Raw genomic sequence first — 56,541 nt, 5'->3', positions numbered from 1 at the left:
TCGCCCCGATCCGCGACCGGGCCGCGCTGATGTTCGACGGCAGCGCGCGCGTCGAGGAGTGGGACATCGCTTTGCTGCACCGTGACCACCCCTCCCGCCAGGGGGCGTGCGTGCGGGCCACCTGGCTCAAGGTGGTGCCGGATCAGCTCAGCCGGTCTCTGGACTTCTATCGGATGTCGGTGCTTCCCGAGATGGAGGACCTCGACGGGTTCTGCAGCGCCAGCCTCCTGGTCGACCATCCCGCGTGCCGGCGAGCGGTGTCCTGCTCGACGTTCGACTCGATGGACGCGATGGCCCGCAACCGCGACCGGGCTACCGAGTTGCGCAGCAGGCGCGTGCGCGAGCTGGGCGCCGAGGTCGTCGACGTGGCCGAGTTCGAGTTGGCGATCGCGCACCTGCGGGTGCCCGAGCTGGTCTAGAGCCACGCACTGACGGCTTTCGCGCCGAGATCGCCGAGGCCCTAGGGCAACGCATCCCCGGGAAACCCGCGGCAGGGGTGCACCTCGAAGGTGAAGACGCCCGCGGCGACGCCGGGGTCGCCGGCCATGATGGCGGCGGTGTCGTCCACCCCGGCCGCGAACACCGCGATCCCGCAGACGCTGGAGCCGTCGGTGACCGGCAACACCACTGCCAGCACCCCGTCGTCGCGCAGCGCGAAATTGCGGCGGCCGTGCTCCCAGACGATCGCCGCCGCAGTCTCCTCGGCGAACCGCGGCCCCTGCTTGAGGATGACGACGCTGTAGTCCTTGGTGGTGGCCAGCAGGCGGCCCATCTCCTCGTCGGTGAAGGTCTTCACGACCGCCCCCGTTTCCTGCGGATGATCGCCCGCAACCGTTCCAGCCGTCCCGGCATCTCCCGCTCGCCGCCGCGGCCGGTCGGCCGGTAGTAGTCCACGCCCACCAGCTCGTCCGGCGGATATTGCTGGGCCACGACGCCGTCGGGATCGTTGTGCGAGTACTGGTAGCCCTGTGCGTGTCCCAGCGCCGCCGCGCCGGAGTAGTGCCCGTCGCGCAGGTGGGGCGGCACCAGGCCGGCCTTCCCCGCCTTGATGTCGTCCATCGCCGCCGCCAGGGCGGTGGTGACGGAGTTCGACTTGGGTGCGGTGGCCAGGTGGATGGTGGCGTGCGCCAGGGTCAGCTGCGCCTCGGGCATGCCGATCAGCGCCACCGTCTGCGCGGCCGCCACCGCGATCTGCAGCGCACTGGGATCGGCCATGCCGATGTCCTCGCTGGCCAGGATCATCAGCCGGCGCGCGACGAACCGCGGGTCCTCGCCCGCGACGAGCATGCGGGCCAGGTAGTGCAGCGCCGCGTCGACGTCCGAGCCTCGCACCGACTTGATGAAGGCACTGATGACGTCGTAGTGCTGGTCGCCGTCGCGGTCGTAGCGCACCGCGGCCTTGTCCAGGGACTGCTCGATGGTCTCGACGCCGACGGCGTCCGCGGCTCCCTCAACCGCCTCGGCCGCCACCTCCAGCGCGGTGAGCGCGCGGCGGGCGTCGCCGGCGGCCAGCCGCACCAGCAGGTCGACCGCCTCGGGCGTCACGGCGACCCGGCCGCCCAGCCCGCGGGGATCGTCGATCGCGCGCCGCACCACGGTGCGGATGTCGTCGGCGCTCAACGGGCGCAACTGCAGGATCAGCGACCGGGACAGCAGCGGCGCCACCACGGAAAACGACGGGTTCTCGGTGGTCGCCGCCACCAACAGCACCACCCGGTTCTCCACCGCGGACAGCAGGGCGTCCTGCTGGGTCTTGGAAAACCGGTGCACCTCGTCGATGAACAGCACCGTCTGCTCGCCGGACAGCAGCGCCCGCCGTGCGTTCTCTATGACCGCCCGAACCTCTTTCACGCCGGCCGACAACGCCGACAGCGCCTCGAACCGGCGGCCGGTCGCCTGGGAGATCAGCGCGGCCAGCGTCGTCTTGCCGCTGCCGGGCGGGCCGTACAGGATGGCCGACGCCACCCCCGATCCCTCGACCAGGCGGCGCAGCGGCGATCCGGGCGCCAACAGGTGCTCCTGCCCGACCACTTCGTCCAGCGACGCCGGCCGCATGCGCACCGCCAGGGGCGCACCGGCCGACACGCCCAAGCCGCGATCGCTCGTCGGCGGCGCGCCGGGAAGGTCAAAAAGACCGTCGGACACGGCTTCAGGCATACCACGGGAAGCCGACCGGTGTGCCGGTGCACGCAACGCGCGCGTCAGGGCCGCATATTTGCTAAGTTGCCGTTTGCCAAGTTCCGTGCGCGTGCCCCACGAAGCGGATCAGACAGCTAGGACGGACATGAGCCAGCCTCCCGAGTATCCAGGCACCCCGGCCGATCCCCACGGCGGCGAGCAAAACCCTCCGGGCTACCCGCCCCCGCCCGGTTACGGCACGCCACCCCCGCAGCCCGGCTACGGCGCGCCGCCCCCGCAGCCGCCACCCGGCTATGGCCCGCCCCCCGGCTACGGCGCGCCGCCCCCGCAGCCGCCACCCGGCTACGGCCCCCCGCCCGGTTATGGCGCGCCGCCCGGTTACGGCGGGCCGCCCCCACCCGGCTACGGCCCGCCGCAGGGGTACGGAGCCCCGCCCAAGCCCGCCTTCAGCATCGGTGACGCGTTCAACTGGGCGTGGAACACGTTCACCCAGAACGCCGTGGCGTTGATCGTGCCCGCACTGGTCTATGGCCTGCTGTTCGGGGCGGCCAGTGCGGTGGACATCGTGGCCCAAAACATGTCGCCGAACACGACAACCATCGACAACGACTACGGCTTCTACTTCACGGCCAATCTCACCGGCGTCCCGTTGGTCATCTTCATCATCGGCACCCTGCTGACCTACCTGGTAGCGGCATTCGCCCAAGCCGGTTTCCTGTCGGGCTGCCTGGACATCGCCGACGGACGCCCGGTGACCGTTGGCTCGTTCTTCCGTCCGCGTAACTTGGGGATGGCGTTTCTGGCCGCGCTGATCGTCGGCGTGCTCACCTCGATCGGCTATTCCCTGTGCTTCGTTCCGGGCCTCGTCCTGAGCCTTTTCGTGCAGTTCACCATCCTGTTCGTGGTCGACCGCTCGGAGTCGGCGATCAAGGGCTTCACTTCCAGCTTCTCGCTCGTGGGGTCGAACTTCGCCAACGCGGCGCTGGTATGGCTGGTGGTGCTGGCGCTGACCTTCGCGGGCGCGCTGGCGTGTGGCGTGGGCCTGCTGGTGGCGGTCCCCCTCGACGCGCTCATCCTCACCTACGCCTACCGCAAGCTGACCGGCGGGCAGGTCGTCCCGGCGCCGCAGCCGGGCTACCAACCGGGCCCCCCGCCGCCCGGGCCGCAACAGGCCTAACTGTACTGACCTGAGAGGTTAGGTACGCGGCTGGCGGGTGGTTGGCCGCCGAGTGCGGTGTGGCCGCGGTGGTGATTGTAGGTGTGGAGCCAGGCAGTGAAGGCGTGGCAGCGTTCGGCGTCGCTGGTGTAGAGCTGGGCGTAGGCCCATTCGTCGGCTAGCGTGCGGTGAAATCTCTCCACTTTGCCGTTGGTTTGCGGCCGATAGGGGCGGGTGCGGCGATGCTCGATAGCTCCGAGTGCGTCGGTGAAGGCCTGGGATCGATAGCAGGACCCGTTGTCGGTCAATACTTTCCGTACCGTGATGCCGTGCGCGGTGAACCAGGCATCAGCGCGGATCCAAAACGCTGCCGCAGTGTCTTTGCGTTCGTCAGCCAGCAGCTCGGTGTAGGCCAGGCGCGAGTGGCCATCAATGGCGGTGTGTAGGAAGTGGTACCCGATCGCGGGGTGGCGCGCGGTCATCCGAATCGATCGATGAGCTTGAGAATTGCGTTTGCCCAGCGATCGGCCCAGCATCCGCCAACCACCGCCGGCGGGGATCTTGCCCAGTTTTTTGACATCGACATGCACTAGCTCGCCGCACCTAGCCGAGTCGATGCGGCGGATCACCCGACCGGTGGGGCGGTCTAGCCAACGGAGTCTGGCCATCCCGTAACGGGTGAGCACGCGATGCACCGTGGAGGGATGGATGCCGAGTAGGTAACCGATTCGAGCGGGTCCCCACCTGCGGATCACCCGAACTTTAATGATGCGGCGCTCGGTGCGCGTGGGTGTGCGGCGAGGGCTGTGATGCGGGCGTGAACTGCGATCAACCATTGCCGGCGCCCCGGCGGCGCGGTACCGCCCGGCCCAGCGCGCCGCGGTGGTCGCCGACACCTGGAACCGCTCGGCGGCCCGCCGCAGCGGCCAGCCATCATCAACAACACACCGGGCCAGCCGCAGCCGACCGGTTTCAGACAATGGAGCATTACGGTGGGACACGAAGACCTCCGATTGTGAGCAGTGCGTTCCTTGACAGCTCGCACTTCACTCGGAGGTCTTCGTCATGTCACCACGCCACGCCGTCACCAACGTCCGTGGTCAGTACACCTAACCGGCCCGCTCCGACGTTACGGCGCTGTCAGGCGCGCTGCGGCCGTGTGCCGCTTGTGATGAGATCACCTTGTCATGAGCATCAAGGTCGCGCTGGAACACCGCACCAGCTACAGCTTTGACCGGCCGGTCCTGCTGTTCCCGCAGGTCGTGCGACTGGATGCCTACTCGTTGCGCATCGACCCGGACGGGCACTTCGTCAACTGGCAGCAGGACGCGGAGGGCAATTGCCTTGCGCGCCTGGTCTTTCCGAATCCCGTGCGCCGGCTGGCGATTACGGTTCGGCCCATCGCCGACCTCAAGGTGATCAACCCGTGCGAATCCTTCATCGAGGACTGCCGGACATGACATTCGGCACCGGCGCGGTCCCGCCGGCGACTCGTGGCCGCCACGAAGACCGCCACGAAGACCGCCACGAAGTCCGCCACGAAGTCCGCTACGACGCCGACCGCCTGCTGGCCGGGTATCGGGCCGCGCGCGCCCAGGAGGCGCTCTTCGATCCGCGGCAGGGCCCCGCACCCGGCTACGACGAATTCGTCGACCCGGACGGGAACGTGCGGGCGGCCTGGACGGAGCTTGCCGACACCATCGCCGAGCGCGGCCGGGCGGGGCTGGATCGCCTGCGCTCGGTGGTGCGCAGCCTGATCGACAGCGACGGCATCACCTACACCGACGTCGAACCCGGCGGGCACGGCCTGGAGCCGCGGCCGTGGATTTTGGACACGCTGCCGATCGTGCTGTCCGCCGCGGAGTGGGAGGTGCTGGAGGCCGGGCTGGTGCAGCGGTCCCGGCTGCTCGACGCCGTGCTCACCGACCTGTACGGGTCGCGCAGCCTGCTCACCGAGGGCATCCTGCCGCCGGAGCTGCTGTTCGCCCATCCCGGTTACTTGCGCGCGGCCAATGGCATCGAAGTTCCCGGGCATCACCAGCTTTTCTTGCACGCCTGTGACGTCAGCCGGCTACCGGACGGCGCCTTCGGAGTCAACGCCGACTGGACGCAGGCGCCGTCGGGTGCCGGCTACGCGCTGGCCGACCGGCGCGTCGTCGCGCACTCGATTCCCGAGCTATACGAACGGATCGTGCCGCGGCCGACGACACCGTTCGCCCAGGCGCTGCGGCTCGCGCTGATCGACGCCGCACCCGACGACGCGCAGGATCCGGTGGTGGTGGTGCTCAGCCCGGGCATCTTCTCCGAAACCGCCTTCGATCAGGCGTATCTGGCCACGCTGCTGGGCTTCCCGTTGGTGGAGAGTGCCGACCTGGTGGTGCGCGACGGAAAGTTGTGGATGCGTTCGCTGGGCACCTTGAAACGGGTCGACGTCGTCCTTCGCCGGGTCGACGCCGACTACACCGACCCGCTCGATCTGCGCGCCGACTCCAGGCTGGGTGTGGTCGGTCTGGTGGAGGCGTGCCATCGCGGGACGGTGACCGTCGTCAACACGCTGGGTAGCGGGATCCTGGAAAACCCTGGGCTGCTTCGGTTCTTGCCCCGGCTGTCCGAGCGCCTGCTCTCCGAAGCTCCGCTGCTGCACACCGCGCCGGTGTACTGGGGTGGCATCGCCACCGAACGCTCACACCTGCTGGCGAATCTGTCGTCGCTACTGGTGAAGTCGACCATCGGCGGCAAAACGCTTGTCGGGCCCACCCTTTCATCCGATCAGTTGGCGCAGTTGGCCGCCCGCATCGAGAAGATGCCGTGGCAGTGGATCGGCCAGGAGTTGCCGCAGTTCTCGTCGGCGCCCACCGATCATGCCGGGGTGTTGTCGTCGGCCGGCATCGGCATCCGCTTGTTCAACGTCGCCCAGCGCAGCGGATACGCCCCCATGATCGGCGGTGTCGGCTACGTGCTGGCGCCCGGGCCGGCCGCGTACACGCTGCAAACCGTTGCCGCGAAGGATGTTTGGGTGCGCCCGACGGAGCGCGCACGGGCCGAGGCGGTGAGCCTGCCCGCGCCCGCTCCGCCGGCGAAGACGGCCGCGGGTACGTGGGGCGTCAGCTCGCCGCGTGTGCTGTCCGACCTCTTCTGGATCGGCCGCTACGGCGAGCGCGCGGAGAACATGGCGCGGCTGCTGATCGTCACCCGCGACCGGTTCCATGTCTACCGGCATCAGCAACACACCGAGGAAAGCGAGTGCGTGCCGGTGCTGATGGCGGCCCTCGGCCGGATCACCGGGACCGAGACCGACGGCGACGGGGCCGAGAGGATCGCCATCGCCCCCTCGACACTGTGGTCGCTGACCGTGGACCCCGACCGTGCCGGATCACTGGTGCAGTCGGTGGAAGGTCTGGCGCTGGCCGCCAGGTCGGTGCGCGACCAGCTGTCCAACGACACCTGGATGGTGCTGGCCGGTGTCGAGCGCGCGCTGGCCCAGCGGCGGGAGCCGCCGGACTCGCTCGCCGAGGCCGACCCGCTGCTGGCGTCGGCCCAGGTCCAAACGCTGTCCGGGATGCTGACTCTGGCGGGGGTCGCCGCCGAGTCGATGGTGCGCGACGTGGGCTGGACGATGATGGACATCGGCAAGCGCATCGAGCGCGGCCTGTGGCTGACCGCGCTACTGAGCGCCACCCTGATCGAAGCCCGCCGCCCCGCCGCCGAACAGACGATCATCGAGGCGACGCTGGTGGCGTGCGAGTCCTCGGTGATCTACCGGCGCCGGACGGTGGGCAAGGTCAGCGTCGCCGCGGTGGCCGAGCTGATGCTGTTCGACGCGCAGAACCCGCGGTCGCTGCTGTGTCAAGTGGAGCGGCTGCGGGCCAACCTTAAGGACCTGCCCGGGTCGTCGGGGTCGTCACGACCGGAGCGGTTGGTGGACGAGATCGGTACCCTCCTGCGCCGCTCGCATCCCGCCGAGTTGGAAGCCGTCAGCGCCGACGGGCTGCGTGCGGAGCTGGCCGAACTGCTCGGTTCGGTGGACGCCGGGCTGCGCGAGCTGGCCGAGGTCATCAGGGCCACGCAGCTGGCGTTGCCCGGCGGCATGCAACCGCTGTGGGGCCCCGACGTACGCCGGGTGATGCCGGCCTAGCGGTGATCGCAAGCGCGGCGGAGCCGAGATGCCCGTTGCGTCAACCGGGTTCGTCGTCGTCGCTGTCGCGAAGGAATCTTTCGGGGTGGTGGAAGTTGTTGGTGCGGGGTTGGCCGTGGTCGAGGTGGGGTGGTGGGAGCCATTCGGTTTCGCCTTTGGCGTTGGTGCGGGTGGTCCAGCCGTTTTCGGCGAGCCGGTTGTCGGGGCCGCAGGCCAGGGTGAGGTCGTCGATGTCGGTGCGGCCGGTGGCTTGCCAGCCTGTGATGTGGTGGACCTGGCTGTGGTAGGCCGGGGCATCACAGCCCGGCTTGGTACAGCCACGATCCTTGGCATACAACATGATCCGTTGCGCCGGGGAGGCCAGCCGTTTGCTGTGATACAGCGCCAGGGGTTTGCTCTGCTCAAAGATGGCCAGGTAGTGGTGGGCGTGGCCGGCCCAACGGATCACATCGGACATGGGCACCAGGGTGCCCCCGGCGGTCAGGGCCTTGCCGGCGGCCGCCTCGAGATCCTGCAGTGTGGTGGTGACCACGATCGACACCGGCAGCCCGTTATGTTGGCCCAGTTGTCCGGAGGCCAGCAGCCCGCGCAGCCCGGCCAGCAAGGCGTCGTGGTTGCGCTGCGCCGGGGAGCGGGTGTCGCGGCGCACCGCGTCTTGGTCGGGGGTGGCGTCGACCACCGGGGCTTGGTCGTCGGGATTACACACCCCGGGGGCGGCCAGCTTGGCCAACATCGCCTCGACGGCGGCCCGCAACTCCGGGGTCAGCAGGCCGCTCAGGCGGGACATGCCGTCGAATTCCTGGGCGCCCAGGGTGATGCCGCGTTTGCGGGCCCGCTCGGCGTCGCTGAAGTCCCCGTCGGGGTGCAGCCAATCCATGATCCGCTGGGCGTATTTGGCCAACTCGTCGGGCCGATATCCGGCGGCTTTGTCAGCCAGGTCAGCCTCGGCGGCTTGGCGGGTGAACACGTCCACCGCGGCGGGCAGCTGGGCAAAAAAGCCGCGGATCACTTTGATGTGCCCGTCGCCGATCAGCCCGTCGCGTTGCCCGGCCGCGGTCGCGGCCAACAGCGGCGCCAACGGTTCCCCGGTCAACGCCCGGCGCTCCCCAAGATCGCGGGCTTCCCCGAGGCGCCGGGCGGCCTCGCCGGTGGTGATGCGCAACCGGTCGGCCAACCCGCAGCGCAGCGACCCACCCAACTCCTGCGCGCTGGCCTGCGCATCGAGTTGGTTGATCAACGCATGCTGGGGGGCGCGCAGCCGGCGATAAGCGCGTTCCAGGCGCTCCAGGGCGCGCAACCGCTCCGCGGTGGTCAGCACGTCAAAGGACAACGCGCACAGCCGGTCCACGTCGTCGTCGAGCGCGTCGAAGACCTCGACGATCTCCTCACGACTGCTCGCACCCACGCCCCCAACCCTACGAACACCCACCGACAAAAAAGACCATCTTGTGACCACAGAAGCCAAAGTGACACAAGGGATTACAAAGAGCACGCGTTCGAGTAGGCCTGATGTGCAGCCGCCGCCAGACAACTAGTACGGAGGGAATCACGCGTTCGATATCGCCGGTTCCCGGGCGGCACCGTGGTAGCGGTGCGGATCGGGCAGTCGCCGACGACGCACCATGTGCACCAGCACCAGGACCGACAGCATGGCGGCGTAGATGCACCGCAGTGACGCGAACGACTGCACGTAAAGGATGGCGACCACGATCAGCCCCACCACGTTCGCCAGCCCGAACACCACGATGGAGCGATAGCCCGACATCACCGTCGGCCCGATGACCGCGACGATGTAAAGCACCGTCCTCAGGTAGGGGTGCCCGTCGGCGGTGTGGTATTCCAGCGCGTGTGGACCCCTCGTGACTCCGCCGGGTTTGGTGAGGACGACGACCGCTAGATAGGCCGACACGACCGTGCCCAGCACCGCAAACGGTGCCACCCGCAACCGGGCACCGCGCGGCTCGAGCATCAAGATGGCCCACGGAACCAGCGCGGGAAGCAGCGGCGCCCATCACCAGGTCGGCCGTCATCGCAAAGCAGATCGCCGCAGTGTGCCCGTTTGCGACGCGGCCAATCAGGTCACGACAGCTAGCCCGCGACGGCGGCGGGTCCCCGCGCCTGCGAGGTCACCTCGTCGATCACGGTGTAGATGAACTTCATCTTCTCCAGCACCGCGACCGGCAGCACGAACGGATACAGGTCGTCGTGGCCCATCGACCGGTTCACCATGTTCAGCGACCACGACAGCGGCAGCCACATGTCGATGATGGTCTGAAAGGCGCTGGGGCCCAACGCCGGCCGGTCGAACGTCGCCGACGCCGACGCGAAACCGCACCACGCCGAGGTGTCCAAGGTGTCGCGGATGTGCAGGTAGTGGGCGAACGTCTCGGCCCAGTCCTCGGCGGGATGCATGGTGGCATAGGACGACACGAAGGTCTCCTGCCAATCCTCGGGCGGCCCCTGGCTGTAGTGGCGGTCCAGCGCTTCCTGGTAATCGGCGTCGGAGTCGCCGAAGAGCTCGTTGAACCGCGCCAGGTAGTCGCTGGACGGGGCGATCAGCCGGTAGAAGTAGTAGTGCCCGATCTCGTGCCGGAAGTGCCCGAGCAGCGTGCGGTAAGGCTCCTCCATCTCCACCCGCAACTGCTCACGGTGCACGTCATCGCCCTCGGCCAAATCCAGTGTGATGACGCCGTTGTCGTGCCCGGTCATCACGTTCTCGTGCGCACTCGACAGCAGGTGAAAGGCCAATCCCTGCTCGGGATCCTCCTCGCGCCCGACGATCGGCAGCTTGAGCTCGTGCAGCTCGGCGATCAGCCGCCGCTTGGCCGCCTCGGCCCGGGCGAACTCGGCCAGGCCGGCGGTGTCGGCGTCGTTGGGCCGCACGGTGGTCAGGGCGCAGGACGTGCACAGCAGCCGGGGATTGTTCACGGGCACGAGCCAATTACATTCGGCCACTGAGAGATTGGCGCACAACTGATACTCGGCGGCGTCCACGAAACCGGCGTGCTCGCCGGCGTTCTCCTCGGCGATCACCATCAGGGCCATCTGCTCGAGCGAAAATCCCAGGGCGCTACCGCAGTTCAGGCAGGTGGAGTTCTCGAACGCCAGGCGCTGGCCGCACTTGGGGCAGTTGAAGTCACGCATGGAGCGCATCCCCCTCGAAGGGCACCACGTCGACCGCCACGTCGATCACGCTGTGTTCCGAATTGGTGTAGATGATGCCCCGCAGCGGCGGCACGTCCGCATAGTCGCGGCCCCGTCCCACGATGATGTAGCGCTCGTCGACCAGCTGGTCGTTGGTGGGATCCAGCCCCAACCATTCGAATTGGCCGGGCTCCTGCGGTGTCCACACCGCCGCCCAGGCGTGGGTGGCGTCTATCCCGATCATTCGATCCTTCCCCGGTGGCGGGTCGGTGGCCAGGTAGCCGGAGACGTAGCTGGCCGCAAGGCCGTTGGCGCGCAGGCAGGCGATCGCCAGCCGTGCAAAGTCTTGACATACCCCTTCCCGGGCCGCCAGAACCGCGTCGACACCGGTGGAAATGGTCGTCGACCCCGAGCGGTAGGTGAAGTCGGCGAATATCCGCGACGAGAGGTCCTGCAGCACGTCGACCAGCGGGCGCCGAGGGGCGAAACTCGGCGCGGCGTATTCGCGGATCTCGTCGGTGATCTCGGGCGGGTTGAGGTCCAGCGCGAATTCGGAGGCCAGCGCTCCCTTGCGCCCCGTCGGGCGCGCGGCCTCCCATGGTTGCACCGCCGGCCCGCTGGTGTAGCGCTCCGCAGCCGGCGGATACACGTCCACGATGGAGTCGCTGGTGACGGTCAGTCCGTGGTGCGGCTCGGTGACGTGGAAGTAGGAGCTGATGTTGCCGTACACGTCGACACTGGTGGAGACGTCGGAGGGGGTGGGGTCGATGGCCAGCCGGTGCGCGACGCAACGCTGCCGCGTCGAATCGCGCGGGGTGAGAAAGCCGCGCCCATACGAGCTGGTCACGACGTCGGAGTACCGGTACTCGGTGCGGTGGGTGACTCGATGGCGGCGGGCGGCCCCGGCGTCAGCTTCAGGCACAAGGCTGATCACATCACACAGGCGCCGGTTGCGCGCCGCCCACGGTGCGAAACCGTTTGCCAATACGGGGGCACGCGCGCCAAACCGGGAGCACAATCGAGATGTGGCCACGTGGTACGACGTCGCCCGCATCGTTCGTGAGCTGGCACTCACCTCGGAGCCGTCACCGCATGACTGGCGGGTCGGTAAGAAGTTGCTGGCCTGGGAGCGGCCGTTGCGCCCGTCGGAACGCGAGGCGCTGGCGCGCGGCGGATCGGAACCGCCCGGGGGCGACATCCTCGGCGTGCGGGTGTCCGACGAGGGCGTCAAATTCGGGCTGATCGCCGACGAACCGGACGTCTACTTCACCACCCCGCATTTCGACGGCTACCCGGCCGTGCTGGTCAGACTGGACCAGATCTCGGTCCGCGACCTCGAGGAGCTGATCACCGAGGCGTGGCTGACGCAGGCCCCGAGGAAGTTGGTCCAGGAGTTCCTGGCCGACTCCCATTGAACCGGGTCACACGCGCCGCAGGTCGATGACCCGCTGCAGATCGTCGACGCAGGCGTTGACGGAGTCGGCGAGGATCAACTGCGATTTCTCCCGCGCGCCTGACTGCAGTTCCGAAGCGTGACGCCGCGCGGACGCGGCGTACGCGCGGGCGCCGGCCGGATCGGGGTCAGCGAGCGCGGTCGCGGCCGCCAGCACCACCAACACCGTCTGCACGGGCTGCGGGAGCTCCCGGCGGCGGCCGTCCGCATCGGGGGCGACCGCGCGGGCCAGTTGCAGCACCGAACCCGCGAGCAGGGCCACGTGCACGGCCTGGTGGTCCGCGGCCTGGATCGCCTCCCGCAGGCTCCACCGTCGCGGGGCGATGGCGACGACGTGGCGGGCGGTGGTGCGCGCCTCGAGCAATCCGCTGAGCTGCTCGTGCACGCGGTCGACGGCGGTCAGCGGCCAGTCGGGCTGCGGCGCTTTGCGTCCGGCGGCGACTTCCGCGGCACGCGACAAGACCTCGTGCAGCACGCCGAGCACGCCGACGCGCGCATTGCGCAGCACCTGCAGCGGGTCGGCCGGGAACAGCAAGACGGCGAAAACGATGGCCACCGCCCCGCCGATCAGCGCGTCGAAGATGCGTTCCAAACCGACGCCGCTGCGGTAGAGGGCCAGCACCAGGATCGCCGACACCCCGGTCTGGTTGGCGAACATCATCCCGTGCCCGATGAAGCCACCACCGATGAACACCGCGGCGCCGAACGCGACCAATGCGGCGATCGCGATGGGGACCGCTCCGGGCCCCAACAGGCCTTGCACCACCGAGCCGAGCCCGATCCCCAGAGTTACCCCGACCATCATTTGGATGGCGCGTTGCGCGCGGAGCACGTTGCTTATCGACAGCGACACCGCGGCGGCGATCGGCGCGAAGAACGGCTGCGGGTGCTCGAGCACATCGTGGGCGAGATACCAGGACAGGCCCGCCGCCACCGCGGTCTGGACCAGGTTGAACCACACCGCACGCAGCCGTTTGCCGCCCGCACGCGCGGAGGCGAGAACCAATGCTGACCCCGCCTGCCGCGACGTGCCCATTGGCTACGTCCGGGTTAACTCGAACAACGGAATGACCCGGCTGGTGTTGGACTGGTACTCGGCGAACACCGGCGCCGCGGCGGTGATCTTGGGCAGGATGTCCTCGCGCTCGTCGGACGGCAATTCGCGCGCGGTGACGGCGAACTCCTCGGTGCCGATCTCGACTCGGGCCCGCGGATTGGCCCGCAGGTTGTGCACCCATGCCGGGCTGACCGGGGCGCCGGCGAAGGAGCCGACGATGATCAGCTTGCCGTCGATGCGGAAATAGGCCAGCGGTGAGATCCGGGACTGCCCGGACTTGGCCCCGGTCGTGGTGAGCAAGAGCAGGTCGGCGTTCTCGAACTGGCCGCCGACCTTGCCGGCGTTGGCGTGGAACTCGTCGATGATGCTCTGGTTGAACGCGTTGATCGTGTCGGTGTCCGGCATTTCGGTCATGGCTTGTCAACCTGCTCGGGCTTGGCGTCTATTCCGGACTCCTTGCGCTGCTGCGCGGTGATCGGCGCGGGCGCATCGGTCAGGGGGTCGACGCCGCCGCCGGTCTTGGGGAACGCGATCACCTCGCGGATCGAGTCCACCCGGGACAGCAGCGCGTTGATGCGGTCCCAGCCGAAGGCGATCCCGCCGTGCGGCGGTGCGCCAAAGGTGAACGCCTCCAACAGGAATCCGAACTTCTCCTCGGCCTCGGCCTTGTCCAGGCCCATCACCGCGAACACCCGCTCCTGGATGTCGCGGCGGTGGATACGTATCGAGCCGCCGCCGATCTCGTTGCCGTTGCAGACGATGTCGTAGGCGTCGGCGAGCACGCTGCCGGGGTCGGTGTCGACGACGTCGGAGTACTCGGGTTTGGGCGAGGTGAAGGCGTGATGCACCGCCGTCCACGCGCCGGAGCCGACGGCCACCTCACCGGCAGCGGTCGCCTCGTCGGCGGGCTCGAACAGCGGCGGGTCCACCACCCAGACGAACGCCCAAACATCGGGGGCGATCATGTCGAGCCGGCGGGCGATCTCGCCGCGGGCGGCCCCCAGCAGGGCGCGCGACGGCTTGGGCAGGCCGGCGGAGAAGAAGATGCAGTCCCCCGGGTTCGCCCCGACATGCGCGGCCAGTCCGTCGCGCTCGGCGTCGGTGAGGTTCTTGGCCACCGGGCCGCCGAGCGTGCCGTCTTCGCCGACGAGCACGTAGGCCAGCCCGCGATGCCCGCGCTGTTTGGCCCACTCCTGCCAGCCGTCGAGCGTGCGCCGCGGCTGCGACGCCCCGCCCGGCATCACCACCGCGCCGACGTAGGGTGCCTGAAACACGCGAAAAGTGGTGTCCTTGAAGAACTCTGCGCACTCGACGAGCTCCAGCCCGAACCGCATGTCCGGCTTGTCGGAACCGAACCGGCGCATGGCCTCGGCGTAGGTGATCCGCGGGATGGGCGTCGGGATCTGGTATCCGATCAACGCCCACAGCGCGGCCAGGATCTCCTCGGAGATCGCGATGATGTCCTCGGCGTCGACGAAGCTCATCTCCATGTCGAGCTGGGTGAACTCGGGCTGACGGTCGGCGCGGAAATCCTCGTCGCGGTAACAGCGGGCGATCTGGTAGTAGCGCTCCATGCCGGCCACCATCAGCAGTTGCTTGAACAGTTGCGGGCTCTGCGGCAGGGCGTAGAACGAGCCGGGGTGCAACCGGGCGGGGACCAGGAAGTCGCGCGCCCCCTCCGGCGTCGAGCGGGTGATCGTCGGCGTCTCGACCTCGACGAAGTCGTGGCCCGCCAGCACCGCCCGGGCGGCGGCATTGACGTTGGAGCGCAACCGAATTGCCGCGGCCGGGCCGTCGCGGCGCAGGTCGAGGTAGCGGTACTTCAGCCGCAGCTCCTCGCCGGCGGGCTCGTCGAGCTGGAACGGCAACGGCGCGCTCTCGCCGAGCACGGTCAGCGAGGTGACGTTGACCTCGATCTCGCCGGTGGCGATCTCGGGGTTGGCGTTGCCCTCCGGGCGGATCTCGACGACACCGGTGACCGCGACGCAGAACTCGGCGCGCAACCGGTGCGCCTGCGCCAGCACCTGACCTTCTTCGAGGGCATTGCGGAACACCACCTGTGCGATACCGGAGGCGTCGCGCAGATCGATGAAGATGACGCCCCCGTGGTCGCGGCGGCGAGCCACCCAGCCCGCCAACGTCACCTGCTGCCCGGCGTCGCTGGATCTCAGCGAACCCGCGGCGTGACTGCGCAGCACAAACACTCCCTTTTCAGCAGGCTTTGGACGAGTGACCAGTCTAGAGCAGGTACTTTCGGTCCTATTGCCACCAACCCCCCAACAAGGTTCGCACTCGTCGGCCCCGGCGCCGTCGGCACGACGGTCGCCGCGCTGCTGCACGCCGCCGGGCATTCGGTGCTGCTGTGCGGCCACACCCCCCGCGACAACCTCGAATTGCGGCCCGACGGCGCGGATCCGATCGTGGTCCCCGGGCCGGTGCACACCGATCCCGCCGCGGTGAGCGGCCCGGTCGACGTCGTGTTGCTGGCGGTCAAGGCCACCCAGAACGACGACGCGGCCGGCTGGCTGACCCGCCTGTGCGCCGAGCACACCATCGTCGTCGTGTTGCAGAACGGGGTCGAGCAGGTCGAGCAGGTGCAGCCGCACTGCCCCTCGTCACCGGTGGTGCCCGGGATCGTCTGGTACGGCGCGGAGACCCAGCCCCAAGGGTGGGTGCGGCTGCGCACCGAGGCCCGGCTGGTGCTGCCCAGCGGGCCCGCGGCGGAGGAGGTCGCCGAGCTGCTGCGCGGAGCCGGCTGCCGGGTGGACTGCGACCCCGACTTCATCACCGCGGCCTGGCGCAAGCTGCTCGCCAATGCGCTGGCCGGGTTCGAGGCGCTGTCCGGGCGGCGATCCGGCATGTTCCGCCGCGACGACGTCGCGGCGCTGTCGCGGCGCTACGTGGCCGAATGCCTGGCGGTGGCGCGGGCCGAGGGCGCCCGACTCGGCGACGAGGCGGTGGATGAGTTGGTCGACAGTTTCCGTCGGGCCCCCGAGGACATGGGCACCTCGATCCTGGCCGACCGGGAGCACCACCGGCGGATGGAATGGGACATCCGCAACGGCGTGATCATCCGCAAGGCCCGCGCCCACAACCTGCCGACCCCGATCAGCGACGTCCTTGTGCCGCTGTTGGCCGCGGCCAGCGACGGCCCCGGCTAGATTGATCCCATGTTCCCTTGCGACCGGGTCGGCGTGAGCTTCATCGACAGCGCGCCTTTCGTGTTCCGCAACAGCGTCGAACTCGCCATCACGCCCGAGCAGCTGTTCGAAGTGCTCGCCGACGAACAGTCCTGGCCGCGCTGGGCGTCGGTGATCACCAAGGTGACCTGGACCAGCCCGGAGCCGCGCGGCGTGGGCACCACCCGTGTCGTCGAGATGCGCGGCGGCATGGTCGGCAACGAGGAGTTTCTGGCGTGGGAGCCGTTCAGCCACATGGCTTTTCGGTTCAACGAATGTTCGACGCAGGCCGTCGCCGCGTTCGTCGAAGACTACCGGGTCGAGGTCATCCCGGGTGGCTGCCGGCTGACGTGGACCATGGCGCAGAAGCCCGCCGGTCCGGCGCGGCTGGCGATGTACGTGGTGGGGCCGCTGCTGAACCTGGAACTCCGCCGATACCTGCGCAACCTGCGCAAGTACACCGATACGCGGTTCGCCGCGACCGGGCAACGTTAGGAGCGCGCGATGAGCTTCAACGAGGGTATGCAGATCGACACCAGCACCGCGTCGTCGTCCGGCGGCGGCATGGGGATGGCCATCGGGGGCGGTGGGCTCGGGCTGCTCATCCTGATCGGGGCGTTGCTGCTGGGCGTGGACCCGGGCCGCGTGATGAACCAGCAGACGAACACCGGCGGCTACTCGGCGCCCGGGTTCGACCTCAGCCAGTGCAAGACCGGCGCCGATGCCAACAAGTACGTGCAGTGCCGCGTGGTCGCCACCGGCAACTCCGTGGACGCGGTGTGGCACCAGCTGATGAAGGGCTACACCCGGCCGCACGTGCGACTGTTCACCGGCTCGGTGAACACCGGCTGCGGCCCGGCCACCACCGCGGTGGGTCCGTTCTACTGCCCGGTGGACCAGACGGCCTACTTCGACACCGACTTCTTTGCCGAGCTCGTCGACAAGTTCGGTTCCAGCGGTGGCCCGTTCGCCCAGGAGTACGTGGTGGCCCACGAATACGGCCATCACGTGCAGCAGTTGCAGGGCATTCTGGGCCGCTCCCAGCAGGGGGCGCAGGGCGCCGGCGGCAACGGCGTGCGCACCGAGCTACAGGCGGACTGCTACGCCGGGATCTGGGCGCACTACGCGTCGACCGTCAAGCAGGAAAGCACCGGCGTGCCCTACCTGCAGCCCTTGAGCGACCAGGACATCGCCGACGCGCTGTCGGCCGCGGCGTCGGTGGGCGACGACCGCATCCAGAAGGAAGCGACCGGACGCGTCAACCCCGAGTCGTGGACGCACGGCTCGTCCGAGCAACGGCAGCACTGGTTCACCGTCGGCTACCAGACCGGTGACCCGAAGAAGTGCGACACCTTCGCCGCGCCCAGCCTGGGCTAGTCCTGATGGCGGCGGCCCGTCCCCCGCAAGCGGGAGGCGCCCCCATCGCGCGGCTCTGCCGCGCTCGCGACCGCCGCTAACCGGCGAGCAATTTCTTCAGCTCCGCGCGGCCGTCATCGTCGAGCGGCAGCAGCGGCGCACGGGGATCCCCGACCGGGAAACCGAGCAGATCCAGCCCGGCCTTCACGGTGGTGGGCAGGCCGCCCGCCACGATGAACTGCAGCAGCGGCTTGAGGTCGTCGTAGAGGGCCTGCGCCTTGTCGAGGTCGCCCGCGCGCACCGCCTCGTACAGGTCGATGCACGGCTGGGGCCGCAAACACGGTGCGGCCGTGCACCATCCGGAGGCCCCGGCCTTCAGCGCGTCGAGCACCAGCGGGTTGCTGCCGTTGTAGAAGGGCAGCCGGCCGCCGGACAGTTCCTTGATGCGCTGCATCCGGGTCAGGTCGCCGGTGGATTCCTTGACCATGGTGACGTTGTCGATGGTCTCGAACATGCGGACCAGCAGCTCGGGGGGCATGTCGACACCGCTGGTGGCCGGGTTGTTGTAGGCCATGATCGGGATCGAAATGGCGTCGCTGACGCTGCGGTAGTGCGCAACGATCTCCCGTTCGCTGAGCTTCCAGTAGGACACCGGCAGGATCATCACCGCGTCGGCGCCGGCCCGCTGCGCATACCGGGCACGCCGGACGGTCTTGGCGGTGGTCACATCTGACACGCCCACGATCACCGGCACCCGGCCGGCGACCGTGGCGATCGTGGTGTCGACCACGGTGTCGAACTCGGGTTCGTCCAGATAGGCCAGCTCGCCGGTGCTGCCCAGCGGCGCGATCGCGTGGACACCGGAGGAAACCAGCCGATCGACCAGCGCGGCCAGCCGTTCGGTATGGATGCCTTGGTCGGCGAAGGGAGTCACCGGGTAGGCGATGATGCCGTGGATGTCAGGCACGGGGGAACTCCTCGAATCTGGTTGAACGGGACGTCAATTGGTGAGCGCGTCCGGATGCCGCGCCAGGGCCCGGCGGGCGTAGTAGGCGAAGTTCGCGCGGCTGCGCTGGGGCGACAGCGTCCAGTCATGGGCCTCGCGGGCCAGTTTCTCGGGTAGATCTTTGACGGTGCCGGCGGCCATGGCGGCCAGCTGCAGCTTGGCGGCGCGCTCGATCAGCACCGCCAGCGAACACGCCTCCTCGACGCTCGCGCCCGCGACGACCTGGCCGTGGTGCGCCAGCAGCGCCGCCTTCTTGTCACCGAGGGCGGCGGTGATGATCTCCCCCTCCTCGTTGCCGACCGGCACGCCCGGCCATTCGGCGAGGAAGGCGCAGTCGTCGTAGAGCGGCGTGGTGTCCATGTGGGAGACGGTCAGCGGCACCTCCAGCATGGACAGCGCCGCCACGTGGAACGGGTGGGTGTGCACGATGCATTGCACGTCGGGCCGCGCGCGATAGATCCAGCTGTGAAAACGGTTGGCGGGGTTGGGCATTCCGTCACCGTCGAGGACGTTGAGGTCCTCGTCCACCAGCAGCAGGTTGGCGTCGGTGATCTCGTCGAACCCCAGCCCCAGCCGCTGGGTGTAGTAGGTGCCGTCGGCCTCGGCCCGGGCGGTGATCTGGCCCGCCAGGCCCGAGTCGTGCCCGGCGTCGAACAATGCGCGACAGGTCAGCGCCAGCTTCTGCCGAGTGGTCAGCCCCGACTCGACGAGGTTGGCCGTGAGCTGCTCGGCGGCGCGACGCATCAGGTCGGCTTTGGAGTCGGTGAACGTGCTGGCCATATGACACAATGTAACAGAACAGGAAACCTTGTGTCATCGGAGGCATCGCCAGTGACATCGCCAGCGACAGCACTGCTACGCGCGGTCCGCACCCAGCGCGGCCTCACCCTCGAGGCGCTCGCCGAGCAGACGGGGCTGACCAAGAGCTACCTGTCCAAGATCGAACGCCGGCAGAGCACCCCGTCGATCGCGGTGGCCCTCAAGGTGGCCAAGGCCCTCGACGTCGACGTCGGGCGGTTGTTCTCCGACGAGGCGGCGCAGGAGAAGATCGCCGTCGACCGGGCATCGGGCGGCTCCGACGGTCAGCGCTATCGGGCACTGGCGTCGTCGATGCTCGGAAAGGCCATGTCGCCGTTCGTGATTCGTCCGACCGAAGCGCCGGCCGACGATCCCCGGCCCGAGCACGGCGGCCAGGAGTTCATGTTCGTGCATGCCGGCAGCGTCGAACTCGATTACGGGGACCAGACGATCAGGCTGGGCGCCGGCGACAGCGCCTATTTCGACGCCTCGGTCAGCCACACGATCCGGGCCGTCGGGGCCCGGCCGGCCGAGGTCGTCGTCGTGGCCCACGAGCCCGGGGCCCGGCCACGGCGGTGACGCCGTTCCGTCATGCGGGCGTCAGGTGGGTGCCCTAAACTTCTACCCCGCCGCACGACGCGAAAGGCTCGCATGTCGGATCTGACGCAGGAGCGCACCGACACCGCGGACGTGTCGGCATGGACGCCGTTGCGCAACCGGGTTTTCCGCGCCCTGTTCGTCGCGCAGTTCGTCTCCAACGTCGGCACCTGGATGCAAAGCGTTGCCGCGCAATGGGTCTTGGTGGAAGGCCACAGCAGCCCCACCGTCGTCGCTCTGGTCCAGACCGCGAGCCTCGGGCCGACGCTCGTGTTGGCATTGTTCGCCGGCGCGCTCGCCGACGTGTTCGACCAGCGACGGTTGCTGATGGCCCTGCAGTCGTACGCGGTGTTGGTGGCGCTGGCGCTGGCGGGGCTGACGTACTGCGGCCGCCTCACCCCGACGGCGCTGCTGCTGTTCACCCTGGCCATCGGGGTCGCCTCCGCGATCACGGCGCCGGCCTGGCAGGCGATCCAACCGGAGGTCGTCGCCCGCGAGCAGATCACGGCCGCCGCGACTCTGGCCAGCGTCTCGGTCAACATCGCCCGGGTGGTCGGACCCGCCATCGGCGGCGTCGTGCTGGCGCTGGCCGGTCCGGCGGCGGTCTTCGCGATCAACGCCATCTCGTTCGTGGGCATCATCGTCGCCTTGGCGGGGTGGCGACGACCCAAGCGGATCGCGCCCCTCGAACGGGAACGCCTCGGCCAGGCGATCCTGACCGGGTTGGGCTACGCGGTCAACGGCCCGATCTTCCGCAGGATCCTGCTGCGCGCGGCCGTTTTCGTCTTCCCCGCCTCGGCCCTGTTGGCCCTCTTGCCGGTGACCGCCGCCGACACCTGGCACTTGGGAGCCAGCGGCTACGGTGTGGCCCTGGGCGCCATCGGTTTTGGCGCGGTGCTCGCCGTCGCGGTTCCCGCACCGTTGCGCCAGAAGGTCCCGCCCAACACGCTGCTGGCGGTATGCGCGGCCGCGTACGGCGCCGCCACGCTCGCGGTGGTCTGGTTGCCGTTCGCGGCCGCGGCGCCGTTCCTGGTGTTGTCGGGAATGACGTGGCTGATCACGCTGACGACGTTGAACGCCGCCGCGCAGCTGCATCTGCCCCGATGGGTTCGGGCCCGCGGGCTGGCGATGTACCTGCTGGTCTTCACCGGATCCCAGGCGATCGGCTCGTACCTCTGGGGTGTCGTCGCCACGCGGGAAGGGCTCGGCGCGGCGTTGACCCTGGCGGCGGTGTTGCTCGGTGTTGCCGCCCTCAGCGTCGCCGGTCTCGGGTTGCACCCGGAGACCGGGAAGCTGAGCCGCGACATTTCGCGGGCGTGGCCGTCGCCGATGGTCGTGTTCGAACCCTGCCCGCACGACGGACCCGTGCTGGTGACCGTCCACTACCGGGTCGCGACGGAGGACCTCGAAGACTTCGTCGAGGCGATGAGCGCGGTCAGGCGTTCGCGGCTACGCACCGGAGGCCACAGCTGGGCGCTGTATCACAGCCTGGAACACCCCGACACGGTCCTGGAGCGGTTCACCGTGCCGTCGTGGACGGAATTCGAACGCCAGCACACCGAACGCTGGCTGGAATCCGACCACGACGGGGTGGCGAAGGCGGTGGGCTACACGCTCGACCACACCCGCCGGCACGAGTACTACCTCGCGTTGCGGGTGCACCGATAAGCGGCCCTACCGGTTCACCAGGGCCGCGTCGAGCACGTCACCCCGGTGGTGGCGCTCTGCGTGACCACGACCTGGCCGTCCACGGCGATCTGGCACTGGATCTGCGGCGTGTTCGACGAGTCGCAGTCCGGCCAGTGGCACCCGCCGCTGGCGTTCACGAAGGCCCACTGATTCGGGTCGTTCAACGTCGTGTTGTACACCAGCGGCTGCCCGGCGGTGAACGCCGTCTGCACGGTGTTCAGGTATTGCGACGAGTTGGCGTTGAAGGCCGCCTGGCTGGGCGGATCGCTGTTCATGTAGCGGACGTTGCCGGTGAGGTTGCCGGTGGCGGTGACGGTGTAGGTCACCTGGTGGCCGGCGGGATCCGCAGATGAGGTCGCGGGCGTGACGGCCACCGCTGCGGCTGCCGCAAACATCGCCACCGCGACCCCCGTGGTCACTGTTCGCACGTTCGTCATATCGAAAACGCTACCCAATTCGTTACGCCACTACGCGCGGAAAAGGTCCCTACTATGCATCTGTGCCCACGGCGTTCGTGTTGTCCGGCGGGGCCAGCCTCGGCGCGATCCACGTCGGGATGCTGCTGGCCCTGGCCGACGAGGGCGAACGCCCCGACCTGATCGTCGGGACGTCCGTCGGCGCGGTCAACGGCGGGTGGATCGCCTCCCGACCCGACATTGCGGGCATTCGCGGACTGGCCGACCTGTGGGCGTCGTTGTCGCGGAAGGACATCTTCCCGGCCCACCCGGTCGCCGGCGCGCTGGGCATGCTGGGCCGCCGGTCGCACCTGGTCCCCAACGTCGGGTTGCGACGGCTGCTGGCCGACAAGTTGGAGTTCGCCCGGCTCGAGGATGCGCCGATCCCGCTGCATGTGGTCGCCACCGACGTGATCGCCGGCGACGACGTCCTGCTGTCGTCGGGAGATGCCGTCGATGCGATCGCCGCCAGCGCCGCCATCCCCGGCGTGTTTCCGCCGGTCCGGATCGACGGGCGCGACCTGATGGACGGCGGCGTGGTGAACAACACGCCCGTGTCGCACGCCGTCGCGTTGGGCGCCGACCGGGTGTGGGTGCTGCCGACGGGCTACTCGTGCGCCCTGCCCGCGGCGCCGAAGACAGCGGTCAACATGGCGTTGCACGCCATGACCCTGGCGGTGAACCATCGCCTCGCCGTCGACGTCGAGCGCTTCGAGCAGGTGGTCGACCTGCGCGTCATCCGGCCGCTCTGCCCGGTCGCCACCTCCGGGGCCGACTTCTCGCACGCCGCAACGCTTATCGAGCGATCGCACGCGGCCACCCGCGACTGGCTGGCGTCCCGCCCCCCGTCCATCGGGCAGGCCGGGTTGCTCGAGCCGCACCACCACTAGCGCAGCCCCGTTCCGCGGGCGTTCACCCCACTCGGGTATGAAGCAGGGGTGGCCGACGATCCCGCTGGGCGCCGCGGCACTGATTCCGGCGCGGGCATCAGCCGCCGCAGACTGCTGACGACCACCGCGGTCTCGGCCGCCCTCGGGGCGGGAATCGGGGGCGGCGCGGCGCTGGTGTGGTCCCACCCCGGCGCGCCGGCCGTCTGGTATCAGCCGAGCCGCAACGGCGCCCCGCCGGTCGGCGGCGTGCACCTGCAATTCGGCCGGCAGGCCGCCACCGAGGTGGTGGTGTCCTGGCACACCGTCGACGCGATCCGCAACCCGCGGGTCAGCTACGGCACGCCGGCGTCGGGCCTGGGGCGCACCGTGGCGGCCGAGACCCGCACCTACCGCGATGCCAAGTCCAACACCGAGGTCCGCGTCAACCATGCCCGCCTGACCAACCTGACCCCGGACACCGACTACGTGTACGCCGCCGTGCACGACGGCGCCGAGCCGGCGATGGGCACCGTCCGAACCGCACCGTCGGGGCGAAAGCCATTCCGCTTCACCAGTTTCGGCGATCAGTCCACGCCGACGCTGGAGAGGATGCCCGACGGCAGCTACGGCACGGACAACATCGGGTCGCCCGCGTCCGCCGACACCACCCTGGCGGTCGAGCGCATGGCGCCGTTGTTCAACCTGGTCAACGGCGACCTGTGCTACGCCAACCTCGCGCAGGACCGCATCCGCACCTGGTCGGCGTGGTTCGAGAACAACACCCGCTCGGCGCGCTACCGGCCGTGGATGCCGGCGGCGGGAAACCACGAAAACGAGTTAGGCAACGGCCCAATCGGTTACGGCGCCTATCAGGCGTACTTCGCGGTGCCCGACTCGGGATCCAGCCCCGAGACCCGTGGGCTTTGGTACTCCTTCACCGCCGGCTCGGTGCGGGTGATCAGCCTGAACAACGACGACGTGGCGTTTCAGGACGCCGGCAATTTCTACGTGCACGGCTACTCGGGCGGGGAGCAAAAGCGTTGGCTGACAGCCGAACTCGCCGCCGCGCGGCGCGACCCGGATGTCGATTGGGTGGTCGTGTGCATGCACCAGACGGCGATCTCCACCGCCGACGGGCCCGCCAACGGTGCCGACCTGGGGATCCGGGAAGAATGGCTGCCCCTGTTCGACCAATACCAGGTCGACCTGGTGGTGTGCGGCCACGAACACCATTACGAGCGGTCGCACCCGGTGCGCGGCACGCTGCAGACCGACACCCGAACGCCGATACCCGTGGACACCCGCAACGACGTCATCGACGCCACCAAGGGAACGGTGCACGTCGTCATCGGCGGCGGCGGCACGTCCATGCCCACCAACGGGCTGCTCTTCCCCGAGCCCCGCTGCCGCGTGTTGACCGGCGTCGGCGCGTTCGACCCCGGGCTCGGCCACAAGGCGCCGATCTACGTCGTGGAGGACGCGCCATGGTCGGCCGTCCGGGACCGGGACAATCCCTACGGCTTCGCGTCGTTCGACGTGGATCCGGGCCAACCCGGCGGAAACACCTCGATCACGGCCACCCACTACGCGCTGAGCGGACCGTTCGGCGCGGTCACCGTGGTGGACCGGTTCACGCTGACCAAGCCGCGCGCCGCCTTGCCGGCCTAACTCGAGACAGCCTCAGAACAGCGTCGCCTGAACCGGCTCCGGGACCGCCAGCGTCGGTGCGACGGGCTGACGGAACGATCGCAACTCGCCGCCCAGGCGGTATTTCGCGATCAGCGGCGCGGCCCGCGCGTGCAACATCTCGCGGTATCCCGGCGGCAGGTACGCACCCCGCCGATACAGCTCACGGTAGCGGTCCACCAACTCCGGATGCGAGCGCGCCAGCCACGCCATGAACCAGCCGCGCGTCGAGCCGCGCAGGTGCAGCCCGAACACCGTGACACCGGTGGCACCGGCCGCCGCGATCTGGCCGAGCAGGCGATCGAGGTGCTCTTGGGAGTCGGTCAGGTGCGGCAGCACCGGCGCCACCATCACGTGACAGTCCAGGCCGGCCTCGCGGATCGCGGCGATCAGGCCCAGGCGCGCCTGCGGCGTGGGTGTGCCAGGCTCGACGTCGCGGTGCAGGTCGGCGTCGCCTACCGCCAGCGACACCGCGACCGACAGCGGAACGCGTTGCGCCGCATCGGCGATCAGCGGCAGGTCGCGCCGCAGCAGCGTGCCCTTGGTCAGGATCGACAGCGGGGTACCGGATTCGGCCAGGGCGGCGATGATGCCCGGCATCAGCGCGTAGCGCCCCTCGGCCCGCTGGTAGGGGTCGGTGTTGGTGCCCAGTGCGACGGTCTCCCGCCGCCACGACGGCCGGCGCAACTCGCGGCGCAGCACCTCAGCGACGTTGGTCTTGACGATGACCTGGCTGTCGAAGTCGTTGCCGCAGTCCAGGTCCAGGTATTCGTGGGTGGGCCGGGCGAAGCAATAGCGGCACGCGTGCGAGCAGCCGCGGTAGCCGTTGACGGTGTACCGGAAAGGCAGCGCTGAGGCGTCCGGCACTTTGTTGAGCGCGGACTTGCACAGCACCTCGTGAAACGTGATCCCTTCGAACTGCGGCGCGCGCACGCTGCGGACCAGGCCGATCCGCTGCAACCCCGGCAGCGCCCCGTCCTCGACGGGCCGCCCGTTGACGGCGACGGCCTGACCCGCCCAGCGCATGTTTGTTATTCGAACAAGAGTTCGATTCGTTGTCAAGCGCCCACAACGGGCGCAGAGTAAGCGACGATCGTTCCTACCGACACGGCTGCGAGGACTCATGACCGAACGCATCGAGGTTCAGCGCACGATCGGGGCGCCGGCGCCGGACATCTTCGCCGTGCTGTGCGACCCGCAGGGCCACGTCGCGATCGACTCGTCCGGGATGCTCCAGGATGCGGAAGGCGGCCCGGTGAACGGCGTCGGTGACCGGTTCGTCGTGCACATGGACCGCGAGTCGCTGAACGACTTTCCGCAATTGGGCAAATACGACGTCACCGTCGACATCAAGGAATTCGAACGGGATCGCCGCATCGCGTGGACGGTGCTCGGCCAGATTCAGCCGCCGATCGGTCACGTCTACGGCTATCAGCTCCAGCCGACCGAAGACGGCTCGGCCACGGTCGTCACCTCGTTCTACGACTGGTCGGACATCGACCCGAAGTGGCGGGAGGCCGGGATTTTCCCGATCCTGTCCGAGGGCGCATTGCGGGCGACGCTGGGAATTCTGGATCGTACGGTGCGGCGCGGTTATCCAAGCGGATAGCGTCAACCACGTGGGCCTAGCGACCCAGTTGCGAAAGAACTTCGGCGACAACGGAATCACCGGGCACCGAAACCTGCTGCCCCGTCGCCAGATCCTTCACCCCGACCGTGCCGGACTCGATGTCCCGGTCGCCGAGCACCAGCGCGATGCGGGCACCGGAACGGTCGGCCGCGCGCATCGCGCCCTTGAGGCCGCGGTCGCCGTAGGCCATGTCGACGCGGACGCCGGCGGCGCGCAGCCGCGCGGCCAGCACCGCCAGCTTGAGCTTGGCCGCCTCGCTGAGCGGCACGCCGAACACGTCGCAGCGGGTGGTCTCCCCCACGCTCTTGCTCTCGGCACGCAGCGCCAGCATGGTGCGATCCACGCCGAGCCCAAACCCGATGCCGGACAGGTCTTGTCCCCCGAGCTGGTGCATCAGGCCGTCGTAGCGGCCGCCGCCGCCGATGCCCGATTGCGCGCCAAGACCGTCGTGCACGAACTCGAAGGTGGTCTTGGTGTAGTAGTCCAGCCCGCGGACCATGCGCGGGTTGATGACGTATGGCACGCCGAGCGCGTCCAGGTGGGCCAGCACGGTGTCGAAGTGTTGCTTGGCGACGTCGGACAGGTGGTCGAGCAACACCGGGGCGTCGGCCGTCATGGCCCGCATCGCGGGCCGCTTGTCGTCGAGCACCCGCAGCGGGTTGATCTCGGCGCGCCTGCGCGTCTCGTCATCGAGGTCGAGCCCAAAGAGGAACTCCTGCAACAGTTCCCGATACTGCGGGCGGCAGCTGTCGTCGCCCAGCGAGGTGATTTCCAGGCGGAACCCGTCCAGTCCCAGTGAGCGGAAGCCGGCGTCGGCGACGGCGATCACCTCGGCGTCCAGCGCCGGGTCGTCGACACCGATGGCCTCCACGCCCACCTGCTGCAGCTGCCGATAGCGGCCGGCCTGCGGACGCTCGTAGCGGAAAAACGGCCCCGCATAACAGAGTTTGATCGGCAACGCGCCGCGGTCGAGGCCGTGCTCGATCACCGCGCGCACCACCCCGGCGGTGCCCTCGGGACGCAACGTGACCGACCGGTCGCCGCGGTCGGCGAACGTGTACATCTCCTTGGACACCACGTCGGTGGATTCCCCGACGCCCCGCGCGAAGAGGGCGGTGTCTTCGAAGATGGGCAACTCGATGTCGCCGTAGCCGGCCCGGCGGGCGGCGCCCAGCAAGCCGTCGCGGACGGCCACGAACTGCGCCGACTCCGGCGGCACGTAGTCGGGCACCCCCTTGGGCCCGGAAAATGCCGAAAACTCCGTCACGGGCTCAGGCCTTCGATGAACGGATTGAAACGCCGCTCGGCGCCGATGGTGGTGGCATTGCCGTGCCCCGGCAGGACCATGGTCTCGTCGTCGAGCACCAGCAGCTTGTTCACGATCGAGGTGAGCAGGTCGCGTCCGCTGCCGCCATGCAGGTCGGTGCGGCCCACCGAGCGTTCGAACAGGGTGTCACCGGTGAACACCACCTCTTTGTCCCCGACCACCCGGAAGACCACCGACCCGCGCGTGTGCCCGGGGGTGTGATCGACGTTGACGGTCACGCTGCCCAGGTCGAGCTTGTCGCCGTCGCGGTCCAGCTCGACGACCTGCCTGGGCTCGCGGAAGAAGGCGCCCGCCACCAGTTGCGCCACCCGCGGGCCCAGGCCGTAGATGGGGTCTTTGAGCATGAACCGGTCCTCGGGATGGATGTAGGTGGGGCAGCCGTAGGTGTCGGACACCTTCTGCGCGGACCACATGTGGTCGATGTGCCCGTGGGTGAGCAACACCGCCGCCGGGGTCAGCCGGTTCTCGTCGAGGATGCGCCGCAGGGCGCCCATCACCCGCTGCCCCGGATCCACGATGACGGCGTCCGTTCCCGGCCGCTCAGCCAGCACATAGCAGTTGCACTGCAACACGCCGGCGGGAAACCCGGTGATCAACACGGTTCCCAGTTTCCCACGGGCCCCACTTGACACCGGTCGCGGCGCCCACATTAGCCTGAGCTGGCCACTGACGCCGCGGGACCCGACTTACCGACCATGGAGGCATACGGCCGTGCCGACCAATGAACAGCGACGTGCCAACGCCAAGCGCAAGCTCGAGCGGCAGCTGGAGCGCCGCGCGAAGCAGGCCAAGAGGCGCCGGATCGTGTTGATCGCCGCCGCCTCGATCGTGGCCGTGGCCGCGGTGGTCGCGGTGGTGCTCACCGTGCTCAACACCAAAAACGAGCACAAGAGCAACACCGCCGCGAGCACCACCTCCTCCGCCGCCGGCGGCCCTTCGGAGACCACCACACCGCCCGGGCCGACGCCGCCCGTTCCGCCGCTGCCCGCGTTCAAGCCCTCGGCCGACCTGGGCGCCAACTGCCAGTACCCGGCGTCACCGGAACCGGCCGCCAAGCAGGTCAAGCCGCCGCGCACCGGCAAGGTGCCCACCGATCCGGCGCAGGTGAGCGCCAGCATGGTGACCAATCAGGGCCGCATCGGACTAATGCTCGCCAACAACGAATCACCTTGCACGGTAAACAGTTTCGCGAGCCTGATCGGCCAGAAATACTTCGACAACACCAAATGCCACCGGCTGACCACGTCGCCCGACCTGGGCGTCCTGCAGTGCGGGGACCCCAAGGGCGACGGCACCGGCGGTCCGGGCTACCAGTTCGCCAACGAGTACCCGACCGACCAGTACCCGCCGAACGACCCGAAGGCCCAGCAGCCCGTCCTCTACCCGCGCGGCACCCTGGCCATGGCCAACGCCGGTCCCGGCACCAACGGCAGCCAGTTCTTCATGGTGTACAAGGACTCCCAGCTGCCACCCCAATACACCGTGTTCGGCACGATCCAGCCCGACGGGCTGGCCACGCTGGACAAGATCGCTAAGGCCGGCGTCGCCGGCGGCGGCGAGGATGGCGTCCCGGCCTCCGAGGTCACCATCACGTCGCTGTTGCTCGACTAAAGCCAAGCGGCGCAACGCAGCCGCCTCGAAAGAATCGCGCGACCCGCGGGCGGTCCACCGCTTGAGGTCGTCGCGTGGGGTCAGAGCCTTTCGGGCAATACCAATTGCTGGGCGTTCTGGTCCGCGTCGGAAAACAATGCGGCGACCGCCGTCGGGCCCGTCAAGCGGCCGACGTCACGCGGTAGACGTCGAAGACCCCCTCGACGTTGCGCACCACGTTGAGCAGATGCCCGAGGTGTTTGGGGTCGCCCATCTCGAAGGTGAACCGGCTGATCGCCACCCGGTCATTGGAGGTGGTGACCGACGCCGACAAGATGTTGACCTTCTCGTCGGCCAGCACGCGCGTGACGTCGGAGAGCAACCGGTGCCGGTCGAGCGCCTCGACCTGGATGGCCACCAGGAACACCGACGACGGCGACGGTGCCCAATGCACGTCGATGATGCGCTCGGACTGCTGCTGCAGCGACGCGGCATTGGTGCAGTCGGTGCGGTGCACGCTCACCCCCCCGCCGCGGGTGACGAACCCCATGATCTGGTCACCGGGCACCGGGGTGCAGCACTTGGCCAGCTTGGACAGCACGCCCGGGGCGCCGGGCACCGAGACCCCGACGTCGTCGCTGCTGCGCGGGCGCCGCAGCATGGTCGTCGGCGTCGACCGCTCGGCGAGATCCTCTTCGGCCTGGTCGATGCCGCCGAGTTCGGCGAGCAGGCGCTGCACGACGTGCCGCGCCGACACGTGGCCTTCGCCGATCGCGGTGTAGAGCGCGGACACGTCGGTGTAGTGCAGCTCGCGGGCCACCGCCGCCATGGACTCACCATTGACCAAGCGCTGCAACGGAAGTCCACCCCGGCGCACCTCGCGGGCCATCGCCTCCTTGCCCGCCTCCAGCGCCTCCTCGCGGCGCTCCTTGGCGAACCACTGCCGGATCTTCGCCTTGGCCCGCGGCGACACCACGAACTGCTGCCAGTCGCGTGACGGCCCGGCGTTGGGCGCCTTCGACGTGAAAACCTCCACGACTTCGCCGTTTTCCAGCTTGCGCTCCAGCGCCACCAGCCGCCCGTTGACCCGCGCGCCGATGCAGCGGTGGCCGACCTCGGTGTGCACGGCGTAGGCGAAGTCCACCGGCGTCGACCCGTTCGGCAAGGTGACCACATCACCCTTGGGGGTGAACACGAAGATCTCTTGCACCGCAAGGTCGTAGCGCAACGACTCCAGGAACTCGCCAGGGTCGGCGGCCTCCCGCTGCCAGTCGAGCAGCTGGCGCATCCAGGCCATGTCGTCGATCTCGGCGGCGGCGTGCGGATGCGGAAGGCCGTTGCGGCCCTTGGCCTCCTTGTAGCGCCAGTGCGCGGCGATGCCGTATTCGGCGGTGCGGTGCATGTCGCGGGTGCGGATCTGCACCTCCAGCGGCTTGCCCTCCGGACCGACGACCGTGGTGTGCAACGACTGGTAGACGCCGTACCTGGGCTGGGCGATGTAGTCCTTGAATCGCCCGGCCATCGGCTGCCACAACGAATGCACCACGCCGACAGCGGCATAGCACTCCCGGATCTCGTCGCACAGGATCCGGATGCCGACCAGGTCGTGGATGTCGTCGAAGTCTCGGCCCTTGACGATCATCTTCTGATAGATCGACCAATAGTGCTTGGGCCGGCCCTCCACCGTCGCCTTGATCTTCGACGCGCTCAGGGTGTTGACGATCTCGGCGCGGACCTTGGCCAGGTAGGTGTCCCGGGACGGAGCGCGGCCGGCGACCAGCCGGACGATCTCGTCGTACTTCTTCGGGTGCAGGATCGCGAAGGACAGGTCTTCCAGTTCCCACTTGACGCTGGCCATACCCAGCCGATGCGCAAGGGGCGCAATGACTTCCAGCGTTTCGCGGGCCTTGCGCGCCTGCTTCTCCGGCGGCAGGAAGCGCATGGTGCGCATGTTGTGCAGCCGGTCGGCGACCTTGATCACCAGCACCCGGGGGTCGCGGGCCATCGCGGTGATCATCTTGCGGATGGTCTCGCCTTCGGCGGCGGTGCCCAGCACCACCCGGTCCAGCTTGGTCACGCCGTCGACGAGGTGGCCCACCTCCTCGCCGAACTCCTCGCTCAGCGCCTCGAGCGTGTAGCCGGTGTCCTCGATGGTGTCGTGCAGCAGCGCGGCCACCAACGTGGTGGTGTCCATGCCCAGTTCGGCGAGGATGTTCGCGACGGCTAGGGGGTGGGTGATGTAGGGGTCACCGGAATGGCGCAACTGCGTGGCGTGCCGCTGGTCGGCGACCTCGAAGGCGCGCTGCAGCAACGACAGGTTCGCCTTCGGATAGATCTTCCGGTGCACCGCCACCAGCGGTTCGAGCACCGGGTTGAGCGCGGTGCGCTGGGAGGTCATCCGGCGGGCCAGCCTGGCCCGGACCCGACGCGACGCGCTGCTCGAGGTTTTCAGGGTCTCGGTCGGCGACTCGGCGGTCTGCGCCGTGACCGGCTCCCCGACCAGCAGGGCGTCAGCGACGTCAGTGGGCGCGTCAAGCGCCTGCGCCGCGCTCTTCTCGTCCGCCACGATGGTCACCTCCGACCTCGAGGATATCGCGCGGTCGGGCCGGCTAGACGCGACTGAGGCTGTGCACCGGCAAGTCCGCGACCGCCTGGCGGCCATCGAGCTCGGTCAGTTCGAGGATCACCGCCGCCGCGATCACGGTCGCGCCGGTGCGTTCCAGCAACCGGGCCGCCGCGGCCAGGGTCCCCCCGGTGGCCAGCACGTCGTCGATGATCACGACGTGGCGTCCGCGCAGGTCGATGCCGTCGGCGGGGATCTCCAGCGTGGCGCTGCCGTACTCCAGGTCGTAATGCTCAGCGTGCACCGGCGGCGGCAGCTTTCCGGCCTTGCGGATGGCCAGCACACCCGTGCGCAGCCGGTCGGCGACGGCCGCCGCCGCCAGGAACCCGCGGGAGTCGATCCCGGCCACCAGGTCGGCGCCGGACGCGATCTCGGCCAACGCGTCGGTGACCGCCGCCAATCCCCGCGGGTCGGCGAACAACGGCGTGAGGTCCTTGAACTGGACCCCCGGCTTGGGAAAGTCGGACACCTCGCGCAGCAGGGAGGCGATGACGTTCGCCACCGACGCGCTCCCCCCGACGCTCGTCACTGGACCAGGGCCCATCGGTCCATGTTCCAGCCGGCGCCCCAGCGGGTCGGGTTCTTGGTCACGGCATACATCTTCTTCGACATCAACAGCGTGCGCTGCTGCCGGTAGAGGGGCAACGTCGGCATGTCGGCCCACAGCACCGGCGCCGCCTCGCCCAGCAGCCGGACGCGCTCGGCGGGGTCGGCCGACACCGCTAGCGCGCCGATCGCGCTGTCGACCTGCGGGTTCGCGTAACCCGACAGGTTGTTGCCGTTGCCGCTGTGCAGTGCGTAGGCGTCCATCGCCGACGACCCCGTCGACCCGCTGCCCGTGGCCCCGCCGGTGCTGGCCAGCAGCACGTCGATCTTGTTGTCCCTGAGCGCCTGCGGCCCCGAGGTGTCCAGGGGGACGTTGGCGACGGTGATGCCGGCCGCGGCGCAGGATTTGGTGATCACCCCGACGTTGACCGCGAGCCGCGCGTTGGGCCCCCGGTAGCCGATCCGCACCGTCATCGGCGCACCGCCGAGCGCGTCGCGGGCGGCAGCCGGGTCCGCCTTGGAGAACTGGGTGGCCTCGGCGGCGCCGTCACCGGCGGTGGCGGGGTCGTCGGTGGCCGGGTTCAGGCGTGAATTGGCTATCGGCACCCCGGCGTCGTGCGCGAGCGTGTCGCGGGGCGTGCAGAGCGCGAGCGCGCGCCGGGTCTTGGGCTGCGAGAGCGGCCCCTGCGGCGCGAAGATGAGCTGCTCGATGCCGCCCGACGGCGAATCCGCGCGCTCGTAATTGTCCGGGGTCGTCAGCGTTCCCGACGAGCCGGCTGCCACGTCGACCACGTCGACGCTGCGGTTGTTCACCCGGTCCTGGATGTCGGGGCCCTGCGGCCAGACCGTGACGCGCTTGGTGACCGCCTTGGGGCCCCACCATCGGTCGTTGGCGACCAGCACCACCGCCCCGCCGTCCAGGACGCGTTCGATCTTGTACGGCCCCGATGACGGGAAGTGCCTGAGGTCCAGGCCTGGCTTGAGGTCCCAGATGGTGTTCCACAGCTTGGCGATCTGCTGCACGAGCTGGGCGTTGTTGCTCAGCAGCGCCGCGGTCACATCGATGTGGAGCTGGTCGGCGATCACGTGCGACGGCATCAGCGACGTGGCGGTGAACAGCTGGTTGTAGTCGACGACGCCGCGGTCTGGGATGAACGACACCCGGGCCTTCTTCTGCCCGGGCAGGCACTCGACATTGGCGATGTCGAGGTAACCGGCCTGGGTGCCCGCGTTGAAGTCGGGATACCGGCCGGACTGGGCCGCCCAGGCCAGCACCAGGTCGTCGCAGGTCACCGGCTTGCCGTCGGAATAGACGGCGTTGTCGGCGATCTGGTAGTCCAGCACCAGCGGCGAACCGCTCACCACCGACACGGTGCCGAAGTCACGGTCGGCGACGACCTGCCCGTCCGGGCCGTGATAGCTGAAGCCGGCGAGCGTGCGGGCGAACGCCTGCGCCCCGGCCGACGCGGCGCCCACGACGGTGTTGGTGTTGTAGGTGACCAGCGGCCCGTCGACCACATAGTCGACCTGGGAGGCGGTGCTGCCCGAGCACGCGGTCAGCGCGAAGGCCGCCGCCAGCGTTGCGGCCAACCCGATAGCGCCCCCCGCGAGGCGATACCTGCCGGCCATGCTGATTACCGCCGGCCGGCGTTTCGCTTGCCGCTCGGACGCCGGGTCCCGGTCGGGCGCACCGGGCGGGCACCCGGCGCCGGCTTGCTGGGTGCGGGCTTGTCGGACGGCGCGGGTGCGGTCGCGGCGGTCTCCGGCTCCGCAGATTCGTCCGCGGTGGGCGCGGTGGGCTTGGTCTCCTCGGCGGTCTCGGCGCCGCCGCTGCGGCGCCGGGTGACGCGGCGGGTGTGCGTGCGCACCAGCTCCGTGCGCTCGCGCAGCGTGACCAGCAGTGGGGTCGCGAAGAAGATCGACGAGTAGGTGCCGACCAGGATGCCGACCAGCTGCACCAGCGCCAGGTCCTTCAGCGTGCCGACGCCCAGCAGCCACACCGCCACGACCATCAGCGCCAGGACCGGCAACACCCCGATCAGGCTGGTGTTGATGGAGCGCATGAACGTCTGGTTGATCGCGAGGTTGGCCTGTTCGGCGAAGGTGCGCCGGGTGGTGTGCTGGAAACCGTGGGTGTTCTCCTCGACTTTGTCGAACACGATGACGGTGTCGTAAAGGGAGAACCCGAGGATCGTCAGCCAGCCGATGACCGTGGCCGGGGTGACCTCGAAGCCCACCAGCGAGTACACACCCGCCGTGACAGCGAGGTCGAAACACATCGTCGTCAGCGCCGAGATCGCCATGTAGCGCTCGTAGCGCACGGTGATGTACAGGCTGACCAGCGCCACGAACACCGCCAGCGCGATCAGCGCCTTGTCGGTGATCTGGCCGCCCCAGGTCGACGACACCGCCGAGTCGCTGATGGCCTCCTTGGCGGGCTTGCCGTCGGCGCCTTTGGGCTGGAACGCATCGAACAGGGCGTTGCGCAGCTTGGTGGTCTGGTCGTTGGTCAGCGTCTCCGAGCGGATCTGGACCGTCGCCGCCGCGCCGTTGCCTACGACGACCACCGATTCGGGGTCGCTGCCGAGGGTCTTTTTGAAGACGTCGGACACCGTGGCCACCGTCGCCGTGCCGCGCGGCATGGACACCGTCGTGCCGCCCTTGAAGTCGATCCCAAAGGTGAAGCCGCGCAACACGATGCTGACGATCGCGACCGCGACGATCGCGCCGCTGATGCCGTACCAGAGGCGGCGCCGACCGATCACCTCGAAGGCGCCGGTGCCGGTGTAGAGCCGCGAGAGAAAACCGTGCCGCGGCTGGCCGGCGCCGCCGTCGGTCAGTTGCTCGGTGTCGTCGGAGGCTTCGGTGATCTCGGTCGCGTCCTTGGATGCCTTGGAGGCACTCATGGGCTATCCCCGTCCCGTCTTCACTTGCGACGAAGCCCGGCGCTCGCGGGCGACCTGCTGAACGGCTCCCAGACCGTTGTATGCGGGTTTGGCCAACGTCGGTGACTTGGATGCAAGGTAGACCAACGGCCAGGTCACCAGGAACACCACCACGACATCGAGGATCGTGGTGAGGCCCAACGTGAAGGCGAACCCCTTCACCTGGCCGATGGCCAGGAAGTACAGCACGCCGGCGGCGAGGAAGGTGACGGCGTTGCCCGACACGATCGTCTTGCGGGCCCGCACCCAGCCTCGCGGCACCGCCGACCGGAACGAACGGCCTTCGCGGATTTCGTCTTTGATGCGTTCGAAGAACACCACGAACGAGTCGGCGGTGGTGCCGATGCCGATGATCAGACCCGCGATGCCCGCCAGGTCCAGGGTGTAGTTGATATAGCGTCCCAACAACACCAGGATCGCGAAAACCATTGCGCCGGAAGCGGCTAACGACAGTGCCGTGAGCAATCCCAGCACGCGGTAGTAGAGCAACGAATAGATCAGCACCAGCACCAGGCCGATCGCGCCGGCCAGCAGACCGGCCCGCAGCGAGGTCAATCCCAGTGTGGCCGAGACGGTTTGGGCCTCCGAAGACTCGAAGGACAGCGGCAGCGAGCCGTATTTCAGGACGTTGGCCAGCTGCTTGGCGGTCGCGGCGGTGAACGGTGGGTCGCCACCGGTGATCTGGGTCCGGCCGCCGGGGATGGCTTCCTGGATCATCGGGGCGCTGACCACCTGCGAGTCCAGCGTGAAGGCGGTCTGGGTGCCGATGTGGGCGGCGGTGAAGTCCGCCCAGGTGCTGGCGGCCGCGGGCTTGAATTGCAGGTCCACGACGTAACCGATGCCGCGCTGGTTCATGCCCGACGTGGCGTCCTGGATCTGGTCGCCGCTGATGATCGACGGCGCCAGCAGGTAGGCCACCTTGTGGTCGGTCGAGCAGGTCACCAGGGGCAGATTCGGGTCGTCGTTGCCGGCGAGGATGTCCTCTTTGTCGCAGCGGGTCGCCTGGAACTGCAGCGCGAGGAATTGGACGCCCTGGCGGGTGCTCTGACGCCACTTCTTCTCGTCGGCGATGCGGTCGGCGAGCTCCTTGCGCGGATCGGCGGGCGCCGGCTGCTCAACCGGGGGCACGTCCGCCGGTGGCGGGTTGCCCGCGGGCGCCGGAGGCGGCGCGGGGCTGGGCGGTGGCGGTGGCGGGTCCTGCGGATACGGCCGCGGTTGGGCCGGCGGTCGGCCGGCGGGCGGCGCGGGCTGGGCCGGTGCGGGCTGGCCGGGCGGCGGCGCCTGGCCCGGGGGCGGCGCCTGGCCCGGGGGCGGCGCCTGGCCCGGCGGGGGGGCCTGGGGGGCGGGCTTGGGCTGGAGCTCCTGCGCCGGCATCGAGTTGAGCACCGGGCGGATGTACAGCCGGGCGGTCTGTCCCAGGTTGCGGGCCTCGTTGCCGTCGTTTCCGGGCACGGTGATGACGAGGTTGTCGCCGTCGACCACGACCTCCGAACCGGAGACGCCCAACCCGTTGACCCGCGCGCTGATGATCTGCTGTGCCTGCGCCAGCGCATCGCGGCTCGGACGTGAGCCGTCCGGGGTGCGCGCGGTCAGCGTGACGCGGGTGCCGCCCTGAAGGTCGATACCGAGCTTGGGGGCGGCCCGCTTGTCCCCGGTCAGAAAGACCAGCAGATAGACCCCGACGAGCAGCAACAGGAAAACCGACAGGTAGCGGGCAGGGTGCACCGGCGCCGAAGACGATGCCACGTTCCTTATATCTCCTCGAGAATCGGTTTCGTACCCCGGACAGAGCCTACGTGCCCGTCACCCGCCCCTCACGCAAGCGGTCCGCCGCCGCGGCGGTGCGCCGGGTTTGCCGTCAGGAATCCTTGGTCACCCGGCCCTCGTCGGATTCTGCCAAGTCGTCGGTGTCGTCACCGTCGGCGAGGTCTTCGTCGTCGTCGGGCAGGATCCGGTCGCGGATGGCCAGCTTCATCCATCTGGTCACCACCCCGGGTGCGATCTCGAGGTCGACCGCGTCTTCCGTGATCTCGACCACCGTGGCCTCGAGACCCGACGTGGTGTGCACGCGGTCGCCCGGCTGCAGCGACTCGTGCAGGTCGATGGTGGCCTGCATGGCGCGCTTCTGGCGCCGCGACGCGAAGTACATGAACCCGCCCATGATCAGCAGGAAGGGCAGGAACAGGATCAAACTTTCCATGAAACGGGCCTGTCTTTTCAGTAGTGGCATTCGGTGCATTTGTTGTCGGCGGGTGCCGGACGACCCGCGGGTCGCGCACCTCGTACCGGCCAGTGTGCCAGTGCCGCAGGTCGCGGCCGAGCGCCGCCGTGCACCGCAGGCCCGTCGGCGCGGAGCCGGATAGGCTTTGGTGGCGGCGTGGCAGGCGCGCCGCGGGGAGGAGGACCAGAGTGGCCGGCCTCGAGCAGACACGCCAGCTGATCACCGAAATCCCCGGTCCCGCTTCGCTGGAACTGACCAAACGCCGCACCGCGGCGGTGTCGCACGGGGTGAACGTCTCGTTGCCGGTGTTCGTGGCGCGCGCCTTCGGCGGCATCATCGAGGACGTCGACGGCAACCGGCTCATCGACCTGGCTTCCGGCATCGCGGTGACCACCATCGGCAATTCCTCGCCCCGGGTGGTGGAGGCGGTGCGCGCCCAGGTCGCCGAGTTCACCCACACCTGCTTCATGGTCGTGCCGTACGAGCAGTACATCGCCGTCGCCGAAGAGCTCAACCGGATCACGCCGGGCTCCTTCGAGAAACGCTCGGTGTTGTTCAACTCCGGCGCCGAGGCGGTCGAGAACGCCGTCAAGGTCGCCCGCTCCTACACCCGCAAGCCCGCCGTCGTGGCGTTCAACCACGCCTATCACGGCCGCACCAACCTGGCCATGGCGCTGACCGCCAAGTCCAAGCCCTACAAGAGCGGCTTCGGCCCGTTCGCGCCGGAGGTCTACCGGGCGCCGATGTCCTACCCGTACCGGGACGGCCTGCTCGACAAGGAGCTGGCCACCGACGGGGAGAAGGCCGCCGCCCGGGCGATCGACGTGATCGAGAGCCAGGTCGGGGCCGACAGCCTCGCCGCGGTCATCATCGAACCGATCGCCGGCGAAGGCGGATTCATCGTGCCCGCGGAGGGATTCCTGCCCGCCCTGCTCGACTGGTGCCGCACGAACGAGGTGGTGTTCATCGCCGACGAGGTGCAGAGCGGGTTCGCCCGCACCGGCGCCATGTTCGCCTGCGAACACGAGGGCATCGAGCCCGACCTGATCTGCACCGCCAAAGGCATCGCCGACGGGCTGCCGCTGTCGGCGGTCACCGGCCGCGCGCAGATCATGGACGCACCGCATGTCGGCGGTTTGGGCGGCACATTCGGCGGCAACCCAATCGCTTGTGCGGCGGCACTGGCCACCATCACCACGATCGAAAGTGACGGCCTGATCGAGCGGGCCCGGCAACTGGAACGGCTGATCACCGAACCGTTGTTGCGCCTGCAGGCCGGTGATGACCGGATCGGCGATGTGCGCGGGCGCGGCGCCATGATCGCGATCGAGCTGGTGAAACCCGGCACCGCCGAGCCCGACGCGGAATTGACTCGGAAGCTGTCCACCGCAGCCCACGCGGCCGGCGTGGTCGTGTTGACCTGCGGCATGTTCGGCAACATCATCCGGCTCCTGCCACCGCTGACCATCAGCGACGAGCTGCTGAGGGACGGGCTCGAAATTCTGGGTCAGCTGCTGGGCGAACTGTAAGACCTGGCGACTCGCCCGGACCGAGTGGGCAATGTCACAACGTCCGCCCCGGCGGGGCCGTGGTGGAATACCGTTACTTTAGCTAACGTTCTAATCGTCAGCCGCATCGGCGCCAAACTGACTCACTATCTTCCATTGCAAGGGAATTGTTTATGTCGACCAATCACGACGAGCGGCTCGAGCGCCGCATCGAGGACCTGACCGCAAACGACCCCCAATTCGCCGCCGCCCGCCCCGACCCGTCGGTCGAAGCGGCCCTCGAAGAGCCCGGGCTGCGACTTCCCCAGGTGATCCGCGCCGTACTCGAGGGGTATGCGGACCGCCCGGCGCTGGCGCAGCGCGTGCTGGAGTTCGTCGAGGACCCGGCGACCGGGCGCACGAGGCTCGAGCTGCTCCCCCGCTTCGAGACCATCACCTACCGTCAGCTGGGCGACCGCGTCGGGGCGCTGGGCCGCGCCTGGGCCAGCGACGACGTGCACGTCGGTGACCGGGTCTGCGTGCTGGGCTTCAACAGCGTCGACTACGCCACCATCGACATGGCGCTGGCCACCATCAGCGCGGTGTCGGTCCCGCTGCAGACCAGCGCGTCACCGACGTCGCTCCGGCCCATCGTGACCGAGACCGAGCCCACCGTCATCGCGGCGAGCGTGAACCAGCTGCCCGACGCCGTGGAGCTGATCCTGAGCGGCCACCGGCCCGCCAAGCTGGTGGTGTTCGACTACCACCCCGAGGTGGACGACAAGCGCGAGGCCGTGGAGACCGCCCGCGCGCGGCTGGCGGAAACCGGCGTGGTGGTGGAGACGCTGGCCGAGGTGCTCGACCGCGGCAAGGCGTTGCCGGACGCGCCGCTCCCGGCCAGCGAGGAGTCCGACCCGCTGGCACTGCTGATCTACACCTCCGGCAGCACGGGCGCACCCAAGGGCGCGATGTACCCGCAGAGCAACGTCGCCAAGATCTGGCGCCGCGGCAGCCGGAATTGGTTCGGGGAGAGCGCCGCGTCGATCACCCTCAACTTCATGCCGATGAGCCACGTCATGGGCCGCGGCATCCTCTACGGCACCCTGGGCAACGGCGGCACCGCCTACTTCGCCGCCAAGAGCGACCTCTCCACGCTGCTGGAGGACCTCGAGCTGGTGCGGCCCACCGAGCTGAACTTCGTGCCACGCATCTGGGAGACCCTGTTCGGTGAATTCCAGCGCCGGGTCGAGCGCCGACTGTCCGAGGGCGCCGCGGGTCCGGAGTCCCGCGCGGCCATCGAGGCGCAGGTCCTGGCCGAGCAGCGCCAGTACCTGCTGGGCGGGCGGTTCATCTTCGCCATGACGGGATCGGCCCCCACCTCCCCGGACTTGCGCGCCTGGGTCGAGTCCCTGCTCGAGATGCACCTGATGGACGGCTACGGCTCGACCGAGGCGGGGATGGTGTTGTTCGACGGCGAGATTCAGCGGCCGCCGGTCATCGACTACAAGCTGGTCGACGTGCCGGATCTGGGCTACTTCAGCACCGACCGGCCCTACCCGCGCGGTGAGCTGTTGCTGCGGACCGAGAACATGTTCCCCGGCTACTACAAGCGGGCCGAGACCACCGCCAACGTCTTCGACGAGGACGGCTACTACCGGACCGGCGACGTGTTCGCCGAGGTGGCTCCCGACAAGCTGGTGTACGTCGACCGCCGCAACAACGTGCTGAAGCTGGCGCAGGGCGAGTTCGTGACGCTGGCGAAGCTGGAGGCCGAGTTCGGCAACAGCCCGCTGGTGCGCCAGATCTACGTCTACGGCAACAGCTCGCAGCCCTACCTGCTGGCCGTCGTAGTGCCGACCCAGGCGGCGCTGGCCACGGGTGACCCGGAGACGCTCAAGCCGCAAATCGCCGACTCGTTGCAGAACGTCGCGCGTCAGGTCGGCCTGCAGTCCTACGAGGTGCCGCGCGACTTCATCATCGAGACCACACCGTTCAGCCTGGAGAACGGTCTGCTGACCGGGATCCGCAAGCTGGCGTGGCCGAAGCTGAAGCAGCACTACGGGGAGCGGCTCGAGCAGCTCTACGCCGAGCTCGCCGAGGGGCAGGCCAACGAACTGGCCGAATTGCGCCGCAACGGCGCGAGCGCCCCGGTGCTGCAGACCGTGAGCCGGGCCGCCGCGGCCATGCTGGGCACGGCGAGCACCGAGTTGACACCCGACGCGCACTTCACCGATCTCGGCGGGGATTCGTTGTCGGCGTTGACCTTTGGGAACCTGCTGCGCGAGATCTTCGACATCGACGTCCCGGTGGGGGTCATCGTCAGCCCGGCCAGCGACCTGCAGGCCATCGCCAACTACATCGAGGGCGAGCGCCAGGGCACCAAGCGGCCGACCTTCGCCGCCGTGCACGGCCGCGACGCGGCGACGGTGCACGCCGCCGACCTGACGCTCGACAAGTTCCTCGAGGCCGAGACACTGACCGCGGCACCGAACCTACCGAGGCCAACCACCGAGGTGCGGACGGTGTTGCTGACCGGCGCGACCGGCTTCCTCGGTCGCTACCTGGCGTTGGAATGGCTCGAGCGCATGGACATGGTGGACGGCAAGGTGATCGCCCTGGTGCGGGCCAAGTCCGACGACGAGGCGCGCGCCCGGCTGGACCACACCTTCGGCGTCGGCTCTGCCCAAGGCGACCCGAAGCTGGTGGCGCACTACCGGGAACTGGCCGCCGACCACCTGGAGGTCATCGCCGGCGACAAGGGCGAGGCCAATCTCGGCCTGGACCAGGCGACCTGGCAGCGGCTGGCCGACACGGTCGACCTCATCGTCGACCCAGCCGCCCTGGTCAACCACGTGCTGCCGTACAGCGAGCTGTTCGGTCCGAACGCCGTGGGCACCGCCGAACTGATCCGGATCGCGCTCACCGCCAAGCTGAAGCCGTACACCTACGTGTCGACGATCGGCGTCGGTGACCAGATCAAGCCGGGCCAGTTCGTCGAGGACGCCGACATCCGGCGGATCAGCGCTACCCGCGAGATCAACGACGGCTACGCCAACGGCTACGGCAACAGCAAGTGGGCCGGCGAGGTGCTGCTCCGCGAGGCGCACGACCTGTGTGGCCTGCCCGTCGCGGTGTTCCGGTGCGACATGATCCTGGCCGACACCACCTACGCCGGACAGCTCAACCTGCCGGACATGTTCACCCGCCTGATGCTGAGCCTGGTCGCCACCGGTGTCGCGCCCGGTTCGTTCTACGAGCTCGACGCCGGCGGCAACCGCCAACGCGCGCACTACGACGGCCTGCCGGTCGAGTTCGTCGCCGCGGCGATCTCCACGCTGGGGACGCAGGTGCTGGACAACGTCTCGAGTGGCGATGGGTTCCAGACGTATCACGTGATGAACCCGTACGACGACGGCATCGGGCTCGACGAGTACGTCGACTGGCTGATCGACGCGGGCTACGGCATCCAGCGCATCGCCGACTATGGCGACTGGCTGCGGCGGTTCGACCAGACGATGCGGGGCCTGCCGGAGCGGCAACGCCAGTACTCGCTGCTGCCGCTGCTGCACAACTACCAGAAGCCTTCAGCGCCCATCAACGGATCGATGGCACCGACCGACCGCTTCCGCGCCGCGGTCCAGGAGGCGAAAATCGGCCCCGACAAAGACATTCCGCATGTCTCGGCGCCGATCATCGTCAAGTACATCACCGACCTGCAGCTGCTCGGACTGCTGTAAGGCAACAAAGCGATCGCCCAGCCCCGTCGGGGCTGGGCGATCGCTTTGTTGAAAACGAGTTACTGCTGAGGGTGTGGCCAGCGCAGGTACGCGGCGTTGGCACCCGCGGCCGAGCCCGACCGTTGGCGACGCCACCCCCGCTTGGGCTCCGGGCCGGCAGCCGTCCGCGGCTTGGTCACCGCGCCCGAGGAAACCTCGACCGGCTCGTACGTCGATTCCCGGTACGGTTCGACGGCCGGCTCCGCCGTGGCCGCCGGCGCCAAGGGCTGCACGTCACGCGCCAGGCGCACGGCCGTCCGCGCAAGCACCACGCCGCCCACGAAGATGATCAGCGCGCCGAGTCCGGAGAAGTAGGTGACCTCCAGCACCGCACGCTTGCGTTCGGTGGCTGCGACCGGGTCACCCGGGGAGCCGATCCGCAGCAGCGGCGCGAATTGACCACCGACGACGAACCAGGCGCCGGCCAGGACCGCCAGCCAACCGCCCAGCATCGCCGCCACGCGGTTTCCGGCGACGATCAACAAGAGACCGCCCAGCACGGTCGCGGCTCCAGGCAAGACCTCGAGCCACCCTCGGGCCGAGCTCCACGCCCACTCCCGATCGGGTGTGTAGGCGAAATTGAAGCGCGGTCCGACAAACGGTATTAACGCCCCCCAAGCTCCCAGAATGACCAGGAACAGTCCGCTGACCGCGCCACGCGAACGCGGCATGCTCAGCCCGCGGGGTTGGCCGTCTTCTGCGTATTTCATGACATCCCCTCGTTAAATACCGGGCCTATTTCCGGCCCGGGATGGGTACCCGGCGGTTTCCACTCGTAACCCATGGGGCGGGGCGAAAGCCACCGCCCGGGTGACTGTTGGGGTTGATGAGGCTCTTGTTACTGCCGAAGCCCCAGCAGCAACAGCACGATCGCGATCGCCGGAAAGGCGCCCTGCGTCAGCGCGGGCGGCGCCTTCTCCGGCGCGGACAACAGCAGGACGACCGCGGCCGCGGCCATGGACCCGACGCCGGCGAAAATCAGCGCCGCGCCAACGGCGTTGTGCCGCAAGACAATCGCGGCAATGCCCACGCCGCTGACAACGGCCAGAAACAAGTTGTAGAAGCCTTGGTTGAAGGCCAGCAGCCGGGTGGTCTCGGCCTCCTCGGCGGTGGTGCCGAACGTCGCGCGGGTGCGCGGCGAGGTCCAGGTCAACGATTCCATCACGAAGATGTAGACGTGCAGCAAAGCCGCCAGTCCGGCGAAGACCAACCCGGCTGTGACCATCGCTTTTCCTCCGGCGTTCGCATGTCGCGGCGCGGTTGAACTCTACCGACCCGCGACAGCCCCGGCCGGGCGCGAAACGGCGCCGGCAGCCTTGGCTGCCGGCGCTCTTTCGCCTTACTGGATACGGCCCTAAGCGCCGGCGTGGTGGTGCCGGTGGAACAGGCCGCCCCCGGCGCGTCGACCGAAGACCCCGCGACCGCGGGGCCCGGCCGCCACTCGGTCCGTTTGCGCCGCGGTGCCCCGCGTCTCGTCGTGCATGGCGTCGGCAGCCACCGGCGCCGGTTGCGTCACCACGACGTCTCGCGCATGCCGAACCGCCAGGCGCGCCACGGCAGCCCCGCCCAGGAACACGATCAGGGCACCCAGACCGGTGAAATAGGTGACCTCGAGCAGGGCTCGTTTCAGGTCCGTCGCCGCCACCGGTTGGCCAACGTCCCCGATGCCCAGGGTCGCCGCGAGCGCGCGACCGACCACGAACCAGCCACCGCCAAACACCGCCAGCCAGCCGCCGAGCACGGCGCTGGCGCGATTGCCGGACAAGAGCACCAGCAGGCCACCCACCGCCGCGGCGGCCCCGGGGAGCACCTCCAGCCATCCTTTGGTCGTGGTCCACGTCCAGGCCGGGTCGGCCATGTACGCCCAATCGATGTTGGGTCCAAAGAACGGCACCAGCGCGCCCCATGCACCCAAGAGAATCAGGAGTAGCCCGGTTAGCGCGCCGCGGCTACGTGGCATGTACAGCGCCCGAGGGCGTCCGTCGTCGTAAGTCCTCATCAGAATCTCCTTCACCAGGTATTACTGCTCGCCTGGTTACCCGAGGATGCCGCCGCATAACCGGTCGCGCCCGCGCAGTTAGTTAGCTGTGAAGATCACCCATTGGCCGTGAGATCGCCGGCGCCGGTCGCTTGTCGCATGGTGGCGACCCGTCCCCCAGCTCCGCGGGGGGTACCCCCAGCGCCCGGCTTCGCCGCGCTCGCGATCGTCGCTAGTCGAACAGGCCGGGCTGGCCCAGGCCCGTGACGCCGGCCGGCGGGCTCATGCCCAGGTGCGTCCACGCCTGTGCGGTGGCGACCCGGCCGCGCGGCGTCCGCGCGACCATCCCGGCCCGCACGAGAAACGGTTCGCACACCTCCTCCACGGTGGCGGCCTCCTCGCCCACGGCCACCGCCAGCGTGGAAACCCCCACCGGGCCGCCGCCGAAGCTGCGGGTCAGCGCCGACAGCACCGCCCGGTCCAGCCGGTCCAGGCCGAGTTCGTCCACGTCGTACACCGCCAGCGCGGACTTGGCGACGTCGCGGGTGATCACCCCGTCGGCGCGCACCTCCGCGAAGTCCCGGACCCGGCGCAGCAGCCGGTTGGCGATGCGCGGCGTCCCGCGCGAGCGCCGGGCGATCTCCTCGGCCGCCTCGGCGCCCAGCTCAATGCCCAGGATGCCGGCGGAGCGCGCCAGCACCCGCTCCAGCTCCGCGGGCTCGTAGAAGTCCATGTGTGCGGTGAAACCGAACCGGTCGCGCAGCGGGCCGGTCAGCGCGCCGGACCGGGTGGTGGCGCCGACCAGGGTGAACGGCGCCACCTCCAGCGGTATCGATGTGGCGCCGGGGCCTTTGCCGACCACCACGTCGACCCGGAAGTCCTCCATCGCCAGGTAGAGCATTTCCTCGGCGGGCCGGGCGATGCGGTGGATCTCGTCGATGAACAGCACGTCGTGCTCGACCAGGTTGGACAGCATGGCGGCCAGGTCGCCGGCGCGTTCCAGCGCGGGACCGGACGTCACCCGCAACGACGACCCGAGCTCGGCGGCGATGATCATGGCCAGCGACGTCTTGCCCAGTCCGGGTGGGCCCGACAGCAGGATGTGATCCGGTGTGCCGCCGCGGTTTTTGGCCCCCTCGATCACCAGCTGGAGCTGTTCGCGCACCCGCGGCTGGCCGATGAACTCCCGCAGCGAACGCGGCCGCAGGCTGACGTCGATGTCGCCCTCCCCGATGGCCAGCGCCGGAGAGAGCTCGCGGTCGGAGTAGTCGTCGGTCATTTGGACTTACCCAGCAGCGACAGGGCGGCGCGCAGCGCGCCCGACGTTGTCGCGTCGTGTTCGGTGGCCAGCACCTTGTCGGTGGCCTCCTCGGCCTGCTTGACGGCGAAACCCAGCCCGACCAGGGCCTCCACCACGGGACCGCGCACTGCGTTGCCGTTGAGCACCGGGGCGCCTGGCGCGACGGCGCCCACTTTGTCCCGCAGCTCGAGCACCATCCGTTCGGCGCCGCGTTTGCCGATCCCGGGGACCCGGGTCAGCGCGGCGACGTCGCCGTCGTGCAACACCTGCCGCAGCGCTCCGGCGTCGTAAACCGCCAGCGTCGCCATCGCCAGCCGGGGCCCCACCCCCGACACCGTCAGCAGCGTCAGGAACAGATCCCGGGTGTCGGAGTCGCCGAACCCGTACAGCGTCATCGAGTCCTCGCGCACCACCATCGCAGTGATCAGCCGGGCCTCGGTCCCGGTGCGCAGCGTCGCGAGCGTCGACGGCGTCGCGTTCACCCGGTAGCCGACTCCGGCGGCCTCGATCACGGCGTGATCGAGCGCCACATGGAGCACCTCCCCGCGCACCGAGGCGATCATCGCGCGGCCTTCAGCTTGGCCAGGTAGGCGTGCCGCTGTTGCGCGGACAGCGCCTCGGCCGCGGCCATCCGGGCCATCATCGGCGCCCTCCAGCAATGGCAGACCGCCAACGCCAGCGCGTCCGCGGCGTCGGCCGGTGTCGGTTTGGCTTGCAGGGCAAGGATTTTGGTGATCATCGCGGTGACCTGGGCCTTGTCCGCGGCGCCGTTTCCGGTCACCGCGGCCTTGACCTCGCTCGGGGTGTGGAAGTGCACGTCGATGCCGCGCCGGGCCGCCGCCAGCGCGACCACCCCGCCGGCCTGTGCGGTGCCCATCACCGTCGTCACGTTCAGTTGGGAGAACACCCGCTCGATGGCCACGACGTCCGGTTGGTGGGTGGCCAGCCAATGCTCGACGGCGTCGCTGATTGCCAGCAGCCTCTTGGCCAACGGCGCATTCGACGGGGTGCGCACCACGTCGACGTCCAGCGCGACCACGTTTCGCCCGCGCCCACTTTCCACGACCGACAGTCCGCATCGGGTCAGTCCGGGGTCGACGCCCATCACGCGCATTGCCCGCTCCCACCTGTAGAACAGCTGTTCGATACCCTAGCGGCCGGGACCGACGGCTCCGCGGAGGACACGCGGCGGCGCCGCCAATTCCCGCGTCGGGACGTTACAGCGCCGAACCCCCGGAAAAGCTGTTAGCTTTAGCCGACGTTCGCTCAAGCAATGTGGCAACGGAAGGGTACGCGTGGGATCACTGCTGGTCATTATCGCGATCGTGCTGTTCACCGCGTCCATCGTCGTGCTCATCATCGCTTTGCGACGCCCCAAGCAACCGGGCCCGCCACGCGGCCGCCAGGACCCCTTGTCGTTCAACGCGATGCCGGAATTCGGCCCCCGGCAACTGGGCCCCGGCGCCATCGTCAGCTACGGCGGTGTGGACTACGTGGTCCGCGGATCGGTGACGTACCGCGAGGGCCCGTTCGTGTGGTGGGAACACCTGCTGGAGGGCGGCGAACAGCCGATCTGGTTCAGCGTCGAGGAGGACGACGGACGCCTCGAGCTGGCGATGTGGGTCAGCCGCAAGGACCTCGCGCTGCAGCCGGGCGATCAGTACGTCGTCGACGGGGTGACGTTCCGCGAGTCCGAACGCGGTCGCGCCTCGTTCACCACCGAGGGCACCACCGGCCTGCCGGCGGGCGGCGAGATGGAGTTCATCGACTGCGCCAACTCCGATGAGTCCGCGCTGCTCTCGTTCGAGCGCTGGGCTCCGAACATGCCGTGGGAGGTCTCGACCGGCAAACCGGTGCTGGCCGGCGAGCTGACCGTGTATCCGGCGCCCCCGCCCTCCTCCGCGTAGGAACGCGCAGTGCCGCTTCATCAGCTCGCCGTAGCTCCTTCGGACGTGTCCGGGCTGAAGCTCGGACTCGCGCTCAACGCGCCCGCACCGCCACCGCTGGCGACCTGCCGTCTGCGCCACCCCGGCGGTGGCGCGCTGCTGCTCGGGGTCCTCGGCGCTTCGCACGTCGTGACGGTCGAGCATGCCGCGGGCCGGTTCTCCGAGGAAGTCTCCTGCACGGCACGCGGGCTGGGCGTCGACCTGCCGGAGCGGACCTCCGCGCCCGGCTATTCCCTGGAATCCCGCGCCGACACGTACGACGAGCGCACCTTCCGCCGCATGGCGCGCGACCTTCGTGACCGCTGCGCGCGCGAAAAGGGTTGGCTGGGTGGCTCTTTCCCCGGTGATGACGCCGCGCTGACCGCGTTGGCCGCCGAACCCGACGGCGCGGGTTGGCGTTGGCGGACCTGGCACCTGTATCCGGCCGGCTCCGGCGGAATGGTCATCCACACGACGAGTCGGTGGCATCCGTGAGCCGCAACCGCCTGTTCGTGATCGCCGGTGCGCTGGCGGTCGCCGCCGTCGCGTGCCTGGTGCCCGGAATCATCTTGCTGCAGAAGAACATTGGTTCGTATATCGCCGGCCACTACCACGAGTACTCGCACGATGTGAACGGGACGCGCTACCAGTGCAGCGGATCGCCCAACGACGTGGCGGACACGCTCGCCGAGTATCAGGCCCCCGAGGCGCGTGCCGCCAACGGCAATAGCGAGTATCTGCGCTACAGCAACAACATCGTGATCGTCGGTCCGGACGGCGACTATCCGTGCAGCATTCGGGTCGAACCGCTGAGCGCCGGATACAACCACGGCGCCTTCATCTTCCTCGGGCCCGGCTTCAACCCGGGATCCCCGTCGGGCGGCGCCGGAGGGACGCCCGGCGGCCCCGGCGGAACCAAATGACGGCTCACCACCACAAAGGAGATTCTCAATGACGTTGTCAAGCCGCCGCAGTAGTGGTTGCGGGTTGGTAGACGGCGTGGTCGCGCAGCATGGCCCACAGGACGTTGAGTCGGCGACGGGCCAGGGCCAAGACGGCTTGGGTGTGGCGTTTCCCTTCGGCGCGTTTGCGGTCGTAGTAGGTGCGCGAGGCGGGATCGGTGCGGATGCTGACCAGAGCGGACAGGTAGCAGGCGCGCAGCAGGCGCCGGTCGTAGCGGCGGGGGCGTTTGAGGTTGCCGCTGATGCGGCCCGAATCTCGCGGTACTGGGGCCAGACCCGAGACGCCGGCGAGGCGGTCGACGGAGGGGAAGGCGCTCATGTCGCCGCCGGTGGCGGCGAGGAACTCGGCGCCGAGGATGACGCCGAAGCCGGGCATGCTCAGGATGATTTCGGCGTGGCGGTGGCGGCGAAATCGGTCCTCGATCATCGCGTCGGTGTCGCCGATTTCGGTGTCGAGGGCCATCACCTCCTTAGCCAAGCGGGCGACCACGCCCGCGGCAAGCTGTTGTCCGGGCACGATGGTGTGTTGGGCGTTGGCTGCCTCGATGGCGGCGGTTGCGACCGCATCGGCGTTGCGGGCCTTGCGTTTATGCAAAAAGGCTGCCACCCGGGCGGCACCGGCCCGGCGCAGCCCGTCGGGGGTTTGATAGCCGGTGAGCAGGATCAGCGCGGCCTTGCTTTTGCTGTAGTCAAAGCCACGTTCCAGGGCCGGGAAGTATTCCAGCAGCTGGGCGCGCAGCCGATTGATCGCGCGGGTGCGATCGGCCACCAGATCGGCGCGCCGACTGGTCAGGATGCGCAGTTCGACGGCGATGTCGTCGCCGGGGCGCAACGGTTGCAGGTCGCGGCGCATCCGGGCCTGATCGGCAATCACCGCAGCGTCTTTGGCGTCGGTCTTGCCGTCGCCGCGGTAGCCACCCGAGGCGTGGTGAACAGTGCGGCCGGGAATGTAGAGCAGCCGCTGCTGGGCAGCGATCAGCAGCGTGATCAGCAATGCAGCGCCGCCGGCGTTGAGGTCAATCGCCCAAGTGACTTCTCCGCCATCAGCCAGCGCCGCGACCATGTCGATCAACTCCAGCAGCGCGGCCTCGTCATTAGCGACGCGCCGCGACAGCAACGACTTGCCCTCAGCGTCGATGACCACGCCGTAATGGTCCGCTTTCCCGGCGTCCACACCAGCCCACACAGGTTGTGCCACAACCACCTCCGTTCCCGTCTCGGTTTCTATCAACCCAGCAGACGACCACGCCGGCGTGTCCTTACACAGCGATCACATCGCATCTCTCAATTAGCGGTCGAGTCGTCGCGGGACCCCGGGCGGCCAATCTCCTTCGGCCATCGAAGACAGCAAAACCATGAAAGCCATACCCGACGTCCCCGGGCAGTTGAAAGCCTACGGCCGAGGGCAACAACCACCCTCCAAGAAAGGTAAGGAACCATGTACCTCGCCGTCGAGATCGGCACCGTCGACCTCAATCCCGTCCTCAAAGGCGCAGTCGCGACGATCCTGTACTTCCTGGTCGGCATGGCCGTACTCCTCATCGGGTTCTACGCCGTCGACGTGTTGACCCCGGGCAATCTGCGCCGGCTGGTGTTCATCGACCGCCGCCCCAACGCCGTCATCGTCGCGGGCGCGATGTACATCGCCCTGACCGTGGTCATCATCACCGCCATCGCGAACAGCTATAGCCAGCTGGGCCAGGGGCTGGTCGGCGTGGCGGTGTACGGCCTGATGGGCGTGATCCTGCTCGGGGTAGCGCTGCTCACAATGCACCTGCTGATCCCGGGTAGTTTCCACGAGCACATCGACGAGCCGGAGCTGCACCCGGGATCCTTCGCGGTGGCGCTGATATTGCTCGCGGTGGGAGGCGTCACGGCCGCTGCGGTGTCATGACTTCGGTTGGTGCGCCGGCGTCGGAGATAAGCCGGCCCGAGCCGTCGGTGCGCTGGCGGGCCGTGCTGCTGGCCGCCGTCGCGGCGTGCGCGGCGTCCGGGATCATCTACGAACTCGCGCTGCTGACGCTGGCGGCGAGCCTGAATGGCGGCGGCATCGTCGCCACGTCACTGATCGTCGCCGGCTACATCGCGGCGCTGGGGGTGGGCGCCCTCGTCGTCAAGCCGCTGCTGGCGCACGCGGCCATCGCGTTCGTGGCGGTGGAGGTGCTGCTGAGCGTCGTCGGCGGCTTGTCCGCCGCGGCGCTGTACACGGTGTTCGCCTTCATCGACGACGAGTCGATGTGGATGCTGGCGTTGGGCACCGCCCTGATCGGTGGGCTGGTCGGCGCCGAGGTGCCGCTGTTGATGACGATGCTGCAACGCGGCCGCAGCGCCGGTGCCGCCGACACGGGCCGGACGCTGGCCAACCTCAACGCCGCCGACTACCTCGGCGCGCTGCTGGGCGGCCTGGTGTGGCCGTTCCTGCTGCTGCCGCAGCTGGGCATGATCCGGGGCGCGGCGGCCACCGGAATCGTCAACCTGCTCGCCGCGGTCGTCGTGGCGATCTTCGTGCTGCGCCGGATCGTCTCGACCCGGCAACTGCTGACGGCGCTGTGCGCGCTCGCCGCGGCGCTCGCGCTGCTGGCTACGCTGCTGGCCCGCTCGGCCGACATCGAGACGACGAGCAGGCAACGGCTCTACGCCGACCCGATCATCGCCTACCAGCACTCGGCCTACCAAGAGATCGTGGTCACCCGGCGCGGCAACGACATGCGGCTCTACCTGGACGGCGGCCTGCAGTTTTCCACCCGGGACGAGTACCGCTACACCGAAAGCCTGGTCTACCCCGCGCTTGGGGCCAACCCACGATCGGTCCTCGTCCTCGGGGGCGGCGACGGGTTGGCGGCCCGCGAACTGCTGCGTCAGCCGGGCATCACGAAGATCGTGCAGGTGGAGCTCGACCCCGCGGTGATCCAGCTCGCCCGCACCACCATGCGCGGGGCTAACGGCGGTTCGCTGGACAGCCCGCGCGTCGAGGTGGTGATCGACGACGCGATGCGCTGGTTGCGCTCGCCGCACCCGGACGTCGTCCCGCCCGCGGGATTCGACGCGGTCATCGTCGACCTTCCCGACCCCGACACCCCCGTCCTTGGCCGGCTCTATTCGACCGAGTTCTACGCGCTGGCCGGGCACGCGCTGGCGGCCGGCGGGCTGATGGTCGTGCAGGCGGGCAGCCCGTTCTCGACGCAGACGGCGTTCTGGCGCACCGCCTCCTCAATCCGCGCGGCCGGCTACGCCGTGACGCCGTACCACGTGTACGTGCCGACGTTCGGCGACTGGGGTTTCGCCCTGGCGCGCCGCGGGGGCAGCGCACCCGCACCCACCGTGCCGCCCAACGCGCCCCCACTGCGCTTCCTCAACCAGCGCGTCCTCGACGCCGCCACGGTGTTTCCGGACGACACCCGCCCGCGTCCGCTGGACCCGTCGACCCTGGACAACCCGCGCATCGTCGAGGACATGCGGCACGGTTACGACTAGTTGTGATGTCCAGGGACGTTGTCCTGTTTGGTATCGGTGAGCCTGTGTGACAGGTGAAGGCCTCCCGTTGTGAAGTGGAGCTGTCTAGGAACCGCTTCACAAACCAGGAGGCCTTCGTGTCCCACGCTAATGCTGCTTTGACCCCGCGTGCTCGGTTGAGGCTCGCTGAGCTGATCGTCGAGGGTGGCTGGACCTACGCCGAGGCCGCCAAGATGTTCATGGTCGCACCGCGAACTGCCAAGAAGTGGGCCGACCGCTTCCGCGCCGAAGGTGCGCTCGGGATGATTGACCGCAGCTCCCGGCCGCGGATCAGCCCCACCCGCACTGCGCCTGAGCTCGTGCGACAGATAGTCGGCGTGCGGTGGCGTCACCGGCTCGGGCCCGTGCAGATCGCCGGACGCTTGGGCATGCCGGCATCGACTGTGCACGCAGTGCTGACCCGTTGTCGGATCAACCGCCTGTCGGCCATCGATCGCGCTACCGGTGAGCCACTGCGCCGCTACGAGCACGCTCATCCCGGCGCGCTGATTCACGTCGATGTCACCAAGTTCGGCAACATTCCCGACGGCGGCGGCCACAAGTTCGTGAGCCGACAACAAAGTAAGCACAACGCGATACAGACGGCCCACCGCACCGGTAATCGCGGCGACTCCGCCAAGAATTGGCGTCCCAGGATCGGAACGGCATTCGTACACACCGTCATTGACGACCACTCCCGCATGGCCTACGCCGAGATTTGCACCAATGAGAAAGCTGCCACCGCGATCGGCGTGCTGCAGCGCGCGGTGGCCTGGTTCGCCGAGCGCGGCGTGACCGTTGAACGAGTGCTGTCCGACAACGGGTCTGCCTACAGGTCCAGCGCATGGCGCGACGCTTGCGCCGAACTGCGCATCACCCCTAAGCGGACCCGTCCCTACCGACCTCAGACCAACGGCAAGATTGAGCGATTCCACCGCACCCTCGCCGACGGCTGGGCCTACGCCCAGCTCTACGAGTCAACCGAACAGCGCGACACCGCACTGCCCGGCTGGCTGCATTTCTACAATCATCACCGAGCCCACTCCGCCATCGGAGGCCAGCCACCCGTGACACGACTGACCAACCTCCCTGGACATCACAACTAGTCCTCGTCGAGAGCGGCCAGCACCTCGTCGGACAGGTCGACGTTGGTCCAGACGTTCTGCACGTCGTCGCTGTCCTCCAGGGCGTCGACGAGCTTGAACACCTTCCGGGCGCCCTCGACGTCCACCGGCACGCTGACCGATGGCTGGAAGCTGGCCTCGGCGGACTCGTAGTCGATGCCGGCGTCCTGCAGGGCGGTCCGCACGGCGACCAGATCGGTCGGCTCCGAGATGATTTCGAAACTCTCACCCAGGTCGTTGACGTCCTCGGCGCCGGCGTCGAGAACCGCCGTCAGCACGTCGTCTTCAGTGAGCCCGTTCTTGTCCAGCGTGACGACGCCCTTGCGGGTGAACAGATACGACACCGAGCCCGGATCGGCCATCGTGCCGCCGTTGCGGGTCACCGCCACCCGGACCTCGCCGGCCGCGCGGTTGCGGTTGTCGGTCAGGCACTCGATCAGCACCGCCACGCCGTTGGGCCCGTAGCCCTCGTACATGATCGTCTGGTAGTCGGCGCCGCCGGCTTCCTCGCCGGCGCCGCGCTTCCTGGCACGCTCGATGTTGTCGTTGGGCACCGAGGTCTTCTTCGCCTTCTGGATGGCGTCGTACAGCGTCGGGTTGCCGGCCGGGTCCCCGCCGCCGGTGCGCGCGGCGACTTCGATGTTCTTGATCAGCCGGGCGAACTCCTTGCCTCGGCGCGCGTCCTTGACGGCCTTCTGGTGCTTGGTGGTGGCCCACTTGGAATGGCCGCTCATCGGTGTTTCTTACCTCTTCTGTCTTCGAAACTTCGCCAGACGAGTCTACGTGCACGGCCGGCGCCGCCCGACCGTCCACTCCCCTTGCGGCTCAGCCGCCCCAACCGCCACGGGGACCGAGGGATGTGCGCCGTCGCAAACGTGCTATCGCCGGCGCTATCACTTTCGCGGATCGCATCATCCCCCGGTGCAGGTGTGACTACCGCGTCAGGCGAGCCCGTTGACGATGTCCACGAAGAGTTGGTGCACGCGGCGGTCGCCGGTCATCTCGGGGTGAAACGCCGTCGCCAGCTTCGCGCCCTGGCGCACCGCGACCGCGTGCCCCGACGCCTCGGCCAGCACCTGCACGTCGTCGCCGGCCCGCTCGACCCAGGGGGCGCGGATGAACACCGCGCGCACCGGACCGTCCAGACCGGCGAACGGTATGTCGCCCTCGAACGAGTCAACCTGCCGCCCAAAGGCGTTGCGCCGCACGGTCATATCGATCGCACGCAGGGGCAGAGCTTCGCGCCCGCAGGTGCCGGCGTCAAGGATCTCGCTGGCCAGCAGGATCATGCCGGCGCACGCGCCGTAGGCGGGCAGCCCGTCGGCCAGCAGCCCGCGCAGCGGCTCCAGCAGGTCGAAGTCGAGCAGCAGGTGGCTCATGGTGGTGGACTCCCCGCCGGGAATGACCAGGCCGTCGACCCGATCCAGCTCGCCGCGCCGGCGCACCGGCATCGGCTCGGCCCCGGCCTCGCGCAGCGCCGCCAGGTGTTCGCGGGTGTCACCCTGCAGCGCCAGCACCCCGATCCGCGGGGTGCTCATGGCCGGTACCCGCGCTGGAAGCGGGTCAGCCCCTCCTGCATGACCGCCGCCACCATCTCGCCGGACTGGGTGAAGATCTTGCCCTGGCACAGCGAGCGGCCGCCGCTGGCCGACGGCGACGACTGGTCGTAGAGCAGCCACTCGTCGGCCCGGAACGCCCGCATGAACCACATCGCGTGGTCCAGCGACGCCACCTGCAGATGCTGGCGCACGTCGAGGTGGTTGACCTGCGCCGACCCCAGCAGCGTCAGGTCGCTCATGTAGGCCAGCGCGCAGATGTGCAGCACCGGGTCGTCCGGCAGCGGGTCACGGTGGCGGAACCACACCTGCTGCTGGGAGGCCTTGCCGGGCGACAGCTGCAGCCGCTCGCGCGGCACGATGCAGACGTCCCATTCCTCGAACTGCTTGAAGCCGGCGTCGTCGAACACCTGGATCGAGTCCAGGCCGGGCAGCCCGTCGGGCGGCGGCGCGGCGGGCATCACGTCCTGGTGGTGGATGCCCTCCTGGTCGGTCTGGAAGGACGCCCCCATGCTGAAGATGATTTCGCCGTGCTGGATGGCGTTGACGCGCCGGGTGGCAAACGAGCCGCCGTCGCGGGTGCGCTCGACGATGAAGACCGTGGGCTCGTTGGCGTCGCCGGGCCGCAGGAAATAGCCGTGCAGCGAGTGCACCTGATAGCGGGGTTCGACGGTGCGCACCGCCGACACCAGCGACTGGCCGGCGACATGCCCGCCGAACGTTCGCTGGAAGTATCCCGACTCCGGGCTGAACACCCGACCGCGGTAGATGTTGACCTCGAGTTGCTCGAGATCGAGGATCTCTTCGATCGCCAACGATAGCCCCGGCTTACCAGCCGCGTTCGGCCAGCCGATGGGGCTGCGCGATCTGCTCGACGTTGATGCCGACCATCGGCTCGCCCAGGCCGCGCGACACCTTGGCCAGCACGTCGGGATCGTCGTAGAACGTGGTGGCCTTGACGATGGCGGCGGCGCGCTGCGCGGGATTCCCGGACTTGAAGATCCCCGAGCCGACGAAGACGCCCTCGGCGCCGAGCTGCATCATCATCGCCGCGTCGGCGGGGGTGGCGATGCCGCCCGCGGTGAACAGGGTGACGGGCAGCTTGCCGGCCCGGGCCACCTCGACGACGAGGTCGTAGGGCGCCTGCAATTCCTTTGCCGCGACGTACAATTCGTCTTCCGACATCGATGCCAGCCGGCGGATCTCGCCGCCGATCGCCCGCATGTGCGTGGTGGCGTTGGAGACGTCCCCGGTGCCGGCCTCGCCCTTGGACCGGATCATGGCCGCGCCCTCGCTGATGCGCCGCAGCGCCTCGCCGAGGTTGGTCGCCCCGCACACGA

General features: G+C 69.0%; 54 protein-coding genes and 1 pseudogene (2 of these 55 only partly in view). 22 read left to right on the top strand and 33 right to left on the bottom strand.

Features of this window, described 5'->3' with window-relative positions; all coding sequences use genetic code 11:
* Window positions 1-419, top strand: partial view of a hypothetical protein gene (locus KXD96_RS13690; RefSeq protein ID WP_260745052.1) — the 3' portion only. The gene continues 205 nt to the left of window position 1, outside the view; only the last 419 of its 624 coding nucleotides appear in the window; its start codon lies beyond the left edge, outside the window; its stop codon occupies window positions 417-419.
* Window positions 420-460: 41 nt separating this feature from the next.
* On the opposite strand, the gene KXD96_RS13685 is transcribed toward KXD96_RS13690, so the two are convergent.
* On the bottom strand, window positions 461-796 hold the full coding sequence (locus KXD96_RS13685; protein WP_260745051.1) for a hypothetical protein: 336 nt from the start codon (window positions 794-796) through the stop codon (window positions 461-463).
* Window positions 793-2,157, bottom strand: a complete 1,365-nt coding sequence (locus KXD96_RS13680; RefSeq protein ID WP_260745050.1) for a replication-associated recombination protein A — start codon at window positions 2,155-2,157, stop codon at window positions 793-795. The genes KXD96_RS13685 and KXD96_RS13680 overlap by 4 nt, the downstream gene beginning before the upstream one ends.
* A gap of 127 nt (window positions 2,158-2,284) precedes the next feature.
* Between KXD96_RS13680 and KXD96_RS13675 the strand changes: the two genes are divergently transcribed.
* Window positions 2,285-3,316 (top strand): hypothetical protein, encoded by a 1,032-nt coding sequence (locus KXD96_RS13675; RefSeq protein ID WP_260745049.1) that lies wholly within the window; start codon window positions 2,285-2,287, stop codon window positions 3,314-3,316.
* Here the strand turns inward: KXD96_RS13675 and KXD96_RS13670 are convergent.
* On the bottom strand, window positions 3,313-4,296 hold the full coding sequence (locus KXD96_RS13670) for an IS481 family transposase (protein ID WP_260740354.1): 984 nt from the start codon (window positions 4,294-4,296) through the stop codon (window positions 3,313-3,315). The genes KXD96_RS13675 and KXD96_RS13670 overlap by 4 nt on opposite strands.
* Window positions 4,297-4,482: 186 nt before the next feature.
* Here KXD96_RS13670 and KXD96_RS13665 point away from each other — a divergent pair.
* Together KXD96_RS13665 and KXD96_RS13660 are read left to right on the top strand one after the other, a co-directional pair.
* Window positions 4,483-4,743 (top strand): annotated as a pseudogene (locus KXD96_RS13665) (transglutaminase N-terminal domain-containing protein); the annotation flags it as partial.
* 8 nt (window positions 4,744-4,751) lie between these two features.
* Window positions 4,752-7,430: a circularly permuted type 2 ATP-grasp protein gene (locus KXD96_RS13660; protein WP_260745048.1), complete on the top strand. Its 2,679-nt coding sequence runs from the start codon at window positions 4,752-4,754 to the stop codon at window positions 7,428-7,430.
* Between the two features lie 40 nt (window positions 7,431-7,470).
* On the opposite strand, the gene KXD96_RS13655 is transcribed toward KXD96_RS13660, so the two are convergent.
* From KXD96_RS13655 to KXD96_RS13640, 4 genes are all read right to left on the bottom strand, one after another.
* Complete coding sequence (locus tag KXD96_RS13655) at window positions 7,471-8,835, bottom strand: HNH endonuclease signature motif containing protein (protein WP_260745047.1); 1,365 nt, start codon at window positions 8,833-8,835, stop codon at window positions 7,471-7,473.
* A 141-nt stretch (window positions 8,836-8,976) separates the two neighbouring features.
* Complete coding sequence (locus tag KXD96_RS13650; protein ID WP_260745046.1) at window positions 8,977-9,399, bottom strand: DUF6629 family protein; 423 nt, start codon at window positions 9,397-9,399, stop codon at window positions 8,977-8,979.
* A 119-nt stretch (window positions 9,400-9,518) separates the two neighbouring features.
* A complete protein-coding gene (locus KXD96_RS13645) occupies window positions 9,519-10,574 on the bottom strand; it encodes a putative zinc-binding metallopeptidase (RefSeq protein WP_260745045.1) in 1,056 nt (351 codons plus the stop codon).
* Window positions 10,567-11,508 (bottom strand): transglutaminase family protein, encoded by a 942-nt coding sequence (locus KXD96_RS13640; protein WP_260745044.1) that lies wholly within the window; start codon window positions 11,506-11,508, stop codon window positions 10,567-10,569. The genes KXD96_RS13645 and KXD96_RS13640 overlap by 8 nt, the downstream gene beginning before the upstream one ends.
* A 91-nt stretch (window positions 11,509-11,599) precedes the next feature.
* Here KXD96_RS13640 and KXD96_RS13635 point away from each other — a divergent pair, with 91 nt between their 5' ends.
* Window positions 11,600-11,989, top strand: a complete 390-nt coding sequence (locus KXD96_RS13635) for an MmcQ/YjbR family DNA-binding protein (protein WP_260745043.1) — start codon at window positions 11,600-11,602, stop codon at window positions 11,987-11,989.
* 6 nt (window positions 11,990-11,995) lie between these two features.
* Here KXD96_RS13635 and KXD96_RS13630 read toward each other — a convergent pair whose 3' ends face one another.
* The 3 genes from KXD96_RS13630 to aspS are packed head-to-tail and all read right to left on the bottom strand — an operon-like array spanning window position 11,996 to window position 15,288.
* The gene (locus tag KXD96_RS13630; protein ID WP_260745042.1) at window positions 11,996-13,063 is read right to left on the bottom strand and encodes an aromatic acid exporter family protein; all 1,068 of its coding nucleotides are present in this window, start codon (window positions 13,061-13,063) and stop codon (window positions 11,996-11,998) included.
* 3 nt (window positions 13,064-13,066) lie between these two features.
* Window positions 13,067-13,498, bottom strand: coding sequence for a nitroreductase family deazaflavin-dependent oxidoreductase (locus tag KXD96_RS13625; protein ID WP_260745041.1), 432 nt, complete (start codon window positions 13,496-13,498; stop codon window positions 13,067-13,069).
* Window positions 13,495-15,288 (bottom strand): aspartate--tRNA ligase, encoded by a 1,794-nt coding sequence (aspS, locus tag KXD96_RS13620; protein ID WP_260745040.1) that lies wholly within the window; start codon window positions 15,286-15,288, stop codon window positions 13,495-13,497. The genes KXD96_RS13625 and aspS overlap by 4 nt, the downstream gene beginning before the upstream one ends.
* 57 nt (window positions 15,289-15,345) lie before the next feature.
* Here aspS and KXD96_RS13615 point away from each other — a divergent pair, with 57 nt between their 5' ends.
* From KXD96_RS13615 to KXD96_RS13605, 3 genes are read left to right on the top strand one after another with little or no spacing between them, the layout of a single operon-like run.
* Window positions 15,346-16,245 carry an oxidoreductase gene (locus KXD96_RS13615; RefSeq protein ID WP_260745365.1) on the top strand — a complete coding sequence of 300 codons (900 nt, stop codon included), beginning with the start codon at window positions 15,346-15,348 and terminating at the stop codon, window positions 16,243-16,245.
* A gap of 9 nt (window positions 16,246-16,254) precedes the next feature.
* Complete coding sequence (locus KXD96_RS13610) at window positions 16,255-16,758, top strand: SRPBCC family protein (RefSeq protein WP_260745039.1); 504 nt, start codon at window positions 16,255-16,257, stop codon at window positions 16,756-16,758.
* 9 nt (window positions 16,759-16,767) lie between these two features.
* A complete protein-coding gene (locus KXD96_RS13605) occupies window positions 16,768-17,640 on the top strand; it encodes a neutral zinc metallopeptidase (RefSeq protein WP_260745038.1) in 873 nt (290 codons plus the stop codon).
* A gap of 76 nt (window positions 17,641-17,716) precedes the next feature.
* Here the strand turns inward: KXD96_RS13605 and KXD96_RS13600 are convergent, their stop codons facing one another.
* Complete coding sequence (locus KXD96_RS13600) at window positions 17,717-18,586, bottom strand: dihydrodipicolinate synthase family protein (protein ID WP_260745037.1); 870 nt, start codon at window positions 18,584-18,586, stop codon at window positions 17,717-17,719.
* 33 nt (window positions 18,587-18,619) lie between these two features.
* Window positions 18,620-19,405, bottom strand: coding sequence for an aldolase (locus KXD96_RS13595; protein WP_260745036.1), 786 nt, complete (start codon window positions 19,403-19,405; stop codon window positions 18,620-18,622).
* Window positions 19,406-19,456: 51 nt separating this feature from the next.
* On the opposite strand from KXD96_RS13595, the gene KXD96_RS13590 reads away from it, so the two are divergent.
* Together KXD96_RS13590 and KXD96_RS13585 are read left to right on the top strand one after the other, a co-directional pair.
* Entirely contained in the window at window positions 19,457-20,002 is a 546-nt protein-coding gene (locus KXD96_RS13590) for a helix-turn-helix domain-containing protein (protein WP_260745035.1), read from the top strand.
* Between the two features lie 72 nt (window positions 20,003-20,074).
* On the top strand, window positions 20,075-21,688 hold the full coding sequence (locus KXD96_RS13585; protein ID WP_260745034.1) for an MFS transporter: 1,614 nt from the start codon (window positions 20,075-20,077) through the stop codon (window positions 21,686-21,688).
* Window positions 21,689-21,702: 14 nt separating this feature from the next.
* Here KXD96_RS13585 and KXD96_RS13580 read toward each other — a convergent pair whose 3' ends face one another.
* Complete coding sequence (locus tag KXD96_RS13580) at window positions 21,703-22,146, bottom strand: hypothetical protein (protein ID WP_260745033.1); 444 nt, start codon at window positions 22,144-22,146, stop codon at window positions 21,703-21,705.
* 62 nt (window positions 22,147-22,208) lie between these two features.
* Between KXD96_RS13580 and KXD96_RS13575 the strand changes: the two genes are divergently transcribed.
* Window positions 22,209-23,054, top strand: coding sequence for a patatin-like phospholipase family protein (locus KXD96_RS13575; protein ID WP_260745032.1), 846 nt, complete (start codon window positions 22,209-22,211; stop codon window positions 23,052-23,054).
* Between the two features lie 48 nt (window positions 23,055-23,102).
* Complete coding sequence (locus tag KXD96_RS13570; protein WP_260745031.1) at window positions 23,103-24,701, top strand: metallophosphoesterase family protein; 1,599 nt, start codon at window positions 23,103-23,105, stop codon at window positions 24,699-24,701.
* 12 nt (window positions 24,702-24,713) lie between these two features.
* Here KXD96_RS13570 and KXD96_RS13565 read toward each other — a convergent pair whose 3' ends face one another.
* Window positions 24,714-25,745 carry an Rv2578c family radical SAM protein gene (locus tag KXD96_RS13565; protein ID WP_260745030.1) on the bottom strand — a complete coding sequence of 344 codons (1,032 nt, stop codon included), beginning with the start codon at window positions 25,743-25,745 and terminating at the stop codon, window positions 24,714-24,716.
* A gap of 97 nt (window positions 25,746-25,842) precedes the next feature.
* Between KXD96_RS13565 and KXD96_RS13560 the strand changes: the two genes are divergently transcribed.
* Window positions 25,843-26,328, top strand: a complete 486-nt coding sequence (locus KXD96_RS13560; RefSeq protein ID WP_260745029.1) for an SRPBCC family protein — start codon at window positions 25,843-25,845, stop codon at window positions 26,326-26,328.
* Window positions 26,329-26,344: 16 nt separating this feature from the next.
* On the opposite strand, the gene hisS is transcribed toward KXD96_RS13560, so the two are convergent.
* The gene (hisS, locus tag KXD96_RS13555) at window positions 26,345-27,616 is read right to left on the bottom strand and encodes a histidine--tRNA ligase (protein WP_260745028.1); all 1,272 of its coding nucleotides are present in this window, start codon (window positions 27,614-27,616) and stop codon (window positions 26,345-26,347) included.
* Window positions 27,613-28,275, bottom strand: a complete 663-nt coding sequence (locus KXD96_RS13550) for an MBL fold metallo-hydrolase (protein ID WP_260745027.1) — start codon at window positions 28,273-28,275, stop codon at window positions 27,613-27,615. Before KXD96_RS13550 ends, hisS begins: the two co-directional genes overlap by 4 nt.
* 112 nt (window positions 28,276-28,387) lie before the next feature.
* Here KXD96_RS13550 and KXD96_RS13545 point away from each other — a divergent pair, with 112 nt between their 5' ends.
* Complete coding sequence (locus KXD96_RS13545; protein WP_260745026.1) at window positions 28,388-29,287, top strand: peptidylprolyl isomerase; 900 nt, start codon at window positions 28,388-28,390, stop codon at window positions 29,285-29,287.
* A 160-nt stretch (window positions 29,288-29,447) separates the two neighbouring features.
* Here the strand turns inward: KXD96_RS13545 and KXD96_RS13540 are convergent, their stop codons facing one another.
* The 6 genes from KXD96_RS13540 to yajC form a co-directional block, all read right to left on the bottom strand.
* On the bottom strand, window positions 29,448-31,832 hold the full coding sequence (locus KXD96_RS13540) for a bifunctional (p)ppGpp synthetase/guanosine-3',5'-bis(diphosphate) 3'-pyrophosphohydrolase (protein ID WP_260745025.1): 2,385 nt from the start codon (window positions 31,830-31,832) through the stop codon (window positions 29,448-29,450).
* Window positions 31,833-31,875: 43 nt separating this feature from the next.
* Window positions 31,876-32,433, bottom strand: coding sequence for an adenine phosphoribosyltransferase (locus tag KXD96_RS13535; RefSeq protein WP_260745024.1), 558 nt, complete (start codon window positions 32,431-32,433; stop codon window positions 31,876-31,878).
* Window positions 32,415-34,064, bottom strand: coding sequence for an ABC transporter substrate-binding protein (locus KXD96_RS13530; protein ID WP_260745023.1), 1,650 nt, complete (start codon window positions 34,062-34,064; stop codon window positions 32,415-32,417). The genes KXD96_RS13535 and KXD96_RS13530 overlap by 19 nt, the downstream gene beginning before the upstream one ends.
* A gap of 5 nt (window positions 34,065-34,069) precedes the next feature.
* On the bottom strand, window positions 34,070-35,341 hold the full coding sequence (gene secF / locus KXD96_RS13525; protein WP_260745022.1) for a protein translocase subunit SecF: 1,272 nt from the start codon (window positions 35,339-35,341) through the stop codon (window positions 34,070-34,072).
* A 3-nt stretch (window positions 35,342-35,344) separates the two neighbouring features.
* Window positions 35,345-37,126 carry a protein translocase subunit SecD gene (secD, locus tag KXD96_RS13520; protein WP_260745021.1) on the bottom strand — a complete coding sequence of 594 codons (1,782 nt, stop codon included), beginning with the start codon at window positions 37,124-37,126 and terminating at the stop codon, window positions 35,345-35,347.
* 112 nt (window positions 37,127-37,238) lie between these two features.
* Window positions 37,239-37,580, bottom strand: a complete 342-nt coding sequence (gene yajC / locus KXD96_RS13515) for a preprotein translocase subunit YajC (protein WP_260745020.1) — start codon at window positions 37,578-37,580, stop codon at window positions 37,239-37,241.
* Between the two features lie 209 nt (window positions 37,581-37,789).
* Between yajC and gabT the strand changes: the two genes are divergently transcribed.
* A complete protein-coding gene (gabT, locus tag KXD96_RS13510) occupies window positions 37,790-39,130 on the top strand; it encodes a 4-aminobutyrate--2-oxoglutarate transaminase (RefSeq protein WP_260745019.1) in 1,341 nt (446 codons plus the stop codon).
* A 152-nt stretch (window positions 39,131-39,282) separates the two neighbouring features.
* Window positions 39,283-42,825: a carboxylic acid reductase gene (gene car, locus KXD96_RS13505; protein ID WP_260745018.1), complete on the top strand. Its 3,543-nt coding sequence runs from the start codon at window positions 39,283-39,285 to the stop codon at window positions 42,823-42,825.
* Window positions 42,826-42,884: 59 nt separating this feature from the next.
* Here the strand turns inward: car and KXD96_RS13500 are convergent, their stop codons facing one another.
* The 6 genes from KXD96_RS13500 to ruvC form a co-directional block, all read right to left on the bottom strand.
* A complete protein-coding gene (locus tag KXD96_RS13500) occupies window positions 42,885-43,574 on the bottom strand; it encodes a hypothetical protein (RefSeq protein ID WP_260745017.1) in 690 nt (229 codons plus the stop codon).
* A 128-nt stretch (window positions 43,575-43,702) separates the two neighbouring features.
* Window positions 43,703-44,089: a DUF1304 domain-containing protein gene (locus KXD96_RS13495; protein WP_260745016.1), complete on the bottom strand. Its 387-nt coding sequence runs from the start codon at window positions 44,087-44,089 to the stop codon at window positions 43,703-43,705.
* A 129-nt stretch (window positions 44,090-44,218) separates the two neighbouring features.
* A complete protein-coding gene (locus KXD96_RS13490) occupies window positions 44,219-44,863 on the bottom strand; it encodes a hypothetical protein (RefSeq protein WP_260745015.1) in 645 nt (214 codons plus the stop codon).
* 211 nt (window positions 44,864-45,074) lie between these two features.
* Entirely contained in the window at window positions 45,075-46,121 is a 1,047-nt protein-coding gene (gene ruvB, locus KXD96_RS13485) for a Holliday junction branch migration DNA helicase RuvB (protein WP_260745014.1), read from the bottom strand.
* Window positions 46,118-46,705, bottom strand: a complete 588-nt coding sequence (ruvA, locus tag KXD96_RS13480) for a Holliday junction branch migration protein RuvA (protein ID WP_260745013.1) — start codon at window positions 46,703-46,705, stop codon at window positions 46,118-46,120. Before ruvA ends, ruvB begins: the two co-directional genes overlap by 4 nt.
* Window positions 46,702-47,256 carry a crossover junction endodeoxyribonuclease RuvC gene (ruvC, locus tag KXD96_RS13475; RefSeq protein WP_260745012.1) on the bottom strand — a complete coding sequence of 185 codons (555 nt, stop codon included), beginning with the start codon at window positions 47,254-47,256 and terminating at the stop codon, window positions 46,702-46,704. The genes ruvA and ruvC overlap by 4 nt, the downstream gene beginning before the upstream one ends.
* Before the next feature lie 181 nt (window positions 47,257-47,437).
* On the opposite strand from ruvC, the gene KXD96_RS13470 reads away from it, so the two are divergent.
* Genes KXD96_RS13470 through KXD96_RS13460 form a run of 3 tightly spaced genes read left to right on the top strand, consistent with a single transcriptional unit; the run spans window position 47,438 to window position 48,990 of the window.
* Window positions 47,438-48,049, top strand: coding sequence for a DUF4178 domain-containing protein (locus tag KXD96_RS13470; RefSeq protein ID WP_260745011.1), 612 nt, complete (start codon window positions 47,438-47,440; stop codon window positions 48,047-48,049).
* Window positions 48,050-48,058: 9 nt separating this feature from the next.
* Window positions 48,059-48,562, top strand: a complete 504-nt coding sequence (locus KXD96_RS13465) for a DUF2617 family protein (protein WP_260745010.1) — start codon at window positions 48,059-48,061, stop codon at window positions 48,560-48,562.
* Window positions 48,559-48,990 carry a DUF4247 domain-containing protein gene (locus KXD96_RS13460; protein WP_260745009.1) on the top strand — a complete coding sequence of 144 codons (432 nt, stop codon included), beginning with the start codon at window positions 48,559-48,561 and terminating at the stop codon, window positions 48,988-48,990. The genes KXD96_RS13465 and KXD96_RS13460 overlap by 4 nt, the downstream gene beginning before the upstream one ends.
* A 37-nt stretch (window positions 48,991-49,027) precedes the next feature.
* Here KXD96_RS13460 and KXD96_RS13455 read toward each other — a convergent pair whose 3' ends face one another.
* Window positions 49,028-50,233: an IS110 family transposase gene (locus tag KXD96_RS13455; RefSeq protein ID WP_396876743.1), complete on the bottom strand. Its 1,206-nt coding sequence runs from the start codon at window positions 50,231-50,233 to the stop codon at window positions 49,028-49,030.
* 234 nt (window positions 50,234-50,467) lie between these two features.
* Between KXD96_RS13455 and KXD96_RS13450 the strand changes: the two genes are divergently transcribed.
* The 3 genes from KXD96_RS13450 to KXD96_RS13440 all read left to right on the top strand — a co-directional run bounded on the left by KXD96_RS13450 (window position 50,468) and on the right by KXD96_RS13440 (window position 53,627).
* On the top strand, window positions 50,468-50,923 hold the full coding sequence (locus KXD96_RS13450; protein ID WP_260745008.1) for a DUF350 domain-containing protein: 456 nt from the start codon (window positions 50,468-50,470) through the stop codon (window positions 50,921-50,923).
* The gene (locus tag KXD96_RS13445) at window positions 50,920-52,503 is read left to right on the top strand and encodes a polyamine aminopropyltransferase (RefSeq protein ID WP_260745007.1); all 1,584 of its coding nucleotides are present in this window, start codon (window positions 50,920-50,922) and stop codon (window positions 52,501-52,503) included. The genes KXD96_RS13450 and KXD96_RS13445 overlap by 4 nt, the downstream gene beginning before the upstream one ends.
* A 116-nt stretch (window positions 52,504-52,619) precedes the next feature.
* The gene (locus KXD96_RS13440) at window positions 52,620-53,627 is read left to right on the top strand and encodes an IS481 family transposase (protein ID WP_260740536.1); all 1,008 of its coding nucleotides are present in this window, start codon (window positions 52,620-52,622) and stop codon (window positions 53,625-53,627) included.
* Here KXD96_RS13440 and KXD96_RS13435 read toward each other — a convergent pair.
* The 4 genes from KXD96_RS13435 to pdxS all read right to left on the bottom strand — a co-directional run.
* Window positions 53,624-54,379, bottom strand: a complete 756-nt coding sequence (locus tag KXD96_RS13435; RefSeq protein WP_260745006.1) for a YebC/PmpR family DNA-binding transcriptional regulator — start codon at window positions 54,377-54,379, stop codon at window positions 53,624-53,626. The two genes, KXD96_RS13440 and KXD96_RS13435, sit on opposite strands and share 4 nt — an antisense overlap.
* A gap of 207 nt (window positions 54,380-54,586) precedes the next feature.
* On the bottom strand, window positions 54,587-55,183 hold the full coding sequence (pdxT, locus tag KXD96_RS13430) for a pyridoxal 5'-phosphate synthase glutaminase subunit PdxT (protein WP_260745005.1): 597 nt from the start codon (window positions 55,181-55,183) through the stop codon (window positions 54,587-54,589).
* Complete coding sequence (gene tesB / locus KXD96_RS13425) at window positions 55,180-56,016, bottom strand: acyl-CoA thioesterase II (RefSeq protein ID WP_260745004.1); 837 nt, start codon at window positions 56,014-56,016, stop codon at window positions 55,180-55,182. Before tesB ends, pdxT begins: the two co-directional genes overlap by 4 nt.
* A gap of 13 nt (window positions 56,017-56,029) precedes the next feature.
* Window positions 56,030-56,541: the 3' portion of a pyridoxal 5'-phosphate synthase lyase subunit PdxS gene (pdxS, locus tag KXD96_RS13420; protein ID WP_260745364.1), read on the bottom strand. Its footprint extends 337 nt past the window's final position; only the last 512 of its 849 coding nucleotides appear in the window; the start codon falls outside the window, past its right edge — the gene reads right to left on this strand; its stop codon occupies window positions 56,030-56,032.

The organism is Mycobacterium sp. SMC-2, assembly GCF_025263485.1.
Lineage (GTDB): Bacteria > Actinomycetota > Actinomycetes > Mycobacteriales > Mycobacteriaceae > Mycobacterium.
This window is presented reverse-complemented; position numbering and strand designations above follow the sequence as displayed.

Coding starts and splice junctions, on each gene's coding strand:
- KXD96_RS13435 (WP_260745006.1), bottom strand. CDS start 54,379: ATGAGCGGCCATTCCAAGTGGGCCACCACCAAGCACCAGAAGGCCGTC.
- KXD96_RS13530 (WP_260745023.1), bottom strand. CDS start 34,064: ATGGCCGGCAGGTATCGCCTCGCGGGGGGCGCTATCGGGTTGGCCGCA.
- KXD96_RS13580 (WP_260745033.1), bottom strand. CDS start 22,146: ATGACGAACGTGCGAACAGTGACCACGGGGGTCGCGGTGGCGATGTTT.
- KXD96_RS13560 (WP_260745029.1), top strand. CDS start 25,843: ATGACCGAACGCATCGAGGTTCAGCGCACGATCGGGGCGCCGGCGCCG.
- KXD96_RS13610 (WP_260745039.1), top strand. CDS start 16,255: ATGTTCCCTTGCGACCGGGTCGGCGTGAGCTTCATCGACAGCGCGCCT.
- KXD96_RS13495 (WP_260745016.1), bottom strand. CDS start 44,089: ATGGTCACAGCCGGGTTGGTCTTCGCCGGACTGGCGGCTTTGCTGCAC.
- yajC (WP_260745020.1), bottom strand. CDS start 37,580: ATGGAAAGTTTGATCCTGTTCCTGCCCTTCCTGCTGATCATGGGCGGG.
- ruvB (WP_260745014.1), bottom strand. CDS start 46,121: ATGACCGACGACTACTCCGACCGCGAGCTCTCTCCGGCGCTGGCCATC.
- car (WP_260745018.1), top strand. CDS start 39,283: ATGTCGACCAATCACGACGAGCGGCTCGAGCGCCGCATCGAGGACCTG.
- KXD96_RS13625 (WP_260745041.1), bottom strand. CDS start 13,498: ATGACCGAAATGCCGGACACCGACACGATCAACGCGTTCAACCAGAGC.
- KXD96_RS13450 (WP_260745008.1), top strand. CDS start 50,468: ATGTACCTCGCCGTCGAGATCGGCACCGTCGACCTCAATCCCGTCCTC.
- KXD96_RS13535 (WP_260745024.1), bottom strand. CDS start 32,433: ATGGGCCCTGGTCCAGTGACGAGCGTCGGGGGGAGCGCGTCGGTGGCG.
- KXD96_RS13645 (WP_260745045.1), bottom strand. CDS start 10,574: ATGCGTGACTTCAACTGCCCCAAGTGCGGCCAGCGCCTGGCGTTCGAG.
- KXD96_RS13675 (WP_260745049.1), top strand. CDS start 2,285: ATGAGCCAGCCTCCCGAGTATCCAGGCACCCCGGCCGATCCCCACGGC.
- KXD96_RS13680 (WP_260745050.1), bottom strand. CDS start 2,157: ATGCCTGAAGCCGTGTCCGACGGTCTTTTTGACCTTCCCGGCGCGCCG.
- pdxT (WP_260745005.1), bottom strand. CDS start 55,183: ATGAGCACCCCGCGGATCGGGGTGCTGGCGCTGCAGGGTGACACCCGC.
- KXD96_RS13605 (WP_260745038.1), top strand. CDS start 16,768: ATGAGCTTCAACGAGGGTATGCAGATCGACACCAGCACCGCGTCGTCG.
- KXD96_RS13585 (WP_260745034.1), top strand. CDS start 20,075: ATGTCGGATCTGACGCAGGAGCGCACCGACACCGCGGACGTGTCGGCA.
- KXD96_RS13660 (WP_260745048.1), top strand. CDS start 4,752: ATGACATTCGGCACCGGCGCGGTCCCGCCGGCGACTCGTGGCCGCCAC.
- KXD96_RS13630 (WP_260745042.1), bottom strand. CDS start 13,063: ATGGGCACGTCGCGGCAGGCGGGGTCAGCATTGGTTCTCGCCTCCGCG.
- ruvC (WP_260745012.1), bottom strand. CDS start 47,256: ATGCGCGTGATGGGCGTCGACCCCGGACTGACCCGATGCGGACTGTCG.
- KXD96_RS13490 (WP_260745015.1), bottom strand. CDS start 44,863: ATGAGGACTTACGACGACGGACGCCCTCGGGCGCTGTACATGCCACGT.
- secF (WP_260745022.1), bottom strand. CDS start 35,341: ATGAGTGCCTCCAAGGCATCCAAGGACGCGACCGAGATCACCGAAGCC.
- KXD96_RS13595 (WP_260745036.1), bottom strand. CDS start 19,405: ATGGCCAGCACGTTCACCGACTCCAAAGCCGACCTGATGCGTCGCGCC.
- KXD96_RS13650 (WP_260745046.1), bottom strand. CDS start 9,399: ATGCTCGAGCCGCGCGGTGCCCGGTTGCGGGTGGCACCGTTTGCGGTG.
- ruvA (WP_260745013.1), bottom strand. CDS start 46,705: ATGATCGCCTCGGTGCGCGGGGAGGTGCTCCATGTGGCGCTCGATCAC.
- KXD96_RS13565 (WP_260745030.1), bottom strand. CDS start 25,745: ATGCGCTGGGCGGGTCAGGCCGTCGCCGTCAACGGGCGGCCCGTCGAG.
- KXD96_RS13445 (WP_260745007.1), top strand. CDS start 50,920: ATGACTTCGGTTGGTGCGCCGGCGTCGGAGATAAGCCGGCCCGAGCCG.
- KXD96_RS13500 (WP_260745017.1), bottom strand. CDS start 43,574: ATGAAATACGCAGAAGACGGCCAACCCCGCGGGCTGAGCATGCCGCGT.